Source organism: Psychrobacter sp. Pi2-1 (assembly GCF_904846645.1).
GTDB lineage: Bacteria > Pseudomonadota > Gammaproteobacteria > Pseudomonadales > Moraxellaceae > Psychrobacter.
In genome coordinates this window covers 1-45313 of the sequence record NZ_CAJHBO010000023.1, presented here as the reverse complement: position 1 = coordinate 45313, position 45313 = coordinate 1, and the positions used below count along the sequence as shown (strand labels likewise).

Genomic DNA, 45313 nt, shown 5'->3' with positions numbered 1-45313 from the left:
TGTCATCGAAGCTTTTCATGCTACCAGCCATCTGCTGGGCCAGTTTTTTAATGTCGTTTTGGTTAGTCATTGCTTATTCTCCTGTTAATGGATTATAAGCAGTTACACAGTTTTTAGGAAACTCCCTTTCGACCTTGATTCATAGTCAGCTTGCAATTATGGTTTAAAGACATGATAGCTCAAACTTATATATCAAACTAAAAAAGGACACCTCACCGTGTCCTTTTCTTATCCAAACCCTCAATAGCTAAAAACTCCCTTTCAACGCTAACCTCTTAACCTTTATGCTTTACATCCCCATAGACACAATGGATAAACTTATCTAAAAACAAGCATACAGAATCGCTCTACTTATTGGTTTGGCACACTGGTAACTTATCTCCTACTAATCAAGAGACATCAGTCAAAACGCAATATAAGCGTACTGATATTCACTTATACTATTGGAGAAAGTATCGATGACAACACTAAAAAATAAAGTCGCGATTGTAACAGGTTCATCAAAAGGTATCGGCGCGCAAATAGCCTTATCGCTCGCAAAATCAGGGGCTAAAACCGTCATTAATTATGCAAATGATGATGCAGCAGCCAATGATATCGTAAGCCAGATTAAATCAGCAGGCGGTGAAGCCATTGCCGTGCAAGCTGATGTCAGCAATACCAAGCAAGTCGAAGCAATGTTTGATGCCACTATCAGCGCGTTTGGTAAGCCAGATATCTTGGTCAATAGCGCAGGCATAATGATCAATAAACCCATTGCCGAGACCACAGACGAAGACTTTGACCGTATATTCTCTATCAATGTAAAAGGCACGTTTAATACATTGCGTGAAGCTGCGACTAAACTCAACGACGGTGGTCGTGTCGTAAATCTCTCAAGCACAACCACTCGCATGCTGCTACCTAGTTACGGCACCTACTGTGCGACCAAAGGCGCGGTCGATCAGCTAACCCGTATATTTGCCAAAGAAGTTGGCGAGCGCAACATCACGGTCAATGCAGTATCTCCCGGCCCTACTGATACCGAGCTATTTCATCAAGGTAAAGCAGATGACACGGTAGAGAGACTTGCTAGTATGTCACCGTTTAATCGTATCGGTGAACCAGTTGATATCGCTCGCGTGGTGGCGTTTTTGGTCAGTGAAGAAGCCGCTTGGGTTACTGGACAAAATATCGGCGCAAACGGTGGCATCGCCTAACAGCATAATGGCGCTACTCTATCAAAAATATGTTTTGATCAGATATCGAAATAGAAAGTTATATAGAAAGTTATCACAAAAAAAAGGACACCTCGCGGTGTCCCTTTTTTCAATCAAATACTTAATCGTTAAAGATTACTCTTCAACGCCAGCATCTTGACCTTTATATTTTGCGTTTGCGTAGTCCCAGTTCACTAGCTTGTCTAGGAACGTATCAACATAGTCAGGACGACGGTTACGGTAATCTACATAGTACGCGTGTTCCCATACATCACAAGTCAATACCGCTACTTGGTCATGTGCAAGTGGGGTATCAGCGTTAGCCGTTTTGGCGATTGACAATTTGCCACCGACTTTATCAGCAACTAGCCATGCCCAACCTGAACCAAACTGAGTCAATGCTGCGTTTTTGAACTCTTCACGGAACTTGTCGTAGCTACCGAAATCTTCTTCGATTTTTGCTTTTAGATCGCCAGTAGGTTCGCCGCCGCCGTTCGTTGGCGTCATGCAGTTCCAGTAGAACGTGTGGTTCCATACTTGAGCTGCTTGGTTGAACATACCTTGCTTGCTGTCATCTTTAGCAGTCGCTACGATGATTTCTGGCAATGTTTTGTCTTCTAGACCAGAACCTGGCAACATGTCTTTTAGCTTGTTTACATAAGCAGCATGATGCTTGTCATGATGATACTCTAGCGTTTCGGCACTGATATGTGGCTCTAGTGCGTCTTTTGCATATGGTAGGTCTGGTAAAGTAATGTTTGACATAATTATTTTATCCTTGCTGTTTAGCCGTTAGTTTATAAAAACTTGCTTATAGAAACTGAATTTTACGCTATTTTTACACCGCAAAAAACACTATAAAATAGCGGACTAAATTGGCTGAGTTTATTGTTTGAAATGAACTTTATCGCTTGATACACGGTACTGCTCAATACAATATCACGTATCATTATGAATCCAAAATTAACCTAGCGGTTACTTATTGCTATTATTCTTCGCCAAAAAGCCAAGTCTCTGACTTTATAGACTTTTATTAACTTAATATTCACAAGCTATAAGATATAATTCACTGTAGCTTGGTATCTATTATAGCAATAGTGACCAATAATATCAGTTACCAAATGTTATAGCCCGTACAATCTGTATAGCGATTGGTTATTTATTAAGCAGTAACCGCACTCCTTCCAAACTCATGCGTTATCATGATTAGTATAACTACTTCAATCGACAAACAATTTACCGATTAGCGCTACAGAAGATAAATAAAGCCTACTCGAATAATAGCTCTTCATTATCTTTATATTACGGAATAACTCTATGAGCACCACTGATACCTCGTTAACTGCTACCCATCCGACATCTGGCAACCAATGGGTACTGGCCAGTAACAATAAAGGCAAATTGGCTGAGTTTAAACGACTATTTGCCGAAGCGAATTTGGACGTGACGATTGTCCCGCAAGGTCAACTTGATATCGAAGATACCATCGAGGATGGTTTAAGCTTTGTAGAAAACGCCATTATCAAAGCCCGTCATGCGAGCCGTATCAGTGGACTGCCTGCGATTGCTGATGATTCAGGACTTTGCGTGCCTGTACTAGGTAATGCGCCAGGTATCTACTCTGCTCGCTATGCTGGTGAGCATGGCAACGATAGTAAAAACAATGCCAAGCTCATCGCTGACTTGCAGCCTATCCGCGCAGCAGAGCCGGATATTCCGATCAAAGGTATGTTCGTTTGCGTACTGGCAATGGTGCGTCATGCTGATGATCCTCTACCGATTGTCGCCCAAGGATTATGGCATGGCGAAATCTTGGATACGCCACATGGTGACGGCGGTTTTGGCTATGATCCATTGTTTTGGTTACCTGAGTTGCAAGCCAGTGCGGCTAGTCTAAGCGCTGCTGATAAAAACAGCATCAGTCATCGTGGTCAGGCAATCCAGCAGCTATTGGCACAATTGCCTTTATAAATGCTCCTATAAATGCAAGCAACATAAGGAAACATGCCATCAAAGAGATAATTTTTACTTTAATAAACAGATAGATTATACTGTTCTACTTTTAAAATTTTGTTGAAATCCGTTATTTGGCTGTATAATTCACCAAAAAGCGTTATTATACGGTGCATTAACGGTTTATTATCGATATTTGATAGCATGGACAACCTCAGCAGGTTCACCTTTTAGTATCAGCGGCGATTGCTACTGGCACTGAATTTGACGTTGTGCGCTATCGCTATCCCCTATTTATTCCAACGGCAGCCCGTCGTACATGCCCGTAATTTGAGGCGCGGTCTGTCTATTACAATTTAACCCTAAGTACTATTTCATTAATCAAACGTACTACTTAATCCTAAAGGTGTAATTAACATGGCTACAGATTTACAAGTCACAACCAACAAGCTATCTAATAAAGAAACCCAGCTAACGGTTAAAGTTCCTGTTGAAAAAATTCAAAACAAAGTTGAAGGCCGTATTCGCCAAGTTGCGAAAACTGCCAAGATTGACGGTTTCCGTAAAGGTAACGTCCCTATGTCACACATCCGCTCTCAGTACGGTGCTGGCATTCAACAAGAAGTTATCAACGATGTCATCCGTGATACGGTTTTTGAAGCGATCAAATCTGAAGACATCCGCGCTGTTGGCATGCCTAACATCGACGACGTAAAACTTGAAGACGATTTCTTGGTATATCAAGCCACTGTTGAAATCTTCCCAGAAGTAGACGTACAAGGTATCGATGAGATCGAAGTTGAGCGTCACACTGCACAAGTGAGTGAAGAAGACGTTGACACTATGATCGAAAACCTACAAAAGCAACGTGAAGAATTCGTTGAGAAAAAGGGCATGGCTGCGAAAGACAACCAAGTGACTTTTGACTTTGAAGGCTCTATCGACGGCGAAAAATTCGAAGGTGGCTCTGCTGAAGACTTTAAACTAGTTATCGGTAGCAACCAAATGATTCCAGGTTTTGAAGCTGGTATCAAAGGTATGAAAGCTGGCGAAGAAAAAGTAATCGACGTAACTTTCCCTGAAGATTACCAAGCTGAGAACCTAGCTGGTAAAGAAGCTCAGTTCAAAATCAACGTAAAACTGGTTGAAAAATCTAAGCTTCCTGAAATTGATGATGCGTTCCTAGAGCTATTCGGCGTAAAAGAAGGCGGCGTTGAGAAGTTAAAAGAAGACGTACGCAAAAACATGGAACGCGAAATCAAAAATGCTGCGCGTAGCCAAGTTAAGCAAGCAACTTTTGACGCATTGCTAGAAAAGAATGAGTTTGACGTACCAAACGCGATGCTAGAGCAAGAAATCGAGCGTCAACGCAACATGATGATGCAACGTTTTTCTCAGCAGTTCGGCGCAAATGCTGATAGCTTCGATAAAGACATGCTGCCAAATGAGCTATTTGAAGAGCAAGCGCTACGTGCTGCCCGTCTTGGCATCATCGTTGCTCGTGTTATCGACACCAAAGGTCTAGAAGTAGATCAAGAGCGTGTTGAAACCTTCATCAAAGAAGCCGCTGAAAACTACGAAGATCCAGCAGAAGTTATCGAGTACTACACCAATGACAAGCAGCAGCGCGCTAACATTGAGTCTGTAGTACTAGAAGACCAAGTAGTAGATTACTTGATCGCACAAGGTAAAGTAACTGATAAAGAAGTTAGCTACCAAGACTTGCTAGCTGCTCAGCAACAACAGCAGCAAGCAATGTAATTGATACGACCAACTGTCTTTTTAGATATGCTGTAGTCGGTTATCAAAACTAAAATGCGCCCCCGACCTTTTGATCGGGGGCGCATTTTTTATGGCGTTCGCTAGCTAAGTAAGTTCAGCAACAAACATCGTACTTGTACTATAAAGCGCGCTTTATACCAAAACAGGTGCAAATACAGCACTCAATCCTAGCAGCACTAGCCCGCGCTGTAACCACAAGCTATCACTAAAGCGTTGCTGCAACTGCTGACTAATCAGCGTACCAACTGCATATAGCGCTAGCATCGTGACCATCATCCCTGCATAAAATCCTAGCTGACCGCTCACACCGACATTCGCTGGTACTTCCATCGCGTGTGCCATACCATGAAACACTGCCAAACCACCAAAGCCAAATAACGACAGCTGCTGAATGCTTGGCGTGCGTGCTGTATGAGTCTGCGCAGAGAATGCTTCTTGTCTGCTTTTTTGGCTCATCAAGATCATAGCCAATACGACCACCGACAGTGATATCGCCACTTCAATTAGCCCAGATGATGCAGCAAACGCGATACCGCCAATCAGGACGCCAGCCGTGCCCAATATCGCGCCTAATGATAACCCAGCTGTCAATGACATCATGCCTAAGCGCTGCTTTTGTAGACCATAAAACAACATACCCATACCAACTGCCAAAAACAGATGATCAAGGCCAGTTACTGGATGTATTAGTCCTGCTTGCATCGTACCTAAAAACGATGGCGCTTGCGCGGTAGTCGAGTGAATATGACCTGAGTGTGCTTGTGCCAATGACGGTAGCATTAGTGATGTCATCATCACAGCCGAACCAGACACGATATGACGAGCTGAGAGCACTTGTAAAAAACGAGATTTTTCGATATGAAGACTTTGTGTACACTGTGTCATGCGGATTTTCCTTATTTTTTATATTTTAATAGTAAAAGCTCAGCTGTTCTTTAGGCAAGCATGCCATATTCTTTAATAAAGGCGATAATCTCGTCTAGCCCATCACCTGTTTTCATATTGCTAAAGACAAAAGGTTTGTCGCCACGCATTTTTTTGGCATCGCGTTCCATCACCTCAAGCGAAGCACCAACCATTGGTGCAAGGTCGGTCTTATTGATAATTAACAAATCAGATTTGGTGATACCCGGGCCACCCTTACGAGGTATCTTATCGCCTGCAGAGACATCAATGACGTACAAGGTCAAATCAGACAGCTCTGGGCTAAATGTCGCAGCTAGATTGTCGCCACCTGACTCAATGATAATCAACTCCAACCCTTCAAAAGTGGCTTGTAACTCAGCAATCGCAGTCAGATTAATAGAAGCATCTTCGCGGATAGCCGTATGCGGACAGCCGCCCGTCTCTACACCGCGGATACGCTCAGCGGGCATAGCATCATTGCGGGTCAAAAACTCTGAATCTTCTTTGGTATAGATGTCATTGGTCACCACTGCCATATTGACCGTATCGCGCAGGTTTTGGCATAGCCTTAACGTCAAAGCTGTCTTACCACTACCAACTGGACCACCAATACCAAGGCGTAAACACGATAAGGCAGAAGATGGTTTCTGGCTGTCGCTATTAGTCTGTACGTCTGATGCAGCGTGAGAGTTTTTTGATTTGAGCGGAGTTAGAGACATATTAATTTCCTAAAACAGTTTGTATATTAATAAGTATAAATAGAAATAAAGGTACAGTTATGAGCGGAACAACCGACTGTATTGCTCCTCATGCATACTTGAGAGAATAGCCAAATTGGGCAAGTTATTCGAGATATTAAGCGATTTATAGAGGTCTTGGCATAGCTGCTGACAGTCTGACTCTTCACTATGACCTAAAGTATTGCTCATGTTTGTCGACATGTTTAAGGTATCAAAAGCCTGTTGCACATCATCGCTTAGAGCATCAACCTGAGCACCCAGATCGCTTTGCAATTGCCACAGAATACGCTGACCCGCCATTTGTCCTAGCGGCACTGTCTTCACAGCGGCGAGTACCATATTCTCTAATTGCGCAAATCCATAAGTAGTCATCGACTGCGCTAATGGCAGCTGCCAATGCTGAGCAATATGAGCAAATAGCGGCAAAAATCCATCTTCAGGTATTTCGGCCGGTATGCCAAGACTCAATACTTCGTTGAGCCAAGACACCATCGCCTGTGCCAGCTGCTGCGACTCCAGTACAAACTCTTTACTCTCTAGGCTAGCGTGATAGTCGTGTGCTAGATTTGCCGCTAGCGCTTCATTACCTTGGCTTAGTGCACACATTATTAGCCCTAATACAGGCAGCTCGTAGCCAACAACCGCAAGCGCTAGATAGTCCTGCATAAATGTAAGGGTACTGGCTTCATCAGAGACAACCCCTGACTCAATCGCTGACTCTACGCCTTGCGAATAGGTATAACTACCAATCGGCAAATTGCTAGATACTAGCATCAGTAGCTGTCCAAGTTGGACTGAATCAGTAGGCTGGACACTGGTATCAACCATCATTTGAACGACCTACAGGCGCATCATGATGACTATGGCTATGTCCGTGGCTGTGGCTTTCATCATGACTATGGTCATGACTTTCCTGATGACTATGAGAGTCACTATGCGAATGTGCATGGGAGTGAGAGTGTCCATGTGAATGCCCTTGGCCCTTTTGATAAGCACCTGTCTCAGGCTCAAATGGCACTGACGTAGACTCGATATGCAAACCAAGGTTTTCTAACATTTGTGCAAGTACATGATCATTTTCAAAATACAAGGCATAGCCTGCCTCACCCTGATCAAAACTGTGGTCAAACATCAATGGCACATGACGATTGCCCAAATGATAAGCGCCTTTCATTAGTAAAAAGTCATTAGCAGCCGTCACCTTAGTCACCGCTTGTGGCTTGGCGATAACTTGCATCAACTCCCCTGATTCATTGATAAGGACATCATCGCCTTTCAATACACCAGTACGAGGCAGGTCAACACCAACTGCCTCACCTGAGACAGTAATGGCTCTAAAGCGGGAATGCTGACGAGTATCAAAGTCTAATAGCAGGTAATCGTCGGCTTTATACTGTTCTGCCAATTGTGTTTTTTGGACATCGCTAGGCGTACTTAGACGGGTATTAAATATTTTCATAAATATTATGCTCTGCTAATTATTGCTCAAACTATTGGTCAATAGTATTGATGGTAAAAGTGTTGGGACTAAAGATACGATCTCACTCAAGAAACCAACTGTTCATTGGCATACATGGTTTATGGCTCACTGTCCTAGAGACCCTATAAACGTGCATCATAAGCTCTAAAATAAAAAGTAACGCTGTGCCATGGGTAATACATCAGCTGGCTCACAGGTGAGTGTCTTACCATCAGCGCGTACTTCATAAGTCTCAGGATTGATGTCCATATCTGGGCAGTAGCTGTTAAAGCGCATATCGCTTTTACGAATTTTACGGATGCCATGTACTGGCTGAATGACTTTGGTCAACCCGAGCTGTTTATCCACCTGTTTGTCGATCGCCGCTTGCGACATAAAGGTAATGCTGGTTTGGGCGACTGACTTTGGGTACGACGCAAACATAGGACGATAATGTACAGGCTGAGGGGTGGGAATAGAGGCATTGATATCGCCCATCGGCACCGCAGCGATAAGTCCACCTTTGATGATGCACTCAGGTTTTACCCCAAAAAATTTAGGCGACCACAGCACCATATCTGCCCATTTACCTACTTCGATTGAGCCAACCATATCGCTGATACCGTGAGTAATCGCAGGATTTATCGTATATTTTGCGATATAGCGTTTGATACGAAAGTTGTCGTTATCCGCGCTTTGGTCATAGTCTGTCAAAGTGATGTACTGTTGCTCATCTTCAATGGTCGCTGTTGGATCTGGCGCTAGATGGCCACGTTGCACTTTCATTTTGTGTGCGGTTTGCCATGTACGGATGACTACTTCACCCACCCGCCCCATCGCTTGTGAGTCACTACTCATCATCGAGATAGCGCCCAAATCATGCAAGATGTCTTCTGCGGCGATAGTTTCTTGACGAATACGGCTCTCAGCAAAGGCGACATCTTCAGCAATAGCAGGACTCAGGTGATGACAAACCATCAGCATATCGAGATGCTCATCAATCGTATTGACGGTATATGGTCGAGTGGGATTGGTAGATGATGGCAGCACATGCGACTCACCAATGGCCTTTAGAATATCGGGCGCATGGCCACCGCCCGCCCCTTCAGTATGAAAAGTATGGATACAGCGGTTTTTAAAAGCAGCGAGCGTACTCTCAAGATAGCCACTTTCATTTAAAGTATCGGTATGAATGGCCACCTGCACATCATAGTCATCAGCGACGCTCAAGCAGTTATCAATAGCTTGCGGCGTTGTACCCCAATCTTCATGTAGCTTTAGTCCCACGGCACCTGCTTCGATTTGTTCAGCAATAGGTTCTGGTACACTCATATTGCCTTTACCTAGCAGCCCAATATTCATAGGGATACTGTCAGTAGACTTTAGCATTGAGGAAATATGATACGCCCCTGGTGTACAAGTAGTAGCGAGCGTACCTTGAGCTGGCCCCGTGCCGCCGCCTAGCATCGTCGTTACCCCTGACATAAGCGCCGTCTCACACTGCTGGGGTGCGATAAAATGAATATGACTATCGACACCACCTGCTGTCAGGATTTTGCCTTCACCAGAGATTATTTCGGTAGCTCCGCCAATAGGAATATCGATGGCAGGCTGGATATCAGGATTGCCCGCCTTGCCAATGGCACTGATACGGCCATCTTTGATACCGATATCCGCTTTATAGATGCCTGTATAGTCAACGACCAATGCATTGGTAATAACTGTATCGGCAACTTCCGCGCCTAGCAATTGTCCTTGTCCCATACCATCACGGATGACTTTACCACCGCCAAATTTAACTTCTTCACCTTTAATTTCAATAGGCTTGCTGCTACTTTCACCACTTTGCGACGTATCTGCTTGATCAACAGCAGTATCTTTATGACTGGTTAAATCTGCTTCAACCTGTAGCCAAAGCTCGGTATCGGCAAGACGGACTTTATCGCCTGTTGTAGGACCAAAATGCTCAGCATAAATACGACGACTGACTCGCTTTTGCGAAGTAGTAGTTACCTTTTTATCAGTGACGCTCTCTGATGCTTTGTCTGGATGAGCTGCGCCCATGACACGCCCAGCAAAACCATATACATCTTGCTTGCCAGCGTATGCTACCAATTCGACTTCCCGCGATTGGCCCGGCTCAAAACGTACGGCGGTTCCAGAAATAATATTGAGACGAAAACCCCGAGTCTGCTCTCTCTCAAAACTCAAGGCATCATTGACTTCATAAAAGTGATAATGCGAGCCGATTTGGATAGGTCTATCACCAGTATTGCTGACACTGATGGTCTGTACCTGTCGCCCTTGGTTTAAGATAATATCGCCGTCTTGGATATGGTATTCACCTGCTTGCATGGTAGCCGCCTTATTTTATAGTGAGCATTTCAGTGCTATAACAATGGTATACAGCGTTACACGATAGGATTATGTACCGTGACCAGTTTGGTGCCATCAGGAAAGGTCGCCTCGATTTGCACTTCATCTACCATCTCTGCGACACCTTCCATGACATCATCAGCAGACAAATACGTAGCACCTTCACTCATCAATTCAGCAACTCTTTTACCATCTCGTGCGCCTTCCATCAGCAGCATACTGATATAAGCGATGGCTTCGGGATAGTTAAGCTTAACACCGCGATTTTTGCGGCGCTCAGCCACCATACCCGCGGTAAATAGCATGAGTTTATCTTTTTCTGTTGGGGTCAGGTGCATGACAGTTCCTTATTGTACTTATCATTATATTTATAGCAGATTAGAGGTTTTCAAAGCATTTGATATCGATTAAAAACAGTCGCAATATATCTTAGTTTCATTATTAAAAGTGGCCGTATTATGTGTCCCAAATACGTGGACGACAAGGTTCAAGTTGCCACCAATGATCTCGCAAGACTTCTCTCAGCTGATAAAACGCTTCAAAACAACCACGTACATCTGAGCCGATGTAGCGGATATTGATCGCTTGGCAATTATGAGTGCAGTAGACAGGCATTTGTGCTTGAGCAATGACTTGACGTAATGCTACGACAGTATTATCTAGATAGCGGGTTAATGACTGCTTGATAGTTGCTTGGGCAGTTTCGGTCGATTGCGTGGTTTGTGACGCGGAGAGTGCAAGATTGTCATGGACATCGCTTAAGCTGGGTATTGCCCAAAACGAGCCATAAATATGCTGGTTCGCTAATCCTAAATTTGAGGTAAACCAGCGATTTTGCGCTGCCTGTGCCACTCGCTCAGCAACGATAACCTTACCATCTCGGTAGATGTTCAATCCAGTATGATAACGCCCTTGCAAAAACTGCTCGTCGTAAGCTTGCCGCCCAAATACGCTAATCTCCCATGTCAGTAGACTAGAGGAATCTTTCAAATCGAAGCGGCTCACTGCATGCATATTGGCTTCGTTATAAATGATACTCTCTTGCGGCAGCCATTCTAGACGGGTATCTGCTGCGAGGTTGGCTTGTACGTGTTGGCTCGCATAGGCAGCTATCTCGTCTTGGCTCATACTTCGGTGAGTAACGTCGTCGCCTAACGGAGCTTTATGTTTTTGACTGACGCTGTCTTTGCCATACCATTTACCTGCACCTGGTGTGGTGATAACAGCGTGGCTACCACTATCTAAATTTAGGTCTATGGACAGCGTATCGCCACCTGCGATACCTGCTGGCGGGTACAACATTAGTATGTGACAAATACCCTGCTGTACGCTTGACTCAGGATACAGAGCACGCTGTACCATCAAGGCACCCGTGTGCTTACGATGATAAAGCCGCGTTTTTGAGTTATCAGCCGTACCTTCTTTGGCCGTACTTGTACTGCTAATAGTGTCAAAGCTTAATGCTAAAGAAGAGGCCCAACTCATTTTATATACTCATTTACCAATTAAATATGTTTCAGTGTTTTATGTGGCAGCTATCATTTGCTATGTGTTAAGAACTCTATTGCCAATCGTTAGTTACAGTTCATTAGCGACAGCAATGTCAGAATAACAGCGAAGGAGTACAGCGTACACCATTTATCGTGCCTAACGCACCACGATAAATAAAAGCGTCAATGTTTTTATTGATACAAGCATTGTGCCAACTCTTGATAGCAGGTAATCAAATAAGAAACCTTACCGACTCAAAACTTTGATTTGTCTGTGCTTTTTTCTATTTAACTTAAATGATAAAAATAACACTATACCCCCAACTATTTTCTAAACGTTTTTTGAGCCTCAGTCATTTATAAAATCAGCAGATACTTGCACCAAAACAGTACATTTTGACCATAACAGTGCATTTTTTAGCGTTATTGTTAGCGCAATACCCTCTGAGGACATTAGATAAGCAAAAATACTAAACGCATAACTATTTGCAGGCTTAGTCAGTAAGATAAGTGGATTGTAGGGCTATTAATCAGGTATTCTATGTTAAAAAGTCAGGTCAAACATGATTTACGCTATTTGTATCGATACAGATACTGTCGATACAGGTACTATCAATATCTGTACGACTTGATAATAGATAAGATAGTATTTATCTACTTCTAGACGCATTTTTATTATAAGTTTCAATATAAGCAATGAGTCCTAGCAATATCAGAGGGTCAATTTTTCAGCTATTTTATGCACAAACCCGTTTTATAGGCTTGAATAGTGAGCGCAGCCCCCTTATAAACAACCCATTAGTCAAAAACTACTAGACAATAAAATCATTCAATCCATTTTTATTTTATACATTTATCGATAGGACTTTTCTATGACAGATTATGATCGCATCACTGCCAACCCGCATTTTGATATGCTGATGAGTGCGCACAAAGAAGTACAGACCACACAAGCGGCTTTAGTACCTATGGTGGTTGAACAGTCCTCACGCGGTGAACGCTCGTTTGATATTTTTTCACGTCTATTACGTGAGCGCGTTATCTTTTTGACCGGTCAGGTCGAAGACAACATGGCTAACCTTATCGTCGCCCAGTTGCTATTCTTAGAAGCTGAAAACCCTGACAAAGATATCCATTTATATATCAATTCACCAGGTGGTTCAGTAAGCGCTGGCTTGGCTATTTTTGATACCATGAACTTCATCAAACCTGAAGTATCTACTATCTGTATGGGCGGTGCTTATAGCATGGGTTCATTCCTATTGGCCGCTGGTCAAAAAGGCAAGCGCTATTCACTTGCTAATGCTCGCGTTATGATTCACCAGCCATCAGGCGGCGCGCAGGGTCAAGCAACGGATATCGAAATTAATGCTCGTGAAATCCTTAAAACTCGCGCACGTCTAAATAGTATCTTAGCTGAGCGTACTGGGCAGCCAGTAGAGAAAATCGAAAAAGACGTTGAGCGTGATTATTGGTTAGATGCACAAGAAGCCAAAGAGTATGGTTTGGTTGACGAAGTATTAGAGCGTCGCCCTGAATCTTTGTAATCTAAGCATTAACGTGATGCCTCTTTATTGAGAGTGCAGTCATAAGACCTTTTATAGTTTATTTGCCGTACAGTAAACCGTTATCAATGTCATACCTGACCTATTGAAAGGTATGACCATTGAACTGATACGATAATCGACATACTACAAATAAACTAACCAGTTTTAAATTTTAGGAGCGCCTTTTATGGCAGAAGATAATACCCCGCAGTGTTCGTTTTGCGGTAAAGCCAAAAGCGATGTACAGCAATTGATTGCTGCTGACGATGCCAATATCTGTAATGAATGTATCGAGCTATGTACTGACTTAATCGCAGACAGCGCAGAGCACGGTGATGACGATAGCGAAGTAGACACTTCTTGGGTCAATAAAAAATTACCAACGCCAAAAGAGCTGCGTGCCAAGCTTGATGAATATGTCATCGGTCAGGACGCTGCCAAAAAAGCATTGGCTGTTGCCGTCTATAACCATTACAAACGTCTAAAAGTTAGCCAAACGCTAGCCAACGACAGCAAGAAAGCCAAAATTGGCGCTGATGATGCAATGGTAGAATTGGCTAAGAGTAATATCTTGCTAATCGGTCCTACTGGTTCCGGTAAGACTCTACTTGCGCAAACCTTAGCTCGTCTGCTAGATGTACCTTTTGCGATGTCTGATGCCACGACCTTAACCGAAGCTGGTTATGTTGGTGAAGACGTTGAAAACATCGTACAAAAGCTACTTCAAGCTTCTGACTATGATGTGGCCAAAGCTGAGCAAGGTATCATCTATATTGATGAAATCGACAAAATCAGTAAAAAAGGCGACAATCCATCTATCACCCGTGATGTTTCAGGTGAAGGCGTACAGCAAGCGTTGCTAAAGCTGATCGAAGGCACTGTGGCTGCTATCCCGCCGCACGGTGGTCGTAAGCACCCGCAGCAAGAGCTGATACAGGTTGATACTAGCAACATCCTAATCATCGTTGGTGGTGCATTTGCTGGACTTGATAAAGTCATTCAGCAGCGTACCGAAAAAGGCGGTATCGGCTTTAACGCTGATGTCAGCTCAAAAGATGATAGCCGTCGTAGCTCAGACTTGCTACAAGAAGTCGAGCCAGAAGATTTGATCAAGTTTGGTCTGATTCCTGAGCTGATCGGTCGTCTGCCAGTACTTGCGGCACTGCAAGAGCTAGATGAAGCAGCCTTGGTACAAATCCTGACCGAACCTAAGAACGCACTGGTAAAACAGTACAAGTACTTGTTTGACATGGAAGGTGCTGAAATTAGCTTTACTCAAGAAGCCCTAGATGCCATCGCCAAAAAAGCAATGGAGCGTAAGACTGGTGCTCGTGGTCTACGTTCTATCGTAGAAAATGCTCTGCTTGAGACTATGTATGAATTGCCTTCTATGGAAAATGCTAAAACTGTAATGGTTGATGCTGATGTTATCAATGAAGGTAAAGTACCTAAAATTGCTTAATTTATAGTTGATATATACAGTCCGTTATCATTAGCGGACTACTAAAAAAGCGTCTGGCTAAATTAGCTCAGGCGCTTTTTTATGCCTATTATTTAACCAACTTGCCTACTAGATAACTCGTCTACTGAAAATTGGCAATTTTCATTGCACCTACTTCGAAATGACAGCAGCGTTTATCAATCGCTAGCAGACATCAGTGTAAACCATGCTAATGTAGATAGACTGTTTTAACCTTTATACTTTATTTCTATATACCGCAAGATATATCCCGTACAACCCATATGATTAATAAGACAAAGGATTGTTTATTATGCTCAACCATGTGACTGCTATGGCGACTTCATTGCGCCAACATCTACCGTTTTCTTCTAACCATACTTCATTGGATGACTCAGACGTTGCATCCTACTATCGCAACCACGTCGCTGCCATTACGGGCGCAGGCTCTGGTATGGGGCGTGAGCTGGCTATTCATTTAGCAAAAATGGGCTGTCATGTTGCACTATCAGATATCAATCCTGAACAGCTGGCAGCGACCAAACAGTTACTTGCTAATTATGATGTCAACGTCACTATGACCGTACTCGATGTGTCAGACAATAAAGCCGTGGAAGCATGGGCTGATAGCGTCATGAGCGATCATGGCAAAGTAAATTTTATCTTTAACAATGCAGGTGTTGCGCTCTACTCTATTGTCGAAGGCAGTAGTATTAGTGAGCTTGAATGGGTAATGAACATTAATTTTTGGGGCGTGGTTTACGGCACTAAGGCGTTTTTACCGTTAATCAAAAACAGCGTTAAACAGAGCCAGTTTGGCGAGCATGGACATATTATTAATATCTCAAGTCTATTTGGTTTGACCGCTCAGCCATCACAGTCAGCCTACAACTCTAGCAAATTTGCCGTACGCGGCTTCACAGAGAGCTTACGCCAAGAGCTAAATATCCAGAACTGCGGGGTATCTGCGACTTGTATCCATCCGGGCGGCATCAAAACCAATATCGCCAACAGTGCGCGCGGTAATGAGAGCATCCATGATATTGGCATGAGTACTGGACCCAAAGCCATTAGAAGTTTTAACAAATTCTTAAAATTCGATGCCAGCGAAGCAGCTTGGATTATTTTACATGCCGCTGCGACCAATCAGCAGCGTTGCTTAATTGGTAACGATGCCAAAATGATTGATGCCATTCAGCGGGTATTCCCATCACATTACAGTCAAGTACTGAACGACTTCCATCAACTGTCCCGCAAACTAAAACCACGTCGTCATAAGAAGCTAAAGACCGTTAAATAGTAGGTTATCAACATTCCCTATATCACAAGAAATTGATGGGTTTATATATAAAAAGCCCAGCTATAGTCGTAGCTGGGCTTCTTGAGAGTTGCCATTATTGATTGAGGATAAGACTAAGTTTTAAGATTGTTGATGATATTTTAGTTCAACATTCCGAGAATTAAGGCAGCTTCATATCACCAGCGACTAACCAGCCCATACGGCGCATGATGTAAGCCACTAACCCTGCAATCACTGCAGGCAATACAAACATCAGGAGAATAATCGCTGTCCACAGCTGTCCCGTGCTCATGATTTCTTGTGACGCCTCAATCACCCCAAACACACCGACCAAACCAGCGGTACCCATACCCGCACCTGTCGCCGTACAAGCTAATCCAAAACCAACGGTTGCGATAGGCCCAACGATAGCGCTAGCAATGACAGCAGGCAGTAGAACGATAGGTTTTTTGAGCACGTTAGGAATTTGCAGCATACTGGTGCCCAAGCCCTGAGAGATGACACCACTAAAGCCATTGTCTTTAAAACTTGCAACAGCAAAACCAATCATATGCGCGGCACAGCCAACCACTGCTGCCCCGCCCGCCAAGCCACCAAGCCCAATAGCAATACAAATGGCTGCACTCGACGTTGGTAGCGTCAATAAAATACCAACCACTACAGCGATGACGATACCCATTAGCAGTGGCTGTAATTCAGTAGCGGCATGAATACCCTGACCGATAGCTGCGACCCCTGCTACGATAGGCGGATTAAGCAGAGCGCAAACTAAGAGAGCAATACCGCATACAACCAATGGCACCAATAAAATATCAAGCTTCGTCTTACCAGCGACCCAAGTGCCAGCACGATAAGCAAACACAGAAGTCAGATAAGCGCCAATTGGATTGCCCGGCAGTGCTACAAAAGTTGCAGGCCCACCCACTTGCGGCGTAAAAAGCGTGCCTGCCATTAGTGCTTCGGAATGAGCACCAAGCATACCTGCCACAAGGCAGCTAAGCATCACTAGCGTTGGTGCTTTGAGATAGTAAGCGATACCTACCCCGATACCAGCACCCATTAATATCGAGGCAAGTTTCCCGACCGCGACCAATGCTGACAAATCTAACCAACCACCGATTTGCGAGATAATCAGACCTGCGATCAACGTGACAAATAGCCCGAGAGCCATACCAGTAAAAGCATCGATAAAGTACTTTTGAAAGAACGCTTTAATAATGCTTGCTTGCGGTGTTACTGAGTTAGATACGGTCATAACCATACTCTTAATGGATATTTAATAGGATAAAACAGCTAGAAAGCTTTTAATAAAATAAAGAGATAAAAAAAGCGCCATTACGACGCTTGTTTTATAAATACAATAACTATAAACGACTGAACCTAGCGACGCTGTTCAACGATAATAGAGTCTATACCATTGTTCTGTAGGCGCTGCTGTGCTGTCGTAACTGCTTGACGGTTATTCAAAGGACGTGAGATGACTTGATAAATTGGCAAGCCATTACCCGTCGTGTTTTTGACCACACGAGCATCGACACCTGCCATCAGTACTTGCGCACGGCGACGATCCGCTTCATCTGCATCACTAAAGCTATTGATTTGCAAGATGTAGGTCGCCGCAGGTTTAGCAGCTTGGATGCTTGCCGTACCTGCTGCTGTATTGTTGTTACGGGTTGTAGCGTTGCTAGTAGCAGGCGGCGTACCATCATAGGTTGCATCTTCTTCAACGACAACGATATCCTCACTCGACCCAGCATTATTAGCACCAGCAGGTTCGACAGGCGCATTTTCCGAACCACCGAAGCTGCCCGTACTTTCTGTACTGCCTGCATCGCTCTCTGGTTGAGTCACGACGACGTCTGGTTCAAACGCACCGATATCATCTATTTGATCATTATCAATGTCAGCGATATCTTCATCAGGGATGGTTGCCATCTCTTGATTTGGTAAAATATCGTAGAACTCATAATCCCCATTGTCGGTATCAGTATCCACACGTGGCTGTACTTGGCGATCAGGGTCATTCTCAGCACTACCATCAGCGGGGCTGAAATTGAATAATGGTGAGAGGTAGATAAACACCCCGATCATAAGGGTCAATACGGCCCCAACAAACATCCACAATAAGCCTGATACGCTACTTGATTTGCGCTTTTCTGTTGCGCCTTTAGGTTTTTTGGCTAGCATGGATCTCGTTCTCCCTACTGGATTTAACTATCATCATCGAATTAATGCTATCAGCTGTCTATACTCATGTCACATTTTAGAAAAGTACTACATGCTAGACGGTGCAGACAAGCCTAGCAGACTAAGCCCATTTGCCAATACCTGTCTAACGGCTTTTGACAGACGCAAACGTGCTTGCATTAAGTCTAGCTCATCCTGACTTGGCGTTTCACCTGACGTCAAGCTCATTGGCAAGATACGATTGGTGTCATACCAACCATGGAACAATGCCGCTAGCTCTTTTAGGTAGTTGGTCAAGACATGCGGCTCGTAACCAGTCGCTGCGCGAAGTAACGTCGCTGGATAGCCTGCTAACAGTTTAATCAGCTCGTCTTCATTGGGCGCACTTAGCAAGTCTTGATGTGCCAAACCGATGGCATCATCTACGGTCAAATCGTAAGTTGCCAGTTTTTCTAACACGCGGCAAACGCGCGCATGAGCATACTGAATATAATACACTTGATTGTCTTTGCTTTGTGATTTGGCAAGTTCTAAGTCAAAATCAACATGCACTTCAGGCTTACGCGCTACGTAGTAGAATCGTGCAGCATCGTTACCAACTTCTGCACGTAGCTCACGCAAGGTCACAAACTGACCTGAGCGCGAAGACATTTGTACTTTTTCACTGCCGCGCCATAACGCGACAAACTGTACAAGCACCACATCCAGACGTTCAGCATCAATCCCAAGAGCTAGTAGAGCGGCTTTTACGCGTGGGACATAGCCATGGTGGTCTGCGCCCCAAACGTTAATGACTTTATCAAAGCCGCGATCAAACTTGTTCTTATGATAAGCGATGTCAGAAGCAAAATACGTCGATTGACCATTGGCACGGCGTACAACACGGTCTTTCTCATCGCCGAAATCGGTCGATTTAAACCAGATGTTGCCGTCTTTTTCATATAGATAGCCTTTGTCATCTAGTATCTGTAATACAGGCTCAATCTCGCTATCGATAGATCTCTCGCTAAACCAGCACTCGTAGCTCACGCCAAAGTCGTTTAAGTCGTCTTTGATATCCGCCAAAATGCTGCTTAATGCTGCATTTAAAAATAACGCGTAGCTGTCACCTAGCAAAGACTTACTATTGGCAATCAAGCCATCAATATGCGCTTCTTTATCACCTGAGATGACGGTTTTTTCGCCATCAGCATTAATCTCAAACTGAGCGTCTTCTGGCACATCTTTGGCAACGTCTGCAAAGCTATGTACGTAGCTATCGCCATGCTGTGTTTTTAGTGTTTGGGCGATATCACTGACATAATCACCTTGATAGGCGTTAACTGGGAAAGTTATCTCTTCACCATTTAGCTGTAGATAGCGCAAATATGTACTGGTGGCTAAGATGTCCATTTGACGACCAGCGTCATTGACATAATATTCACGCGTGACGTCATAGCCAATAGCTTCTAGCAGGTTAGCAACGCTCATGCCAAATGCAGCACCGCGACCGTGACCGACGTGCAGACTTGACGTTGGGTTAGCAGAAACGAATTCAACTTGGACTTTTTGACCGTCAAACTGATTACTTAAGCCAAAGCGATCTTGCAATGTGAAGATATCGTCCAATACAGAAAATTTAGCTTCCGAGTTTAAAAATACGTTGATAAACCCTGGGCCTGCGATTTCTACTTGGCGAATATCTTGATTGTCAGGCAATGCGCTAACGATTTTTTCAGCAAGTTGACGCGGATTAGCCTTGGCCGCTTTCGCTGCCGTTAGCGCGATATTACTGGCAAAATCACCGTGACTTAAATCTTTCGTACGGGTAATTTGACTGTTGTTTTGCCAATCGCTTGGTAGCGTACCATCTGCTTGTAGGGTTTGAATTGCATCATTAAATAGGGATGCAAGCGTATCAATTTGGGCTTGTGACATAGGAATTTGAACTCAATTAAATAAACAACAAAAACGGTGCGAATGCGAGCAATCGATAACTGCTTATTATAATAGCGACCGATATTGCAGGGATAGAATAATGTAAAAGGTAAGTAACCTGTAAATATAACAATCTTTGCACTTTATTGCACCATTTGCGCCAAAATTAGCACTAAAATCTTACCGTTATCAGGATTTGGGCTGACTAATATCAATGATGCAAAACTGATAAATAACTCATAACGTGAATTGTAGCGTTACTGTTGCTCAATACTGGGCAGTCGTTTATACCTGACTGCTTCCACGTTATAATAATGGTTTGTACGGCTCTTCTAAAATATAGAAGGCACGTTACTACTCTATTATAGGATTACGCCATGTTTGCTATTGCCGCCAGTACTGTCACCAGTTGGGGACTGTACGTCTTGTTGCCGATATTCATCGCTTTCTTGTTTTTTATTATGTGGGATATCTCTAAAACGTCTGATGCTGGGCGCGCTGGTACTTTTTGGATATTCTTAGCTCTAGGCGCAGGTTCTGTTGGTTTTATTCTAAAGATAGTCATGGAAGTTGCTTTCAAAAAATGGTTAATCTAATTAGCCATTTTTATCACTATCCTTTGATATAGGTTAGGACATAAGTAGCAAAACTAAAAACGTAATATATGGCTTATGACTGCTGCGCTTTATAAGGTGTCAGTCATTTAAATCAAGGCTTTTGAATCAAAGCCCCTTAGATCAATGCCTTTTTAAATCGAAAAAGCTACTGAGCCTTAGCATCGTTTCTTATAACCTGACTCACATACGTTGGTAGGTCCCACGCTCCACCAGCAAAGCCTCGGCACATTCCTGTACTAGACTCTTCGCTCTTAGCAAATGTTTTACCATTCCATATCCATGCAGTACGATTCCAGCAGTCACCAATGCCTCGGTCTTTGTGAGTGGCGGAAATCTCACCATCAAAATAATCATTCCCTGCTGTTGTGATAAGCATAGGCTTGCTAGGTTTTGCATTATCAATGAGCCAATAGCCATTACTAAAATTGTAAGCGCCTAGCCAGCAAGTATGCGTGGCTAACATATAACTATCATCAACCGGTATAAAGTCCCAATCAAGCATCGTAGAACCATACTCTGACATTCGCTGATATGTTTCAGTTTTTGGGTTGATTAGCTCACAGTCGCCCATCACGTCCTTAGACCCTATAAGCTGCTCGGCATTAATATCAATCCACTTATCAATATTTTTCTGAAAATACGCCAGCTTTGATGGAGCAAGTGTTTTGTTGTCTTTTGCTGAATATGCAAATGCTTTTTGAATAATTGGTTTTGGCAAAGCTGCTTTAGGACGTTGACGATTTGGATTATTCTTACTGACCAATGCTATCGGCGTCCCTACCCGACCTTGCTCATCGTCCAGCTTGAGCAATACTGCCGACATGCCTTTATCGCTAATCTGCCAGTGGTTGTCGCCTGCTCTAATTGCTATCTTGGTCGCGATACGAGCATGATCAAGCAGTGCTTGGGTCTGCTTGGCTGATAAGTCGTATAGTAGATTGTCTTCTTTATTGGGCTGCAGCAGACCATAGTTTTTATTATTCAGCCAAAGCTCAACAGGCTTCAGCTCATCTAGCGGCACTTCTGAGATAAACTGAATTTGCACTTTTGGCAGAGCTACTTTTGGCAACGCTGTGAGCAATATTGAAGCAGGCGTATCTATTAGCGCTTCACTTACGTATCCAGCCGCTCGACAAGTCCGCGTATTATCACAAACCACTTGCCAGTCGTCTTGTACAAAGCCCCAGCCTTCGGATACAGTTCCATAACCTGCCATGGCAGGTAGCGATAGCAAGCTGATGGTAGCTACAATCAAAGTCTTTGATGTCTTCATAATGCTTTCCTTACGTTAGCTACCACCATTAATGCTATTTTTTGGCAATCAAAGTCGCACGCATGGGGGCAGGATATCCTTCGACGGTCTTAGTCGAGTCATTAGGATCTAAGAAGTCTGCTAACGAATGATAGGTCATCCACTCGGTTTGTCGTTGTTCCTCAGTCGAGGTGACTGCTACATCGACGCAGCGCACGTCTGTAAACCCTGCTTTCTCCAGCCAGCCAATTAATGCCGCCACCGATGGTAAGAAATAGACGTTATTCATCTGCGCGTAGCGGTCGTGCGGCACCAGTACAGTATTGGCATCACCTTCAATCACCAACGTCTCAAGTACCAACTCACCACCTTTGACTAACTGTCCTTTAAGCTGTTGTAAATGCTCAAACGGTGACTGGCGATGGTACAGCACACCCATGCTAAATACGGTATCAAACAGCTGACTGTGCTCAGGTAACGCTTCAAGCGGTACAGGAATATAATGTGTCCGATAGTTACCTGTACCATGAGTATGAGCATCTGCGGCACCAACGAAATGACGAATCGCCATAAACTGATGATAAAACAAACATGACGGATCAATAATAATAACCGTATCTGCGCCCGCCCCTGCCATGCGCCAGCCGTGATAACCAGAGCCACCGCCCACATCCAATACGCGGCGACCATCCAATCTACTCAAATGCGGCGCAACACGTTTCCATTTCCAATCACTATGCCACTCGGTATCAATCTTAATACCTGACTCATCATCGCCGATTTGACCGCCAATTTGAAATGGGCCTTTACGCCATGGCATCAACTGCTTTAATAGTGCCATTGTTTGCTTGCGCTGAGACTCATTTAGATCTGCCTCAATCGTCAATGTATCGCTGTTTAGATCGACGTTATTGACAGCTAAGTTTGGCAAACGAGCAACTGACGCTTGGTAGGCAGGCGCGTGCGCATAGTTCGCTTTGTCTTTTATATCACCTAGCCACGTTGGTAATTGTTTGAGCCATTCATAAGCGCTCGGCTGCTGCTGTGCCAGCTCTAGTAGGGTTAGATATAGTTCGCGTTCGGCGTTAATGATAGTGTCATTGAGCATAAAAGCAGGTTACCGTATTGATTAAGAAATAACTGTGTTAAAGGTAAGAATTATTTAAACGCCACAATAGAAACAAAGTTCAAAAACTGAAACCATGTCAGATGACGCGCAAACCCAACTTGATCTAACCGTGCATGATGCTCATCTAAGGTATCAGTAATGAGGACATTTTCTAATGCATTACGCTTGCCGCTAATCTCCATTTCGGTATAGCCATTCGCACGTTTAAAGTCATAATAACGCTCAACCAACCACGCATCATACTGCTCGTCAAAGGCATGAGTTTTTTCAGTCAGTACCAATATGCCGCCTTCGCTCAATGCCGCATAAATCTTCTCTAATACTGCGACCCTATCAGCAGCTGGCAAAAACTGTAGCGTCAAGTTCAAAATCACCATATCGCACGGTTCAAGCTCAATATCGCGGATATCTGCAGTGATTACTTCGATGTCATGCTCAGGATAATTCTCACTCAGTAGCGTGGTCGCCTCGGTCGTCATCGCTGGTGAGATATCAATTGCTTTAATCTGTAAGTCTTGCGGGTCGAATTCACCCGCTAGCGTCATACTGGCTGCGCCCAATGAACAGCCCAAGTCATAAACACGACTAACGCGTTGACCGCTATCGCTCTGCTGACGATACTTGCAATGACGACGGGCGAATATGGGTAGCATCGCCAGCACCTGACCATAACCAGGTACACTGCGGCGAATCATATCAGGGAAACAAGCCACCACTTGCTCGTCAAATGAAAAGCGTGCGGCCTTATCCAGTGGCGTAGTAAACGGTTTATCAAATAGGGTGTCATGTTTGATAGCAGGCTGGGATTGGCTCATGGGACGACTCGTTTTTTAGAATGGAACTGAAATTAAGAATTACTGGATGACTTTTGCTTGGTGGTTTCGCTTGTCATTATCAGTTGATAAAGAAGTAAGATAGCAAAAGCCCATTATAACATTACTGTTTGTTACTTATCGCCTTTGGCTTGCCTGCTAAGCTGAATAAATAGTGCCAAGGGTAATGAGACGTTTGAAAGAAGCATTGAAAAACGAGAGCATCACTACCAAATATAGCGCTTACCCCATATTTATAATAATAGGAAAAAATTATGCAAACGATCGTATTAGGTGGCGGCTGCTTCTGGTGCACTGAGTCTGTATTTTTATCGGTAAAAGGTGTGCAATCTGTCGTCTCAGGCTACATGGGCGGCGATGCTGTCTCTGCTAACTATGAAGCTGTCTGTAGTGGTACAACTGGCCATGTCGAAGTCATCAAAGTCGAATTTGATGAGTCTATCGTCCCGTTAGAAGTGATACTCGATGTCTTCTTTGCCACGCATGATCCCACCACGATGGATCGTCAAGGCAATGACGTCGGTAGTCAGTATCGTAGCGTGGTCTTTTACACTGAAGATAGTCAAAAACCGACCGTTGACCGTACCATTAACAAGTTACGCGATATGGGTGTCAATGTGGTGACAGAAGTACATCCTGCCGTTGAATTCTATCAAGCAGAAGACTCACATCAAGATTTCTTCAACAGAAATCCAGGACAGGCTTACTGCAACTTTGCAATACCACCAAAGCTCGCTAAACTGCGCAAAGAATTTAGCAAATATATGGTTAGTTAAATGAGGGTTAGATAAATTGAATAAAACGTTATTTATTCAAAAAATTTCTTAGCCTAATGTTGTATACCAGCCAAACACTTATACTATAGGTGTTTGGCTTTTTACTATTTATGCCTTTGACATGACCAATCAACATTATCAAAGCTAAATCTATATACAAAAACTTGCAGATAGAGGATTGCAGTATGAACCCTGAGTTTTGGCAAAAACGTTGGCAAGAAGGTCGCATTGGATTCAATCAATCTGCGGTCAATCCATTGTTGATTGATTATTTTAACCGCCTCAATCTAACTGCGGGTAGCCGAATTTTTGTGCCGCTTTGTGGTAAATCTATTGATATGGTTTGGCTAGCGACACAAGGCTATGACGTGGTGGGCGTTGAGTTGGTCGAAACAGCCGTACAAGAATTCTTTGCTGAGCAAAACATCGAACCTACCGTCTATCAACAGGCAGACAATCCAACGATGAAATACTATCAAGGTCAGTTGTCGGGACAGACCATCACTTTATGGGTCGCTGATATCTTTTCATTAACCGCTAAAGATATTGGTTCTATTAATGCAGTATATGATAAAGCGGCATTAATCGCCCTACCAGACGATATGCGTGTGAGATATAGTGAGCAAGTGCGGAAACTTAGTAGCGATACCAGTAAAATTAATGGTGCTAACAATGAAATAACACCGCAGCTTTTACTCACGCTAAATTACGATCAGCGTAAAAAGAATGGACCACCCTTCTCTATTAATAACGAACAATTAGAGCAGTATTATAGCGCTCACTACCAAATCTATGAGCTAGCAAGCGTGCCTTCTTCTATAGGTTCTGCACCTGATATCACCGTCACAGAACAGGTTTGGCTATTGAGCAGTAAATAAAAAACTCATATAACCTTTAACAAGCCGCTAAATGGCAATGGAGAAATTGAATGAAAATGCTAGTCAGTCTAATGAGTGTAACTGCTATTCTGCTAGTTGCTCTGGCAGGTCCATTGTATAAGTTTGGCGTTGTAGAGTTAGGCACTGCGTTTACAGGGTTTAAATTTGGGTTATTTGCTGGTATCGCAGCATTGGTATTGTTGGCTATACAGCTATTGTTTAAACGCAATACAGCCAGTATTGGGAGCGCACTAGCCTCAGCCGTACTTGCTGTCACTGCAATCGTTGTCCCGCTTGGCATGATGAATACGGCCAAAAATGTACCGCCTATTCACGATATTTCTACCGATTTAGTCAACCCGCCTGAGTTTGTCGCGATTGCACCACTACGTATAGATGCGTCAAATCCTGTTGAATACGCCGGCGCAGAAGTGGCTGAACAACAACGTACTGCCTACCCTGATTTGCAAACATTGACCTATGCCAATTCAAAGCCTGAACTGATCAAAGCAGCTAAACAAGCCATAGAAAATTTAGGGTGGGATCTGGTCAATACTGATGCCGATAAAGGCATCATCGAAGCAACAGAGACGACTGCTTGGTTTGGCTTTAAGGATGATGTGATCATTCGTGTGACTGACAACGATAGCGAGCGCTTGGTTGATATTCGCAGTAAGTCACGAGTTGGACAGAGCGATTTGGGCAAAAATGCGGCACGTATTCATAGCTTTATTGACGAGCTGGATAGTGTGCTAGCCAAATAAACAGGTTATACCTTCTAAGGAATAGTCCTCGAGTTGAAATACTGTCTGACGCTTTGCATTTTCAGCTCTATGAAATCCTCTTCTAATCTCACGGCAGCGTCAATTTATCGTAACCATTTATAACCTTGGTACTTCGACAGCTTTTCTTTACTGTTTAGATTGGTTACTCTACGTTAATATCATTTTTTGCCTTTCGATAACTATTTTAACGTTTATAGGATATTTTCATGCGTTTGACTCCTTTTTCTACTTTGTCGCTGCTTAGTGTTGCTGTCGGCATCAGCCTTGCTACCACTGCTCAAGCTGCGCAGCCGCCAGCACCTGATTTATCCAATAGCGAGTTTCAACAGTGTCTGGACAATCTAAAAAACTCTAGCAAGTTTAGCGGTGTTGATGGTTATACCTTTAATAACTATCGCCCAAGCCAGCCTGATCCTAGTGTCATTCAGTCACTGAATTATCAACCAGAGTTTCAAAAAGACGTCTGGGACTACTTATCAGCATTGGTAGACAAAGAGCGTGTCGAGGACGGTATCCGAGCCAAGCGTCAATGGGGATCGACGCTACGTCAAATCGAATCGCGTTATGGCGTAAAAGCTGAGCACGTGCTCGGTGTCTGGGGCGTAGAATCAAACTTTGGTCAAACGCTAGGTAAAAAACCATTATTTGAGTCTTTAGCGACATTGTCTTGTTTCGATCGTCGTCAAAGCTACTTCCAAGGTGAGTACGCCAATGCGCTAAAAATCGTGCAAAACGGTGATATCGCACCAAACGATATGACAGGCTCATGGGCAGGTGCCTTCGGACAGACGCAGTTTATGCCGAGTACTTTCTTAGAATTGGCAGTAGATTTCGATGGTGATGGACGTCGTGATTTGGTCAATAGCGTACCTGATGCACTCGCTTCTACCGCAAACTTCTTGGACAATCGCGGCTATCGTACTGGTGAGCCTTGGGGCTATGAAGTCAAACTACCTGATGGATTTTGGGCCGCTTCGAATCGTAAAGACAAAAAGTCAATAAGCCACTGGCGCGACCAAGGTCTGACGTTGGCTAATGGCAGTCCGTTACCGTATGACTTGAGCAGTGCAGGCTTATTGTTACCCGCTGGTATGGAAGGCCCTGCTTTCTTGGTGGGTAAAAACTTCGATACTTTCTACTCTTATAACGCCTCAGAAAACTACGCACTGGCTATCGCACACTTATCAGATCTAATCACTCGCGAAGACAGCAGCAAAACAGACTTTATCACTGCGTGGCCAACAGACGATCCTGGTATTAGCCGCCAGCAGGCCAAGGACATTCAGCAAGCGTTGTTAAACGCAGGTTACGATATCGGCGGTGTAGATGGCATCATCGGAGACAATACTCGTACTGCTATCCAGCAATACCAGACTAGTCGCGGTATTTTCCCAGCTGACGGACGCGCAGGCCAGAAGTTCTATCGCGCCATCGTTGGTAATGCAGCGCCGAGTCAAACTCAATACGGCCAACCTGCAAACAGCAAACCTCTGAACACTGCACCTGCCGATCGCATGGGACAATTGATTCAGCAGCAAACGACTGCTCCTAGTAGCTACTCATCTCAGCCATCAGCGAGCTCGTCAACTTCTGGCAATACACGTTATCGCCGCGTTACTGACGCCGATGGCACCATCAAACTTGTTCGTATAGACCAAGGTTCGTAGTAGCAAGATAAGTGATACTATTTAAATGCATCAAAAAAGCCACGCTAATAGTAGCGTGGCTTTTTTATTTATAGATAGTTATTAGTAGAACTTATCTGATTGACTCAAAATACGTATCTAGACAATAGGTGGTGACTTAGGCTGACCATTGTCACCATTCCAATTTTCGCGAGCTTTGTCGTCTAAATCGGCTGCCGTTTTTGGCTCCCACTTACCGTTTTCTTTCCAAGTCGCATCGCCCCAATCTTCATCTTCCGCTTTACTGTCTAAATCTTTGTAGGCCTTGCTAGGATCTATACCGCGGCGTTTCATATCTGCTACTTGCTCTTCTAACGTATGAAACTGATCAGCATCATGCATGGACTTTTCTAGACCATCAATCTCTCTTCTTAACTCGTCATTTTTAGCATTGCTCATCGTACGCTCTCCCTAATTATTAATATTATAGTTCTCATTCTAAAATAGTTAACGTTGTTAATACTGCTAACTAACTGACTTTATTATTACGGGTCTGAGGAAGATTCACAAGCATCGCACGTATGCTTTGTATTACAAAACGTAGTCGAGCTGCCGAAGAGGACGTTTTAAATGGCTATTATTGAACACGCTAGCGAATAATTACTAGTCTTGTTTATTCGTACTTGAGGTATAATTTTGCAGTAGGTTTTTTGCGTAGAAGGTAAGTTTCCAAAGCTCTTGTGATACCCGCGTGCCATAAGTCATCAATTGTATCCAGTTTGCACCGACTAGCTTACGTTGCAAATTATTGATATCAGCTTGAGAGATTTGGCAGCGTGAGACAGCATGAACGTTTGGCATCTCTTTTTTGATGTCTACTTCCGCTTTAGCGGTAATCAAACGATTGATGGCATTTTGCAAGCCATAGCTCGAAAAAGTAGACGGTATTCTTATGAGGGTCATAAGTATCTCGTGCCACGAGAGTGTTAGCGATCTGGTTACGTCCGTTAGATTACCGCCCTCATAAGCTTGAGCACTATATTGAATCTCAAAAAACTCTGTTAACTCAATTGGCTCACTAACCTTATCTGCTATAAAGTCTTCGTCATCAGAACTGTTTTTCTCTACCTCGGTAGTACTAGGTAATATATCGACTAGCTTCTCATACACGACCTTTTTACTAGTCGTATTCTCTTCATCATTCGCTCTGACCCAGCCACCTACCATTTTATTATTGGCGACGGCATTATAATGAGCCTGTACCAGTAATGGCTCGATATCCTCTTCCGTATCATAGTAATGTAGCTGGTTATCTTGCTTGGTGACTAACTTAATAAACTCTTGAAGTTGTCGGCTGACGACAGCGTCTGGAGAGTGATTTTTGACCAGCACAATTAGCGGCTTAAGCTTCGCTTTGGCATTTAGATAACTCAAATGCATCTGGCTGACGCCGTTTTTTTGCACAGTCCCGTAGCTGTCGCCAACGATCATGACTGCATAATCACAAGAGTCAATACACTGGCGGCCATAAAAAGAGGCTTTAGATAACTTGCTAGAAACATCATAGGTCAGAAATGCGCGTGCCTGAAAAAATATCGCTAAGCTGTCTAGAACCAACAACTGGTCGTTGTCAGCGCATATAATATGAATATGATAGCGACGATTCGGCACAATTACCTCTAAGCGTAGGTCGTGACATAAAAAGGATAGGATGTAAAATAGAACACAAAAATCTTGTCTTGCTCAGCCTAGCATACTCTTAGCTTAAAAAGATGCACTCAATTTATTTTAACTGAGTCAGCGTTGCATACAGCGTATTGATATCACTAGTTTTGATAATAACTAGTGAGAGTAGTATTGCAATGCCATTTCTGTACCGAGTAAGCGCTCAACTAAAGCGCATAGTCTATCACTATATTTAGTGGCGTGAAAAGTTAATGGCGGTCTAGTAATGGTATTTTTATTACTGGTTTTTTGTGACAGATTTTCTTGTTTTTCACTCATCAATGATGCAGACAAGTTGTTTGCAATCAATAGCTGTCTAACCCGTTCAGCAATCGCTTGACCAGAATCAATGACTTGTATTGATAGCTGCTGCTGTGCAATCTCATCTAACAAGAATGTCTTAAAAAACGGATAATGTGTACATCCCAGCACTAACTGATCGACACCTTCATTAGCAAATACTCGTATCTGTTGACGCAACCTTTCGGCTGTCTCGTCTTGTTCTGACATACCTGCTTCTACCCAAGGTACCAGTTGCGGATCAAAATACTTAGTGACTACTGTATTATTAGGTTTAGCAAAATTGACAATAACATCATTTAATAAGGTGCCATTCAAAGTCGCTTTGGTTGCCAGCACCGCTACATGAGCACTCTTACTGGCCAGTACCGCAGGCTTTATTGCAGGAACAAGACCCACAATAGGGATATGTGGATAGCAGCGTCGGGCAGTATCTAGTGCATATGCTGAGGCGCTGTTACACGCAATAACTATTAGCTTACAACCTTGCTGATGTAACCACTCTACGGCCTTTAGCGTTAGCGCTTCAATATCTTCGCTGTCACGATTGCCATAAGGCACATTTAGCGTATCGGCGTAATATACGTAACGCTCAGTAGGCAGCTGCTGTGCTAAATGCAAGTAAACAGACAAACCGCCAACACCAGAATCAAACACGCCAATGGGCGCGCTACGGTTTTTATCGCTTACAACTGTGTTACTAGCATGTTTATTGACATCTACTAGATCCATAGTTTTGAGACTCTGGTCAACAGATATATCGACACACGGTCTGAGCTTTCCGACTGTCTGGTTTTCGATATCCATCTTTACGCTAATGCCATTATCATATTATTCATCAATTTTATTACTCAGTTAAATGCGCTATATGTATATTTCGTGTGCGGCGTCACTCTATGTCGGCTTTCTATCGACTACCTTTATACGATAATAATTTTTTAAACCAATAGAATCAGGCGACATTATAAAATTATAGCACTCATCGGCATACAGCAATTAATAGATAAACATAATACTTAATCAGTAGGCATCGATAATGAATAAGACTGGCCACCACTCCGTAGCGTCAATATCGTCTTACCATTGTCTTCTGATAACGCTCCAATTTCAGTCAGATGATAAAAAGTATTACGACCGATAAGTGCGGTTAAGCCATTTCTGACCATCATGTATGGGCGTACTTGTTCTGTAGATGATAATTCCTGAGAATCTGCCACATCGTCAGCGGTACTCATTTGATTCGCTTGATCGCTTTCACTAAAGTCACTGTTATTAGAGTCACTGTTATTAAAGTCGCTGTCATTAGAAGTGCTCTTATTAGAGTTATACGCCTTTAATACAATCGAATGCTCATCGTCTAAGCGAACCACATCCCCTGTCGTCGTTGTAAACTCCAACCAACTCATATCATCTTCATGGACAATACCAACATCGTTTATCAGAAGGGGTGCATCTTCTACTTGGATACGGATTTTCTGTACAGGAGTCTTCAAAAAGTACTCAGTAGTGCCATTATTCTCTTCTTTCCATAGTATTGTGGCAAACAAACTGACCAATGACTCACGGGTCATTTGCCCACCTTCATGCCACCACTCTCCATTTGCCTTGATAACTAAGTCCATATCAGCGATATCTTCAGGGTGCCACTTTTCGAGTGGTGGTATTGCGCGTCCTTCACGTGCCCCAGCTGTGGACTTAAGATAGTGACTTAGTGCATTCATATTATTTAAACCAGAACCCTTGCCAACTGGGGCTTCTACGTTATTTTCACGACTGCTATCAGCATGATTATTGTCATTCTTCATCGTTCAATCCTTTATTTAGTATTCAAAGTTTGGCAAATCTATTATTACTATAAATTTTTGTTTCAGGTATGATGAAACTTTATCGCCCAAATACCTTCATTGCCTTGATATAACCTTAACACCGTTGCCCATAAATGCGTATCGTGTTTGTAGGACTTTTCTTTTATAATGAGTAACGATGTTTTATTGAAATGGTCAAGTGGGTTTTGTATTGATGACACATTTTTATCGGGCAGCCATATGTCTGAGTGACGTTAGCGCCGCAAGTCTATTATTCAGTTGTTAAGCTAATGATGCCCTGAGATAAGCCACTAAAAGTTTAGGAGTAGGTATGCAAGAGCAAGACAATCAAACGCCAGTTATTGATGGTAATACTGTGAATGCTGACGCACCAGTAGCGACAGAGACCGCAACGCTAGATAAAGCAGAACCAGTCGTAGCGCCGGTTGCCGCGGAACCTGAAGTCGAACGCGAATCAATGGAGTTCGATGTCATCATCGTTGGTGGTGGACCTGCAGGTCTGTCTGCTGCCATTCGTTTGCGCCAGCTCGCTATTGAAGCTGGTAATGATGAGTTTATGGTTTGTGTGGTCGAAAAAGGCTCTGAGTTTGGTGCCCATACGTTGTCTGGTGCAGTCATCGAGCCACGCGCTCTAAATGAGCTGATTCCTGACTGGAAAGAAAAAGGCGCACCGCTTAACGTACCAGCGACAGAAGATCGTTTCTATTATTTGAACTCTGCTACACGCTCAACTAAAGTGCCTGACTCTTTGATTCCAGGTCCGATGCACAACGATGGCAACTATATTGTCTCGCTAGGCAATGTCGTTCGTTGGTTGGCCGTACAGGCAGAAGAGCTTGAAGTTATGATGTTCCCAGGCTTCCCTGCCGATGACATCTTATACAATGACGACGGTTCGGTTCGAGGCGTGTTAACTGGTGATATGGGTGTGGCCGCCAATGGTGAAGCCAAGCCGAGCTTTGAGCCTGGTTATGAGCTTCTTGCCAAATACACTATTTTTGCCGAAGGTAGCCGTGGGCATTTAGGCAAACGCTTAATCAGTCGTTTTGATCTAGATAAAGACTCTGATCCTCAGCATTATGGTATCGGTCTAAAAGAGCTATGGGAAGTTGAGCCTGAAAAGCATGAGCAAGGTGTTGTCATGCATGGTCTTGGCTGGCCATTGACTGAAACTGGCTCTACTGGTGGCTGGTGGTTATACTTTGATGAAAACAACCAAGTAAGCTTTGGTCTTGTGGCGGATTTGTCTTACCACAACCCTTACGTGTCTCCATTCGATGAAATGCAGCGCTTGAAAACGCACCCTGTTATCAAAAACGTTTTAGAAGGCGGTAAGCGCATTTCTTACGGCGCTCGTGCGTTGACCAAAGGTGGTCTAAACTCACTACCGAAGTTCACTTTCCCCGGTGGTGTGTTGGTAGGTGATGACGCTGGTTTCTTAAACCCAGCAAAAATCAAAGGCACACATACCTCGATGAAGTCAGGCATGCTCGCAGCCGAAGCTATCTTTGAGGCGTTGCAAGCCGACCGTCAGCATGATGAAGTGGTTGCTTATAGCACAATGTATAAAGAGTCATGGTTGTATCAAGATAACTATGAGTCGCGCAACTTCTCACCTGCAATTCACCGTATGGGTCTGTTCATGGGCGGCGCTTTCACCTTTATCGAGCACAACTTGTTAAAAGGTAAAATGCCATTCACTTTACATGACAATATCCCAGATTACGATCAGTTAGAGCGTGCTAACCACGCTTATCAACCAACTTATCTTAAGCCTGATGGTAAGTTGGTATTTGATAAATTGTCGTCGGTATTTATCTCTAATACCAACCATGCAGAAGATCAGCCAACGCATCTAAAACTTACTGATCCAACGGTACCTATTTCAATCAACTTACCGTTGTATGCTGAGCCTGCACGTTTATACTGCCCAGCCGGTGTATATGAAGTGGTCAAAGATGCTGAAGGTGCTAAGTTTGTTATCAATGCGCAGAACTGCGTGCATTGTAAGACCTGTGATATCAAAGACCCTTCACAGAACATCACTTGGGTAACGCCAGAAGGTGGCGGTGGTCCTAACTATCCAAACATGTAAATCAGGATAATTCTGGTTTGAGCTGGTACAATTAATATCATTAAAACTGTGCTCCAATAAAAACCGCCCATCTCTATATAAGAGTCGGGCGGTTTTTTAATGCTTAGAACAAGCTATTTTTACCAATCAATGTTGCTTAGTCTGTCCAAGCATCACGGTTGGCTTCATTTCTGAGTTTTACAAAGTTATCAGGGTCAAACTTAATTTGATCGCCTGTTTTACCCTCTTTTACCTGACGCTCATAGTCACGTAGTATTCTTAACGCAACAGGAGACAACAGCAAAATAGCCACTAAGTTGACCAGGGCCATTAGACCCATAGACAAGTCAGCGAAGTTCCATATATCAGGTAGGCTAGCAACCGAGCCGATAAATACCATACCTAATACTAGGAAGCGGAAAATCATGATCATCACTTTGGCATTTTTGGCACCAGAGATAAACTCAAGGTTTGACTCACCGTAGCTATAGTTGGCGATGATAGACGTAAATGAGAAGAAGAAAATCGCGATCGCCACGAACACCACACCTAGGTCACCGACATACTGTGATAAGGCTAACTGAGTTAACTGAATACCTTCTTGCTCGACATTAGGGTCGACCACGCCAGACAAGATAATAATCGACGCCGTCGCGGTACAAATAATAAGGGTATCCATGAATACACCTAGCATCTGCATAAAACCTTGCACTGCTGGATGATCAGGATGACTCTTTGCCGTTGCTGCAGCATTCGGTGCTGAACCCATACCTGCTTCGTTAGAAAACAAGCCACGTTTAATACCGTTAATCATTGCCTGCGCAATACCATAACCGATGACACCGCCTGCCGCCTGCTCAAAGCCAAATGCTGATTTTACAATCAACGCGATCGCTGCTGGGAATTGACTAAAGTTAGTCACGATAATAAATAGCGCTAGCAAGATGTACAAGATAGCCATCACTGGTACGATTTTACCCGCGATACGAGCTACTGAACGCAAACCACCGAATACTACTGGCGCTACCAGTACTACCAATACCAAACCTGTCATCCACGTTGGCACACCAAAGGCTTCATTGGTTGCTTGAGCGATGGTGTTGGATTGCACGCCATTGAATGCCAAACCAAAAGCCACTAACAAACATAATGAGAAAAACACGGCGAGCCAGCGTTTACCTAGACCTTTTTCGATGTAATAAGCAGGGCCACCGCGGTACACATTATCATTATGCGGTACTTTGTAGGCCTGTGCTAAGGTTGACTCGATAAAGCTGGTCGACATACCAACAAGTGCCGTCATCCACATCCAGAATACAGCACCTGGTCCACCTAGATAGATGGCAATTGCCACACCTGCCAAGTTACCAGTACCAACACGCGCAGCTAGCGACGTCATCAAGGCTTCAAATGAGCTAATACCACCATCTTTGCGTCCTTGATTGGACACGCGTAGCAACTTCCACATATGACCAAAATGACGAAACTGAATAAAACGTGTCGCGACGGTAAAGTAAAGACCCGCACCAATTAGTAAGAACATCAGTAATCCATACCAAGGGTTACTAGCAATCAGCCAGTCATTGTTACCCCAGATAATACCGACACCATAATTTACGATGTTATTAAACCAACCTACTATCCCTTCGTTCATATGGGCTCCTTATTTATTCTTTATACGCGTTACTTAAGTTTCATATCGATATCATATTTTGATTGCCATGGACTATATAAGCCTCTGCGCAAAATACCTGATACCAAAAGACACGTGCATGATATAGATATTGAGCGACATGCGACCATCACGTTTGCTTATCGACTTCATATAATTATTTTTAAAATAAATAATGCTTATGTTTCATCTTATATAGAATATATTAAGTGATAATTTAATCGCATAAATTACACGGTAGCCGTACCGTTTCCGTAACGTTAGGTTATTCATTGAAGGCTAAGCAAACTAATTTTTAGTAATTTCCTTATTATTCATGCACAGTAGTTTGTAATTATCTTTATTAAACCGTGCTAATATAAATCCTATATCCGTTTAGACTGTTTTATGGTTATCGAAGCTATCAAGCAGTACAAGCAGCACAACAGGTTAACGTGTTAACAAGATTAAAACTCTTGTCAGGAAGACGAGATTGTTAAAAAGACACTGGATAGTCCACCCTTCTGTCTTCCTCAAGAAACGCTGTTGTACCATTCGATGGTTTAAGTCAATGCGATGCTTAAATAGTTAACTACTTTTATTTGAAGTAAAGAACTACCGAGCATTAAACGTACTATCACGCATCATCGTTTTCACTATATAAAGCAGTACCTGACGATTTTTTATACTTTTCGTGGTAAGAAATAATCGCAGTTCTTTTTATATTGTTGGTATTTTTTAGGGAAGACAAAAGGAGTTGTCCTATGAAAGATCATAACGATCCATCCGGTTATTGGCGTGCCAATGTCCGTCTCATCTTAGGTAGCCTAGTAGTTTGGGCACTATGTTCTTACGGTTTTGCTATTTTATTACGTCCTCTTTTGGCCGGCATCAAAGTCGGCGGCACTGACTTGGGCTTTTGGTTCGCCCAGCAAGGCTCCATCGGGGTGTTTATCATTTTAATTTTCTTCTACGCATGGCGTATGAATAAGTTAGATAAACAATATGGCGTAGATGAGGAATAGACCATGAGTCAGTATTTAGTTAATATTATTTTCGTAGGCCTATCTTTCGCTTTGTATTTTGGTATTGCGATCTGGGCTCGGGCTGGGACAACCAGTGAATTCTATGTGGCGGGCGGCGGTGTACATCCAGTAGTTAACGGTATGGCGACAGCTGCTGACTGGATGAGTGCAGCATCTTTTATTTCTATGGCAGGTTTGCTTGCTGCTGGCGGTTATGGCGCATCGACCTACTTAATGGGCTGGACAGGTGGTTATGTACTACTAGCCATGCTACTGGCGCCTTACTTACGTAAATTTGGCAAGTTCACTGTGCCTGATTTTATCGGAGATCGCTTTTATTCAAAAACGGCTGCAATGATTGCCGTAGTTTGTTTGATTATTGCCTCTACCACGTACGTTATCGGTCAGATGACAGGTGCTGGGGTCGCATTTTCACGCTTCTTAGAAGTAGATAACAACACAGGCCTCATTATTGCGGCGGTTGTTGTATTCTTTTACGCAGTTCTTGGCGGTATGAAAGGGATTACCTACACGCAGGTTGCGCAGTATGTGGTTCTGATGATTGCTTATACCATTCCTGCTGTCTTTATCTCACTTGAATTAACCGGCAATCCAATTCCAGGTTTGGGCTTATTTTCAAACCATATCGAATCTGGTGTTCCCATCCTAACCAAGCTTGATCAAGTTGTGACTGATTTGGGATTCACAGCATATACGGCTGACGTACCTAACAAGCTAAACATGGTACTGTTCACCTTATCACTAATGATTGGTACCGCTGGTCTACCTCACGTTATTATTCGCTTTTTCACCGTTCCTAAGGTTGCCGATGCACGTTGGACCGCTGGTTGGACATTAGTATTTATCTCATTATTGTACTTCACAGCACCTGCTGTTGGCGCAATGGCACGTTTAAACCTTATCGATACTATCTATCCACAAGGCGTTGCAGAGCCTGCTATCGACTATGACCAACGTCCAGATTGGATGAGGACTTGGGAAGATACTGGCCTGATTAAATATACTGACCTTAATAACGATGGTCGTATCCAGATGTATAACGATAGTGGGCTGGGCGCTGCAGAAGTTGCTCTAACCAATGCACAGACTGAAGGCGGTGACGTAGGCGCTGCAACAACTGCGGTTGAGACAGCACGTGCTGCACATGACCTAGAACTTGATGGCCGCTTTGCAGATGCAGGCTGGGCTGGTAACGAGCTCGACGTCAATGCTGATATCTTGGTATTGGCTAACCCAGAGATTGCACAACTGCCATCTTGGGTAATTGGTTTGATCGCCGCAGGTGGTCTCGCTGCTGCACTATCAACTGCTGCTGGCCTATTGCTCGCTATCTCGTCAGCGATTAGTCATGATTTAATCAAACGAAACCTAAATCCAAACATTACTGACAAAGGAGAGCTCAAGGTCGCACGTATTACGATGGGTATTGCGATTGTGGTTGCTACTTACTTAGGTATGAATCCACCAGGGTTTGCAGCACAGGTAGTTGCATTGGCATTTGGTATCGCTGGTGCGTCTCTCTTCCCTGCACTAATGATGGGGATCTTCTCAAAACGTATCAACAACCTTGGCGCTATCGCCGGTATGTTGACAGGTTTGATCAGTATCTTGGTTTACATCTTCGTCTTCAAAGGTTGGTTCTTTATCAGTGGTACTGCTAACTTCCCTGATACAGCGGAGTACTGGCTATTTGGTATCTCACCACTATCGTTTGGTGTGATTGGTGCCCTGCTTAACTTTATCGTTGCATTCATCGTTTCTTATGCAACCAAAGCGCCACCGCTGCATATTCAAGAATTGGTTGAAAGCGTTCGCTCACCACGCGGTGCAGGCGGTGCGGTCGACCATTAATCTGACGAATGATGATATGCCTTCTGTTACTATATATCACTCACTGGCAGCCACTGCTGGTGAGTGATTTTTTATCTATAATAGTTAGATGATGGTTTTGCTTTGTCCAATTGAACATACCTGACTAAAAGTGCCTAGCGCATTAAGGAATATTTTATGCTTTTTGAGTTTATCGCTACCATAGCTGCCGCATTTGGAATGGCTGGATTGGCACTGATCATAACTCACCTCTGTAAACTGTCAGGTAAGCGCGCGCCAAAGTGGCTGATTCCCTTATTTGCTGCGATTGGTATTTTTGGGTTTCAGGTACATCAAGAATATAACTGGTACGGTCAGCAAGTCCGTCAGCTGCCGGATGGTGTTGAAGTCGTGAAAACTGCCGAAAGTACAGAATGGTTTCGTCCGTGGTCTTATATCAAACCACAAGTCTTGCGCTTTATTGCGGCAGATACGGGCAATGCCAGCATGCATGCTGACAATCCAGATATGCATTTAGTTAATTTGTATTTGTTTGAAAGACGCAGAAGCGTGCAAAAGATTTTACAGGTAATCGATTGTACTACACCTGCCCGAGCAGACTACGTGATACCAGAAAAAGGTAGCACGCTGACGGTGGATGAACATGTTAAACAGACCACTGCATGGCGAGAGCTAACTACAGATGACCCTTTATTTATCAAAATCTGTACTGATTAAAGCGTCTGATCCAATAATGCTTAGTATGGTTATGCTGGTTCATTAAATGCTGATATTAAGTTACTTTTAATAGCGTTGAGAAGCGGCTGAATAAGTATGCTTTGAATTGGCTCCTAGCAATAGCCCAGCGCACAAACCACCAAAATGTGCCGCAAATGAGATACCTTGTTGCGGCATCAACCCTTGCTTAATGGTCAGCCAATAACCAGTTCCCATGACGATACAAGCAATCAGATAACCCCAGCGCCGCGCAAATATAGCCCCGCCTATCATATAACCTAACATTGCAAAGCAAAGCCCTGATGCGCCAATATGAATAGAAGATGACGACCCGATAACCCAAGTGACCAGTCCTGAGGCAACCACCAGTTTAATCACTGTGCGATAAGCATTCTTCTCAAACAGCCCAAACAAAAACAAAATCTGTAATAGCGTCACCGTATTGCCAGTCAAATGCGACAAATTGCCATGCATGGTCCATGAAGCAAACACCCCTATCATACTACCCACATCTAAAGCACGCGGCACGATACCAAAGATGTTCCACAGTCCAAATAAGACCACCTCATTTAGAAAAAACATGCCCCACATCGGTATAAGTACAAAAGCATAAAGTCCAATGACCTGCTTTATCCGTACGACAATTAATTGAAGCAACTGCTGCCAATTCATATACCATCCTATCCTTATTACCTAGATTTTTTATACCTACTTAATGGTTTACAGCAAACAATGGATGCACAGCAGGTTTGAATGATAACAATGATGCGTCTTCATCAGTAGTGAGATAGTTATCACCATGCAATAATGACGTTGAATGATACGGAACCAAGGCCGTAGGAATAAAGCGACGTGCCGCGTCAATGTGCTTGATTGAATCATCAAAGAAGATATGCGGCGCAAATGTTCTGAGTACCGCTGTTTTCTCTAGTCCTCCCAAAAAAAACGCCATATCAACGTTCACGCCCCACTCTCGTAATGTCTTGATAGCACGCAAGTCAGCTGGTGCATTGCGCGCAGTCACCAGCGCAATTTTTATTGGTGAGTATTTAAGACCAGCAGGGAGGCGCTCTTGCAGATTTGACAATTTAATTAACAATTCAGCATAAGGGCCTTTTTCAATCGGCAAATCACGCATTTGTACTTCACGATCATGAAAGGCTCGCAGCCCTTTTTGTTTGTATAGCAGTTCACCTGAATCATCAAAAAGTACCGCGTCACCATCAAAGGCAATGCGCAGCTGCTCAGTGTCTAATTCATAAGTATTGACAGGCGTGGCGTCTAGTATGGCACAGGCACAGATATTGGCATCCGCAACTTGCTGGGCATCGTCGCGATTGGTGGTCAAGAACAGATCAACGTTGAAGTCTTTGATATAAGGCGCAACAGGGCTACCTGAAATAAAAGCAGAACGGGAGATATTGATATCATGTTCTAGAATTGCATTAAGTACCTGAATACCAGTGTCTGGACTACTTTTTGAGACGATGACGACTTCGACCAATGGTGTTTCAATGTCTGAATCTCGTCCATCACTATTATCACAATACTTATTTAGGTTTAGTAACGCTTTAATTAGCGGATAACCTGCACCAATATTCAAGGAATCATTTTCACGCTCGGTCATGTACTCCCTAAACTCTTTTATAGCACTTGTAGGACGTTGCTCTAGCAGCTCTAGCAAATAGTTTTCTGACTCCGTCAAATCAAAAAGTGCCGTCGCAGAAATTGCAACGATAAGCGTATTACTAAAATCGACAGCCATGACTATCTCTACTTATAAAGTTATATAGGAAAATGAATGCAAAACAGTTTACTACATTCACAAGCCTTTATAACACTAAGAAAAGTTATCATCATGCAGCGTCATAGATTGTGAGTTTGTAAAATGTCCTTCTCTTAATTCTTAGTCAAAATATCAGCCAATAAAAAAGCCACACTGCTTTATTAGCAATATGGCTTCATACAGTAACTTATAAGCTATGGTTTAGATTTAATCTACCCCAGCAGCACAAGCGAGATGGCAGGGAACATCACCAAGATAACCAACCGAATCACATCAGAGACAATGAATGGTGCCACCCCGCGGAACATATCACTCAGCTTAATGTGCGGTGCCATCGCCTTAATCACGAAGATATTCATCCCCATCGGCGGCGTAATCAAACCAAGCTCCACCGTCAATACCGCAATGATGCCAAACCAGACCGGATCAAACCCTAACGCTAGAATGATGGGATATACCACAGGTATTGTGATTACCAGCATCGCTAAGGCATCCATGAACAGACCCAGCAAGAAGTACATGAACAAAATACAGATTAGGACAATCATTGGACTGACTGCCAACCCACCGATCCAAGATGCCAAGGTATAAGACAAGCGTGAGACTGAGATAAAATACCCCAATGCCTCTGCACCCAATAGCATAAAGAACACCACTGCAGAGAGTGCTAGCGTCTCAATCAATGACTGCTTGAGTCCATCTAGACGCATGCCTTTAGCAAAAGCATAAGCCCAAGAGACAAACGCCCCGACTGCAGCGCCTTCTGTTGGGGTAAATAACCCAAAGAAGATACCGGCAATAATCACAATAAAGATAAAGCTAAATGGTATCAGACCAGTCAGTGACACAAGCTTGGCTTTCCACGTGGTTTTCTCACCACGTTTTGCTAAGTGCGGTTTCCAGCGTACCATCACCATGACGGTCAGTGAGTACATCACCATACCGAGCATACCGGGTAAAAACCCAGCGATGAACATGTCACCTACTGACTGTTGGGTTAAGATAGCATAGACCAGTAGCGCAATACTGGGCGGAATCATAATACCAAGCGTACCACCAGCGGCTAAGATACCGCAGGCAAAGCCTGGCTGATAGCCGTACTTCTCCATTTGCGGTAAGGCCACTTTGGTCATGGTAGAGGCAGTAGCAAGTGATGATCCTGAGATAGAGGCAAAGATACCGGATGAACCAATACCGGCAATACCAAGACTCCCCCTTACCCCGCCAAATATGGTTCGGGTGGCTTCAAAGAGTTTACCTGCCATGCCTGAGTGAGTGGCAAACACGCCCATCAGAATAAATAAAGGAATGGCACTAAAGTCATACTTTGCTAAGACATCGACTGGGATGTCTTTGAGCATTTGTAGAGCACCACTAGGCGCGGTAACCGCACCAAAACCGACTAGACCCACCCCTAACATGGCAAGTGCGACAGGTACTCGTAAGACGACAAGCAGGATCATGACCACTAGGCCAATTGCACCGATAATTTCTGGACTCATGCGCCTGTCTCCTCGGCGTCAAAGAATTCGCCTGTCTTAAAGATGTTGATGGATTCGATCAATGAGCGAATGGCGAGTAGGATGCTTAAGAATGCACTAACCATATAGATAGGCATCATGGATATTCGAAGGTCTTGGGTGACTTTGCCATACTCTAAGGCGTCAATGGCGCTCTCGTAGAGCCCCCATGAGAAGACGATGCCGATAATAAAGAAGCCCATCATAAAGATACCCATAAGGTAGCCTTTGATAGACTGTGGCATTTTCTGGGTGAAGACGTCGACGATGATTTGTGAGCGTTCGACAAACGCAGCAAAGGCAGCGAGTAATGCAAATAGCATAAAGTAGGAGACAATCTCTACACTGCCTTTGACGGTAAAGCCAAACTCACCACCGGTGAGTTTGAATATGTAGCGTGCGACGACGTCGAGCATGGTGGTTAGGACGATGATGATGAGACTGACCCCACCGATAAACTGGCATAATCTAGAGATTAAGACGCTGAGCTTGACTAAAAATGCCATGTGACACCTCCAATTAGGTTAGACCTTACAGGCAGCACTGGCAGCTTTTGCTTTTTCATAGACACTATCAGCATCCAAACCCAAAGCATTAACATCTTTTAGATATTTTTGGGTTCCTCTTTCAAGTGGCCCTTTCCAATCTGGATCATTTAACGGATCAGGAATTTCGATAATTTCATCACCTTTATCTTTAGCAGCTTGAATTGCCATTTGGTCATGTTTATCAAACACTTCACCGACCTTATTAGCTAATGCCATCCCTGAGTTTTTATCCAAAACTTGTTTTAGATCATCAGGTAAATTGTCGTATTTGTCTTTGTTCATCGTGACCATAAGCGCTGAACTATAGAAAGGAATGTTGGTATGATATTTGGTAATCTCATCAATCTTAAATGCTGTTACCGCCTCCCAAGGGAAACTTAAACCATCAACGACACCGCGCTGTAGAGAGGTATACATATCGTTTGCAGGTAGACCTACTGGTGAAGCGCCCGCACTTTCGATAATGTCACCTGCCACAGCTGAAGGACGGCGAATACGCATACCTTTCATGTCTTCAGGTGTTCGAATTAGCTTATCAGTTGTATGAAGCGCCCCAGGTCCAGCCCCGTACATAAACAGTAAATGAGTATCTTCGTACTCACTCGCCAAAGTACCGTCATCATATAGAGTCTGTAGCATACAGCCCATTTGAGTTGCTGAATTTGATAAACCTGGAAGCTCAGTAATCTGAGTCAAAGGAAAGCGACCGTTGGTATAACCATGCGCTTGTGAACCAATATCGATCGTACCTTTGGCAGCAGATTCATAAGTAACGTCTGCTTTAGCAAGGCCCGCCGATGGATACAGCTCAACTTTTAGACGGCCGTCAGAATCTGTTTCTATCTGTTTTGCCCAAGGCTCAAAGACTTCTTTACTGATAGATGAGGTTGCTGGCCAAAAATGCGAAAACCGTAGCACGGTAGTTTCTTGAGAAGTCGCTGATGAGCCATCAGTCGTATCAGCAGATTGGTTAGAACAGCCAAGAAGACTAATAGCGGCTAAAGCACCAATTGAAAAAAGAGGAGCTAACTTCATTATCAATTCCTTTTGATAATTATGAGAATAGGAGTAATGTGTTACGAGCAGACAATTTGATTCATCCTAGATTAAATCGTCTACAAGATTCAGATGTATTTTTTACATACCTGTAATAAAAGTACTGTTTAAAATTAGCAGCTATAATGATAGAAGTCAAATCATTTTGAGCAGATTATGAAGGATATATTCATATTATAGATATATTTCTAATACTTGAATTGTCTATATAGATAATAGTAAAAATTAAGCAGACTAAAATAATTCCTCATAAAAAAGCTCTCAACCTGTTATCCAGTTGAAAGCTTTTTTATGTAGATACTATATGAGTTGATAGAAGCTGCTCTAGGTAGTTATATAGATAATAATAGTGATAAAGCGCTACTCTTCCATCTGCCACTTATCATCTACCCATACAGCATCGTTATCATCTAGATGTACATGCCATTCTGCATCAGTTACCACAAGGCGAATCTCAGTCAAACATTGTAGCCAATGCTCTAAGGTATACATAAGATCTTCTACATCCATACTAACAGGTAACTTTGTAGCTCCTGCTAGTATTACTTCTGATTCACTATCATCGTATGCATAGAGATCGAAAGTCTCTGCATTATCTGCATGCTCGAATTTGTCATTATATTCATCGACTATTGATGCAACCTTCTCTTGCTCCTGCTGATTCAAGAGAGTAGAACGTTCAGCAGTATAGTAGAGTGAAACGCCCATAATATGCTCCAAAATAAATGAGAGATTGTAGATTCTAGAAGTGAATAAATAGTATCATATTGAATTAGTTAGTAGGAAAGTTTGAATTCTTGACCGAAGCATCTAGCGCTAAACTTTCTATTACCAAGTGCTAACATTAAACCGCGCGCAAAGAAAATCCCCCGACAAGCTAATGTCGGGGGATATTTCAGAATAGAGAGCTGACGATGACCTACTCTCACATGGGCGAACCACACTACCATTGGCGCAACGATGTTTCACTTCTGAGTTCGGGAAGGGATCAGGTGGGGCCATCGCGCTATTGTCGTCAGCAAAG

The 45313-nt window shown here is 43.5% G+C and carries 40 protein-coding genes and 1 rRNA gene; 15 read left to right on the top strand and 26 right to left on the bottom strand.

Translation table 11 applies throughout. From position 1 onward, the window contains the following. Nucleotides 1-458 precede the first annotated feature (458 nt). Nucleotides 459-1199, top strand: coding sequence for an SDR family oxidoreductase (locus JMX91_RS11600; protein ID WP_201549270.1), 741 nt, complete (start codon nt 459-461; stop codon nt 1197-1199). A gap of 135 nt (nt 1200-1334) precedes the next feature. Here the strand turns inward: JMX91_RS11600 and JMX91_RS11595 are convergent, their stop codons facing one another. Further along, entirely contained in the window at nt 1335-1964 is a 630-nt protein-coding gene (locus JMX91_RS11595; protein WP_101205324.1) for a superoxide dismutase, read from the bottom strand. A 552-nt stretch (nt 1965-2516) separates the two neighbouring features. Between JMX91_RS11595 and rdgB the strand changes: the two genes are divergently transcribed. Beyond that, on the top strand, nt 2517-3170 hold the full coding sequence (gene rdgB, locus JMX91_RS11590; protein WP_201549269.1) for an RdgB/HAM1 family non-canonical purine NTP pyrophosphatase: 654 nt from the start codon (nt 2517-2519) through the stop codon (nt 3168-3170). 399 nt (nt 3171-3569) lie between these two features. Then, complete coding sequence (gene tig, locus JMX91_RS11585) at nt 3570-4913, top strand: trigger factor (RefSeq protein WP_201549268.1); 1344 nt, start codon at nt 3570-3572, stop codon at nt 4911-4913. 153 nt (nt 4914-5066) lie between these two features. On the opposite strand, the gene JMX91_RS11580 is transcribed toward tig, so the two are convergent. From JMX91_RS11580 to JMX91_RS11550, 7 genes are all read right to left on the bottom strand, one after another. Further along, nucleotides 5067-5819: a HupE/UreJ family protein gene (locus tag JMX91_RS11580; RefSeq protein ID WP_201549267.1), complete on the bottom strand. Its 753-nt coding sequence runs from the start codon at nt 5817-5819 to the stop codon at nt 5067-5069. A 50-nt stretch (nt 5820-5869) separates the two neighbouring features. Further along, entirely contained in the window at nt 5870-6559 is a 690-nt protein-coding gene (ureG, locus tag JMX91_RS11575; protein WP_201549266.1) for an urease accessory protein UreG, read from the bottom strand. Nucleotides 6560-6616: 57 nt separating this feature from the next. Continuing rightward, on the bottom strand, nt 6617-7411 hold the full coding sequence (locus JMX91_RS11570) for an urease accessory protein UreF (RefSeq protein ID WP_201549265.1): 795 nt from the start codon (nt 7409-7411) through the stop codon (nt 6617-6619). Beyond that, nucleotides 7401-8039, bottom strand: coding sequence for an urease accessory protein UreE (gene ureE, locus JMX91_RS11565; RefSeq protein WP_201549263.1), 639 nt, complete (start codon nt 8037-8039; stop codon nt 7401-7403). The genes JMX91_RS11570 and ureE overlap by 11 nt, the downstream gene beginning before the upstream one ends. A gap of 165 nt (nt 8040-8204) precedes the next feature. Beyond that, nucleotides 8205-10394 carry an urease subunit alpha gene (gene ureC / locus JMX91_RS11560; RefSeq protein ID WP_201549262.1) on the bottom strand — a complete coding sequence of 730 codons (2190 nt, stop codon included), beginning with the start codon at nt 10392-10394 and terminating at the stop codon, nt 8205-8207. Nucleotides 10395-10450: 56 nt separating this feature from the next. After that, complete coding sequence (gene ureA, locus JMX91_RS11555; RefSeq protein WP_057761815.1) at nt 10451-10753, bottom strand: urease subunit gamma; 303 nt, start codon at nt 10751-10753, stop codon at nt 10451-10453. Nucleotides 10754-10871: 118 nt separating this feature from the next. Then, nucleotides 10872-11900, bottom strand: coding sequence for an urease accessory protein UreD (locus tag JMX91_RS11550; RefSeq protein WP_201549261.1), 1029 nt, complete (start codon nt 11898-11900; stop codon nt 10872-10874). A gap of 925 nt (nt 11901-12825) precedes the next feature. Between JMX91_RS11550 and clpP the strand changes: the two genes are divergently transcribed. The 3 genes from clpP to JMX91_RS11535 all read left to right on the top strand — a co-directional run bounded on the left by clpP (nt 12826) and on the right by JMX91_RS11535 (nt 16211). Then, nucleotides 12826-13452 carry an ATP-dependent Clp endopeptidase proteolytic subunit ClpP gene (clpP, locus tag JMX91_RS11545; RefSeq protein ID WP_197411852.1) on the top strand — a complete coding sequence of 209 codons (627 nt, stop codon included), beginning with the start codon at nt 12826-12828 and terminating at the stop codon, nt 13450-13452. 187 nt (nt 13453-13639) lie between these two features. Next, nucleotides 13640-14914, top strand: coding sequence for an ATP-dependent protease ATP-binding subunit ClpX (gene clpX, locus JMX91_RS11540; protein WP_201549260.1), 1275 nt, complete (start codon nt 13640-13642; stop codon nt 14912-14914). A 310-nt stretch (nt 14915-15224) separates the two neighbouring features. Beyond that, nucleotides 15225-16211: an SDR family NAD(P)-dependent oxidoreductase gene (locus JMX91_RS11535; RefSeq protein WP_227679399.1), complete on the top strand. Its 987-nt coding sequence runs from the start codon at nt 15225-15227 to the stop codon at nt 16209-16211. A 160-nt stretch (nt 16212-16371) separates the two neighbouring features. Here the strand turns inward: JMX91_RS11535 and JMX91_RS11530 are convergent, their stop codons facing one another. The 3 genes from JMX91_RS11530 to argS form a co-directional block, all read right to left on the bottom strand. Next, nucleotides 16372-17466, bottom strand: coding sequence for a PTS transporter subunit IIC (locus JMX91_RS11530; protein WP_227679398.1), 1095 nt, complete (start codon nt 17464-17466; stop codon nt 16372-16374). A 125-nt stretch (nt 17467-17591) separates the two neighbouring features. Next, nucleotides 17592-18398 carry an SPOR domain-containing protein gene (locus JMX91_RS11525; protein ID WP_201549258.1) on the bottom strand — a complete coding sequence of 269 codons (807 nt, stop codon included), beginning with the start codon at nt 18396-18398 and terminating at the stop codon, nt 17592-17594. Nucleotides 18399-18485: 87 nt separating this feature from the next. Further along, a complete protein-coding gene (gene argS / locus JMX91_RS11520) occupies nt 18486-20315 on the bottom strand; it encodes an arginine--tRNA ligase (RefSeq protein WP_165597600.1) in 1830 nt (609 codons plus the stop codon). 377 nt (nt 20316-20692) lie between these two features. Between argS and JMX91_RS11515 the strand changes: the two genes are divergently transcribed. Continuing rightward, entirely contained in the window at nt 20693-20911 is a 219-nt protein-coding gene (locus tag JMX91_RS11515; RefSeq protein ID WP_071002875.1) for a DUF2788 domain-containing protein, read from the top strand. Between the two features lie 166 nt (nt 20912-21077). Here the strand turns inward: JMX91_RS11515 and JMX91_RS11510 are convergent, their stop codons facing one another. Genes JMX91_RS11510 through cmoA form a run of 3 tightly spaced genes read right to left on the bottom strand, consistent with a single transcriptional unit; the run spans nt 21078 to nt 24128 of the window. After that, complete coding sequence (locus JMX91_RS11510) at nt 21078-22205, bottom strand: DUF1176 domain-containing protein (RefSeq protein ID WP_201549257.1); 1128 nt, start codon at nt 22203-22205, stop codon at nt 21078-21080. A gap of 34 nt (nt 22206-22239) precedes the next feature. Beyond that, complete coding sequence (gene cmoB, locus JMX91_RS11505; RefSeq protein WP_201549255.1) at nt 22240-23292, bottom strand: tRNA 5-methoxyuridine(34)/uridine 5-oxyacetic acid(34) synthase CmoB; 1053 nt, start codon at nt 23290-23292, stop codon at nt 22240-22242. Nucleotides 23293-23342: 50 nt separating this feature from the next. Continuing rightward, nucleotides 23343-24128, bottom strand: a complete 786-nt coding sequence (cmoA, locus tag JMX91_RS11500) for a carboxy-S-adenosyl-L-methionine synthase CmoA (protein ID WP_201549253.1) — start codon at nt 24126-24128, stop codon at nt 23343-23345. 272 nt (nt 24129-24400) lie between these two features. Between cmoA and msrA the strand changes: the two genes are divergently transcribed. From msrA to JMX91_RS11480, 4 genes are all read left to right on the top strand, one after another. Beyond that, nucleotides 24401-24922 (top strand): peptide-methionine (S)-S-oxide reductase MsrA, encoded by a 522-nt coding sequence (gene msrA / locus JMX91_RS11495; RefSeq protein ID WP_057761837.1) that lies wholly within the window; start codon nt 24401-24403, stop codon nt 24920-24922. A 185-nt stretch (nt 24923-25107) separates the two neighbouring features. Beyond that, nucleotides 25108-25800: a thiopurine S-methyltransferase gene (tmpT, locus tag JMX91_RS11490; protein WP_201549251.1), complete on the top strand. Its 693-nt coding sequence runs from the start codon at nt 25108-25110 to the stop codon at nt 25798-25800. A gap of 50 nt (nt 25801-25850) precedes the next feature. Further along, nucleotides 25851-26564, top strand: coding sequence for a DUF1499 domain-containing protein (locus tag JMX91_RS11485; protein ID WP_201549250.1), 714 nt, complete (start codon nt 25851-25853; stop codon nt 26562-26564). A gap of 227 nt (nt 26565-26791) precedes the next feature. After that, the gene (locus JMX91_RS11480; RefSeq protein WP_201549248.1) at nt 26792-28252 is read left to right on the top strand and encodes a lytic murein transglycosylase; all 1461 of its coding nucleotides are present in this window, start codon (nt 26792-26794) and stop codon (nt 28250-28252) included. 117 nt (nt 28253-28369) lie between these two features. Here the strand turns inward: JMX91_RS11480 and JMX91_RS11475 are convergent, their stop codons facing one another. The 4 genes from JMX91_RS11475 to JMX91_RS11460 all read right to left on the bottom strand — a co-directional run bounded on the left by JMX91_RS11475 (nt 28370) and on the right by JMX91_RS11460 (nt 31956). Continuing rightward, nucleotides 28370-28669, bottom strand: coding sequence for a hypothetical protein (locus JMX91_RS11475; RefSeq protein WP_201549246.1), 300 nt, complete (start codon nt 28667-28669; stop codon nt 28370-28372). Nucleotides 28670-28873: 204 nt separating this feature from the next. Then, the gene (locus tag JMX91_RS11470; protein ID WP_201549244.1) at nt 28874-29881 is read right to left on the bottom strand and encodes a DUF4062 domain-containing protein; all 1008 of its coding nucleotides are present in this window, start codon (nt 29879-29881) and stop codon (nt 28874-28876) included. A 171-nt stretch (nt 29882-30052) separates the two neighbouring features. Further along, complete coding sequence (murI, locus tag JMX91_RS11465) at nt 30053-30967, bottom strand: glutamate racemase (protein ID WP_201549273.1); 915 nt, start codon at nt 30965-30967, stop codon at nt 30053-30055. A 284-nt stretch (nt 30968-31251) separates the two neighbouring features. Continuing rightward, on the bottom strand, nt 31252-31956 hold the full coding sequence (locus tag JMX91_RS11460) for a DUF1285 domain-containing protein (RefSeq protein WP_413786795.1): 705 nt from the start codon (nt 31954-31956) through the stop codon (nt 31252-31254). A 562-nt stretch (nt 31957-32518) separates the two neighbouring features. Here JMX91_RS11460 and JMX91_RS11455 point away from each other — a divergent pair. Continuing rightward, nucleotides 32519-34156 (top strand): electron transfer flavoprotein-ubiquinone oxidoreductase, encoded by a 1638-nt coding sequence (locus JMX91_RS11455; protein ID WP_201549271.1) that lies wholly within the window; start codon nt 32519-32521, stop codon nt 34154-34156. A gap of 136 nt (nt 34157-34292) precedes the next feature. Here the strand turns inward: JMX91_RS11455 and JMX91_RS11450 are convergent, their stop codons facing one another. Further along, entirely contained in the window at nt 34293-35789 is a 1497-nt protein-coding gene (locus tag JMX91_RS11450; RefSeq protein WP_201549241.1) for an alanine/glycine:cation symporter family protein, read from the bottom strand. A gap of 761 nt (nt 35790-36550) precedes the next feature. Between JMX91_RS11450 and JMX91_RS11445 the strand changes: the two genes are divergently transcribed. The 3 genes from JMX91_RS11445 to JMX91_RS11435 all read left to right on the top strand — a co-directional run bounded on the left by JMX91_RS11445 (nt 36551) and on the right by JMX91_RS11435 (nt 39379). Next, nucleotides 36551-36811: a DUF4212 domain-containing protein gene (locus JMX91_RS11445; RefSeq protein ID WP_057761855.1), complete on the top strand. Its 261-nt coding sequence runs from the start codon at nt 36551-36553 to the stop codon at nt 36809-36811. A gap of 3 nt (nt 36812-36814) precedes the next feature. Beyond that, nucleotides 36815-38683: a sodium:solute symporter family protein gene (locus JMX91_RS11440; RefSeq protein WP_057761858.1), complete on the top strand. Its 1869-nt coding sequence runs from the start codon at nt 36815-36817 to the stop codon at nt 38681-38683. Nucleotides 38684-38839: 156 nt separating this feature from the next. Continuing rightward, nucleotides 38840-39379 (top strand): hypothetical protein, encoded by a 540-nt coding sequence (locus tag JMX91_RS11435; protein ID WP_201549240.1) that lies wholly within the window; start codon nt 38840-38842, stop codon nt 39377-39379. Nucleotides 39380-39445: 66 nt separating this feature from the next. Here the strand turns inward: JMX91_RS11435 and JMX91_RS11430 are convergent, their stop codons facing one another. The 7 genes from JMX91_RS11430 to rrf all read right to left on the bottom strand — a co-directional run bounded on the left by JMX91_RS11430 (nt 39446) and on the right by rrf (nt 45309). After that, a complete protein-coding gene (locus JMX91_RS11430; RefSeq protein WP_201549239.1) occupies nt 39446-40051 on the bottom strand; it encodes a rhomboid family intramembrane serine protease in 606 nt (201 codons plus the stop codon). Nucleotides 40052-40091: 40 nt separating this feature from the next. Then, nucleotides 40092-41144, bottom strand: coding sequence for a 5'-nucleotidase (locus tag JMX91_RS11425; RefSeq protein WP_201549238.1), 1053 nt, complete (start codon nt 41142-41144; stop codon nt 40092-40094). A 233-nt stretch (nt 41145-41377) separates the two neighbouring features. Then, on the bottom strand, nt 41378-42667 hold the full coding sequence (locus tag JMX91_RS11420) for a TRAP transporter large permease (protein ID WP_201549237.1): 1290 nt from the start codon (nt 42665-42667) through the stop codon (nt 41378-41380). After that, entirely contained in the window at nt 42664-43191 is a 528-nt protein-coding gene (locus JMX91_RS11415; protein ID WP_102093491.1) for a TRAP transporter small permease, read from the bottom strand. Before JMX91_RS11415 ends, JMX91_RS11420 begins: the two co-directional genes overlap by 4 nt. An 18-nt stretch (nt 43192-43209) precedes the next feature. Then, complete coding sequence (locus JMX91_RS11410) at nt 43210-44268, bottom strand: TRAP transporter substrate-binding protein (RefSeq protein WP_201549236.1); 1059 nt, start codon at nt 44266-44268, stop codon at nt 43210-43212. A 381-nt stretch (nt 44269-44649) separates the two neighbouring features. Continuing rightward, nucleotides 44650-44997 carry a hypothetical protein gene (locus JMX91_RS11405; protein ID WP_201549234.1) on the bottom strand — a complete coding sequence of 116 codons (348 nt, stop codon included), beginning with the start codon at nt 44995-44997 and terminating at the stop codon, nt 44650-44652. Between the two features lie 198 nt (nt 44998-45195). Continuing rightward, nucleotides 45196-45309, bottom strand: a 5S ribosomal RNA gene (gene rrf / locus JMX91_RS11400). Nucleotides 45310-45313 lie beyond the last annotated feature (4 nt).

Excerpts from the sequence above, each read along its gene's own strand:
- ureE (WP_201549263.1), bottom strand. The coding sequence starts at position 8,039 with ATGAAAATATTTAATACCCGTCTAAGTACGCCTAGCGATGTCCAAAAA.
- msrA (WP_057761837.1), top strand. The coding sequence starts at position 24,401 with ATGCAAACGATCGTATTAGGTGGCGGCTGCTTCTGGTGCACTGAGTCT.
- ureC (WP_201549262.1), bottom strand. The coding sequence starts at position 10,394 with ATGCAAGCAGGTGAATACCATATCCAAGACGGCGATATTATCTTAAAC.
- JMX91_RS11530 (WP_227679398.1), bottom strand. The coding sequence starts at position 17,466 with ATGACCGTATCTAACTCAGTAACACCGCAAGCAAGCATTATTAAAGCG.
- JMX91_RS11485 (WP_201549250.1), top strand. The coding sequence starts at position 25,851 with ATGAAAATGCTAGTCAGTCTAATGAGTGTAACTGCTATTCTGCTAGTT.
- JMX91_RS11440 (WP_057761858.1), top strand. The coding sequence starts at position 36,815 with ATGAGTCAGTATTTAGTTAATATTATTTTCGTAGGCCTATCTTTCGCT.
- ureA (WP_057761815.1), bottom strand. The coding sequence starts at position 10,753 with ATGCACCTGACCCCAACAGAAAAAGATAAACTCATGCTATTTACCGCG.
- clpP (WP_197411852.1), top strand. The coding sequence starts at position 12,826 with ATGAGTGCGCACAAAGAAGTACAGACCACACAAGCGGCTTTAGTACCT.
- JMX91_RS11515 (WP_071002875.1), top strand. The coding sequence starts at position 20,693 with ATGTTTGCTATTGCCGCCAGTACTGTCACCAGTTGGGGACTGTACGTC.
- JMX91_RS11580 (WP_201549267.1), bottom strand. The coding sequence starts at position 5,819 with ATGACACAGTGTACACAAAGTCTTCATATCGAAAAATCTCGTTTTTTA.
- JMX91_RS11420 (WP_201549237.1), bottom strand. The coding sequence starts at position 42,667 with ATGAGTCCAGAAATTATCGGTGCAATTGGCCTAGTGGTCATGATCCTG.
- ureG (WP_201549266.1), bottom strand. The coding sequence starts at position 6,559 with ATGTCTCTAACTCCGCTCAAATCAAAAAACTCTCACGCTGCATCAGAC.
- JMX91_RS11425 (WP_201549238.1), bottom strand. The coding sequence starts at position 41,144 with ATGGCTGTCGATTTTAGTAATACGCTTATCGTTGCAATTTCTGCGACG.
- rdgB (WP_201549269.1), top strand. The coding sequence starts at position 2,517 with ATGAGCACCACTGATACCTCGTTAACTGCTACCCATCCGACATCTGGC.
- tmpT (WP_201549251.1), top strand. The coding sequence starts at position 25,108 with ATGAACCCTGAGTTTTGGCAAAAACGTTGGCAAGAAGGTCGCATTGGA.
- JMX91_RS11535 (WP_227679399.1), top strand. The coding sequence starts at position 15,225 with ATGCTCAACCATGTGACTGCTATGGCGACTTCATTGCGCCAACATCTA.
- JMX91_RS11430 (WP_201549239.1), bottom strand. The coding sequence starts at position 40,051 with ATGAATTGGCAGCAGTTGCTTCAATTAATTGTCGTACGGATAAAGCAG.
- tig (WP_201549268.1), top strand. The coding sequence starts at position 3,570 with ATGGCTACAGATTTACAAGTCACAACCAACAAGCTATCTAATAAAGAA.
- JMX91_RS11475 (WP_201549246.1), bottom strand. The coding sequence starts at position 28,669 with ATGAGCAATGCTAAAAATGACGAGTTAAGAAGAGAGATTGATGGTCTA.
- JMX91_RS11595 (WP_101205324.1), bottom strand. The coding sequence starts at position 1,964 with ATGTCAAACATTACTTTACCAGACCTACCATATGCAAAAGACGCACTA.
- cmoB (WP_201549255.1), bottom strand. The coding sequence starts at position 23,292 with ATGCTCAATGACACTATCATTAACGCCGAACGCGAACTATATCTAACC.
- JMX91_RS11405 (WP_201549234.1), bottom strand. The coding sequence starts at position 44,997 with ATGGGCGTTTCACTCTACTATACTGCTGAACGTTCTACTCTCTTGAAT.
- JMX91_RS11435 (WP_201549240.1), top strand. The coding sequence starts at position 38,840 with ATGCTTTTTGAGTTTATCGCTACCATAGCTGCCGCATTTGGAATGGCT.
- JMX91_RS11455 (WP_201549271.1), top strand. The coding sequence starts at position 32,519 with ATGGAGTTCGATGTCATCATCGTTGGTGGTGGACCTGCAGGTCTGTCT.
- JMX91_RS11525 (WP_201549258.1), bottom strand. The coding sequence starts at position 18,398 with ATGCTAGCCAAAAAACCTAAAGGCGCAACAGAAAAGCGCAAATCAAGT.
- JMX91_RS11460 (WP_413786795.1), bottom strand. The coding sequence starts at position 31,956 with ATGAATGCACTAAGTCACTATCTTAAGTCCACAGCTGGGGCACGTGAA.
- JMX91_RS11600 (WP_201549270.1), top strand. The coding sequence starts at position 459 with ATGACAACACTAAAAAATAAAGTCGCGATTGTAACAGGTTCATCAAAA.
- JMX91_RS11480 (WP_201549248.1), top strand. The coding sequence starts at position 26,792 with ATGCGTTTGACTCCTTTTTCTACTTTGTCGCTGCTTAGTGTTGCTGTC.
- JMX91_RS11570 (WP_201549265.1), bottom strand. The coding sequence starts at position 7,411 with ATGATGGTTGATACCAGTGTCCAGCCTACTGATTCAGTCCAACTTGGA.
- JMX91_RS11415 (WP_102093491.1), bottom strand. The coding sequence starts at position 43,191 with ATGGCATTTTTAGTCAAGCTCAGCGTCTTAATCTCTAGATTATGCCAG.
- murI (WP_201549273.1), bottom strand. The coding sequence starts at position 30,967 with ATGGATCTAGTAGATGTCAATAAACATGCTAGTAACACAGTTGTAAGC.
- JMX91_RS11410 (WP_201549236.1), bottom strand. The coding sequence starts at position 44,268 with ATGAAGTTAGCTCCTCTTTTTTCAATTGGTGCTTTAGCCGCTATTAGT.
- JMX91_RS11445 (WP_057761855.1), top strand. The coding sequence starts at position 36,551 with ATGAAAGATCATAACGATCCATCCGGTTATTGGCGTGCCAATGTCCGT.
- JMX91_RS11550 (WP_201549261.1), bottom strand. The coding sequence starts at position 11,900 with ATGAGTTGGGCCTCTTCTTTAGCATTAAGCTTTGACACTATTAGCAGT.
- argS (WP_165597600.1), bottom strand. The coding sequence starts at position 20,315 with ATGTCACAAGCCCAAATTGATACGCTTGCATCCCTATTTAATGATGCA.
- clpX (WP_201549260.1), top strand. The coding sequence starts at position 13,640 with ATGGCAGAAGATAATACCCCGCAGTGTTCGTTTTGCGGTAAAGCCAAA.
- JMX91_RS11450 (WP_201549241.1), bottom strand. The coding sequence starts at position 35,789 with ATGAACGAAGGGATAGTAGGTTGGTTTAATAACATCGTAAATTATGGT.
- cmoA (WP_201549253.1), bottom strand. The coding sequence starts at position 24,128 with ATGAGCCAATCCCAGCCTGCTATCAAACATGACACCCTATTTGATAAA.
- JMX91_RS11510 (WP_201549257.1), bottom strand. The coding sequence starts at position 22,205 with ATGAAGACATCAAAGACTTTGATTGTAGCTACCATCAGCTTGCTATCG.